The organism is Isoptericola sp. NPDC056134, from assembly GCF_042264825.1.
GTDB classification, from domain to species: Bacteria; Actinomycetota; Actinomycetes; order Actinomycetales; family Cellulomonadaceae; genus Isoptericola; species Isoptericola nanjingensis.
This window is the reverse complement of record NZ_JBHJVM010000009.1, coordinates 98,529-154,075: the sequence shown is the minus strand read 5'-3', so window position 1 is coordinate 154,075 and position 55,547 is coordinate 98,529. Positions and strand designations below refer to the sequence as shown.

Genomic DNA, 55,547 nt, shown 5'->3' with positions numbered 1-55,547 from the left:
CGCGGCGTCGTCGCCTACTCCAGCGTGTGACGGGCGGCGGTCGCGCGCGTCGCCGGGTGCGGGGCCAGGTGTGAGGCCAGGTGTGAGGAATCCGTGCGGCAGGTGTGGGGGTGCGGTGGGCAGCGGTGCCATAGAGTGCAGGCCGTGACGTCCACCCTGTATCGCAACGGAGTCGTCCACTCGCCCGCGGACCCGTTCGCCGAGGCCCTGCTCGTCGACGACGGCGTCGTGACCTGGCTCGGCGCGGAGGACACCGCCGCCGGGCTCGCGGCCCGCGCCGACCGCGTCATCGACCTGGACGGCGCGCTTGTGGCGCCCGGGTTCGTCGACGCGCACGTCCACCTGCTGGAGACCGGCCTCGCGGCCGAGTCGGTCGACCTCACCGCGTCGGGCGGGGCGACGTCGCTCGCGGCGGCGCTCGACGCCCTCGCCCGCGGCGCTCGCGAGCTCGACGCCGCGGACCCGGGCGGCGAGGAGGTGCTGCTCGCGTTCGGGTGGGACGAGCAGACCTGGCCGGAGCGGCGCGCCCCCACGGCGGACGAGCTCGACGCGGCCTGCGGCGGGCGGCGCGTGTACGCGGCGCGGGTCGACGGTCACTCCGCCGTCGTGTCCGGGTCCTTCGCCCGCGCGGTGGGCATCGACCGCACGCCCGGCTGGGAGGCGTCGGGGATGGTGACGTCGGACGCCCACCACGCGGCGGCGGCCGCGGTCCGCCAGGTCTCGCCCGCGCGCCGGACGCGCGCCTACCGGCGCGCCCTCGCCGACGCCGCCGCCCGCGGCATCGTGGGCGTGCACGAGATGAGCGAGCCCACCATGGACACCCGCGAGGGCCTGGCCGAGCTGGTCGGGCTCACCGCGGACCCGGCGGGCGGGCTGCCGCACGTCGTCGCCTACCGGGGCGAGCTGTGCGCGACGGCGGACGACGCGCGGCAGATGCTCGCCGAGCTGCCGTTCCTCACCGGCATCGCCGGCGACCTGTGCGCGGACGGGTCGATCGGCTCCCGCACCGCGGCGCTGCGCCACCCCTACAGCGACCTGCTCGCCGCACCGGGCGGCGCCGAGCCCACGGGCCGCCTCTTCCTCACGGGCGAGGACATCGCCGCGCACCTGGCCGCCTGCTCGACCGCCGGCACCCAGGGCGGGTTCCACGTCATCGGCGACCGCGCCATGGACGAGGTGGTGCGCGGGCTGGAGCTCGCCGCCACCGAGCACGGCACGAGCCTGCTGCGCTCGGGCCACCACCGCCTCGAGCACGCCCTGTTCGTGGACGCGTCCGCCCTGGCCGCGCTGCTGCTGTACGGGGTGGCGCTGTCCGTGCAGCCCGCGTTCGACGCCGCCTGGGGCGGCAGCCTCGGCATGTACGCGGCCCGGCTCGGGCCGGGGCGCGCGTCGACCCTGTCCCCGTTCGCCGACCTCGCCGGGGCGGGCGTGCCGCTCGCGTTCGGCTCAGACACCCCGGTGACGCCGCTCGACCCGTGGCAGGCGGTGCGCGCCACCCTCACCCACGAGGACACCATGCAGCGCATCTCCGCGCGGGCCGCGTTCCGCGCCCACACCCGCGGCGGGTGGCGGCTCGCCGGGATGGACCACACCGGCGCGGGCGAGCTGCGCGTCGGCGCGCCCGCGCACCTGGCCGTCTGGCGTGCGGACACCCTGTCCGTCCAGGCCCCCGGGGACCGCCTGTCGGCGTGGAACCCGGAGGCGCGCGCCGGCCAGCCGCTGCTGCCCGACCTGTCGGAGGGCGAGCCCGACCCCGTGTGCCTGCAGACCGTGCGCGACGGCGTCGTCCTGCACGACACCTTCGACTGACCCGGCAGTCCCATGCCCTCGAGGAAGCGACCCGGCGCGGCGACCACCCGGCTCCCGCGACGGATCGCCTGCTCGACGGGCTCCCGGCAGCCCGGCCGCGGCGCCGGGTCACGTACCCTGCGGGGGTGTTGCACGTGAGCCCGGGCCCGGTCGAGGAGCCCTCCGACGGGTCAGCCGCCCCCGGCGTCGACGACAGCCATCACGTCACCCGTGACGTCAGCCGTGACGAGGGTTCCACCCCGCGCCGGACGTCGCCCGCCGACCGGTGGGCGAGCCGTCCCGCGACCCTGCTGCTCGGCGTCGCGGCCGGGGCCGCGCTGTGGGCCTCGTTCCCGGACGTCGGGGCGTGGCCGCTGGCGTTCGTCGGCGTCGCCCTGCTGTTCGCCGCGCTGCGCCGCGACGGGCGCCGGGCCGCCGGCTGGAACTTCCTCGTCGGCCTCGTCGCCGGGCTGACGTTCTGGCTGCCGCACATCTGGTGGGCGAACTTCGCCACGGAAACCGTGCCGTGGGTGGCGCTGTCCGTGCTGGAGACGCTGTTCCTCGCCGCGTTCGGGTCGCTGTGGACGTGGGCGCGCCGCTGGGGCTGGGTGCGGCGGCACGCCGGCGCCCAGGCCGCCGTGTTCGCCGTCGTGTTCGTCGCGGTGGAGCAGTGGCGCTCCGAGATCCCGTTCGGCGGGTTCCCCTGGGGCCGCCTCGCGTGGGCGATGGCGGGCGCGCCGACCGGACGCGCCGCCTGGCTCGGCGGCACCACGCTGGTGTCCCTGCTGGTGGCCGCGGCGGGCGTGCTGCTCGCGCTCGCCGTCGGGCGCCTGCTGCGCACGCCGTGGCGCGACGCCCGACGCCGGGCGCGCTCGGCCGCGAGCGCCGCCGTGCTCGTCCTGGCCGCGGCCGTCCTGGTGACCGCGCCGCTGCTGCTGCCCCTGGCGCACGACCCGGGCACGCGCGAGGTGACGGACGCGGAGGACCCGGGCCGCGCGGGGACGGTGGTGGACGCGGGCACGGGCACCGCGGAGGCGGGCGTGCTGCGCGCCGGGGCGGTGCAGGGCAACGTGTCGGAGCCGGGGGAGGGGTCGTTCGCGAACCGGGCGGAGGTGCTGAACAACCACCTGGAGGGCACGTACGCGATCGCGGACGAGCAGGCGTCCGGCGCGTTCGGCGACCAGCCGGGCGACGCGGTCGACGTGGTGCTGTGGCCGGAGAACGGCTCGGACCTGGACCCGCAGACGACGCCGGAGGTGGGCGTGGCGATCGACGACGCGGCGCAGGCGGTGGGCGCGCCGATCCTCGTGGGCGCCCAGGAGTGGCCGGACACGGGCGGGCGGTACAACGTGGCCCTGCTGTGGGAGCCGGCGAAGGGCGTGACCCAGCGGTACGCGAAGCAGCACCCGGCGCCGTTCGGTGAGTACATCCCGATCCGCTCCTTCGTGCGGCTGTTCAGCGCCCAGGTGGACCGGGTGACGACGGACATGATCCCCGGCACCGAGCCCGCGGTGGTCGACCTGCCGGTGGACGGCGCGGCGATCGGGCGCGGCACCGGGCCGACGACGGTGCCGATGGCGACGGTGATCTGCTTCGAGGTGGCGTACGACGAGATCATCCGCGACGCCGTGCGGCGGGGCGCGCAGGTGCTGGTGGTGCCGACGAACAACGCGTCGTTCGGGTACACGGCGGAGTCGACGCAGCAGCTCGCGATGACGCGGCTGCAGGCGATCACGACGGGCCGGGCGGCGGTGCAGGTCTCGACGGTGGGCGTGAGCGGCGTCGTCGCCCCGGACGGGACCCTGGTGGCGCGCACGCAGCTCTTCACGGCCGACCACTGGGTGGCGGACCTGCCGCTGCGCACGGAGCTGACTCCGGCCTTGCGGGCCGGCTACTGGCCCGGCTGGGGGGTCGGCGCGGCGGCGGTCGTGCTCGTCGTCGGCGGGATCGTGTCCGCGGTGCGCGCCCGGCGGCGCTGACACCCGCCGAGCAGGCACGACGGGGACGACGAAGGGCGGGCACCCGGTGGGGTGCCCGCCCTTCGTGCGGTCTGAGCGTGTCGCGTGTCAGGCGCTGCGGCGCAGCTTGCCGGCGCGCAGCAGCTCGAGGCGCTCGTCGAGGAGCTCCTCCAGCTCGGCGACGGTGCGGCGCTCGAGCAGCATGTCCCAGTGGGTGCGCTGCGGCTTGCCGGGCTTCACCTCGGGGCGCTCGGCGTCGCGCAGGAGCGCCTCCTCGCCGCACCGGCACTCCCACACCGGCGGCACCTCGGCCTCGGTGGAGAAGGGCAGGATGATGGTGTGGCCGTTGGGGCAGTCGTAGTGCGCCTGGAACCGGGGGGCGAAGTCGACGCCCTCGTCGGACTCCATGCTCTTGCTGCCGATGCTCATGCCGCGCAGGGACCGGTCGGGCATGTCGTCCTCCTGGAGGTCGGTGGGAAGGGGCCTGAGGTTCCAACGCGGCCCTGCCGGGGGTTGTTCCGGCGGTCCGTGAAGGTCCCGTGAAGCACGGTCCACACCGGAGCCACCGACCGGGAGAGCGGTCGGGCACAGTGGCGGGACGTGACGGTTGCACCCAGGCTGGCCAGTCGGCGCGCCGTGCGCAACTCGAGACCGCCCTGCGGGCACCCTTTGTGCGCGACGTCACCCGCCGGCCCGCGTGAGGGCCGGGAACAGCCGGGAACAACCGGGAGTGGTGCACGGTTCACCGCCATGTACATGCAAACGCATGAACCTGGGCCTCACGTCAGAGCCCAGCAGCAAGAGACCACGAACAGGGAGCGCAGCCGTGCAGTTCGGAATCTTCTCCGTCAGCGACGTCACCACCGACCCCACGACGGGCCACACCCCGGACGACACCGAGCGGGTGCGCAACATGCTCACCATCGCGCGGCACGCCGACGAGGCGGGCCTGGACGTCTTCGCCACGGGCGAGCACCACAACCCGCCGTTCGTGGCGTCGTCCCCCACGACGATGCTGGGCTACCTGGCCGGCGTCACGAAGCACATCACCCTGTCGACGGCGACCACGCTCATCACGACCAACGACCCGGTGCGCCTCGCCGAGGAGTACGCGATGCTCCAGGTCATCTCCGACGGGCGCATGGACCTCATGATGGGCCGCGGCAACACCGGCCCCGTGTACCCGTGGTTCGGGCAGGACATCCGCCAGGGCATCCCGCTCGCGATCGAGAACTACGCGCTGCTGCGCCGGCTGTGGACCGAGGACGTCGTGGACTGGGAGGGCAAGTTCCGCACCGCGCTGCAGGGCTTCACGTCCACGCCGCGCCCGCTGGACGGCGTGCCGCCGTTCGTGTGGCACGGCTCCATCCGCAGCCCCGAGATCGCCGAGCAGGCCGCGTTCTACGGCGACGGCTTCCTGCACAACAACATCTTCTGGCCCATGCACCACACCCGGCAGATGGTGCGGTTCTACCGGCAGCGCTTCGAGCACTACGGTCACGGGCGCGCGGACCAGGCGATCGTCGGCCTCGGCGGCCAGGTGTTCATGCGCAAGCGGTCGCAGGACGCGTGGAACGAGTTCCGGCCCTACTTCGACGAGGCGCCCGTGTACGGGCACGGCCCGTCGATGGAGGACTTCACGCGCGAGACGCCGCTGACGGTCGGCTCGCCGCAGCAGGTCATCGACCGGTACGCGTCGTTCGTCGACGAGGTGGGCTACTACCAGCGCCAGCTGTTCCTCGTGGACCACGCGGGCCTGCCGCTGAAGTCCGTGCTCGAGCAGATCGACCTGCTCGGCGAGGAGGTCGTGCCCGAGCTGCGCAAGATCGTCGAGGCCAAGCGCCCCGCGGACGACGTCCCGCTGAACCCGCCGACGCACGCCGAGCGCGTCGCCGCCGCCCGCGCCGCGGGCGAGGCGGGCGCCACCCACGTCGGCGACACCGCCGACCCGTACACCGGTACCGTTGCCGAGGGCACCCAGCCCGCCGCATCGCAGGAGGCACGCGCATGACCATGTCCTCGGGGCCCTCGGGCATCCACCCCACCCGCACCCTCGCCGTCGTGTCGGCGGGACTGTCCCAGCCCTCGTCGACGCGCCTGCTGGCCGACCGGCTCGCGGACGCCACCGTGCGGGAGCTGGAGGACGCCGGCCACACCGTGCGGGTGGAGACGATCGAGCTGCGCGACCTCGCGCACGCCGTCGTCGACGCGATGCTCACCCGGTTCCCGACCGGCGACCTGGCCCGGGCGCTGGAGACCGTGACGGGCGCGGACGGGCTCATCGCGGTCTCGCCCGTGTTCACGACGAGCTACTCGGGGCTGTTCAAGTCGTTCTGGGACGTCGTCGACCCCGACTCGGTGACCGGCATGCCGGTCCTGCTCGGGGCGACCGGCGGCACCGCCCGCCACTCCCTGGCGCTGGAGTACACGATGCGGCCGCTGTTCACGTACCTGCGCGCCGACGTCGTGCCGACCAGCGTGTTCGCCGCCACCGACGACTGGGCCGCGAGCGCCGACGACCCGGGCGCCGGCCTGCCGAGGCGGATCGCCCGCGCCGGGCGCGACCTGGCGCAGCGGGTGGCGCGCCGCGAGAACGACGGCCCGGTCGACCCGTTCGCCGCGACGCCGAGCTTCACGGAGCTCCTCGGCGGCAGCTGACACGACCCGGCGCGCACGGGCCCGGCCCGGGGTGCGGACGCCGTCGAAGGACGGCGTGACCACGCCCTAGGCTGGGCCCATGCGCGTTCTCGTCTCCGGCGGCGCCGGGTACATCGGCTCCCACACCGTCCTGTCCCTCGTCGCCTCCGGGCACGACGTCGTCGTGGTGGACGACTTCTCCAACAGCAAGCCCACGGTGATGGGCCGTCTGGAGTCCCTGTCCGGGGCGCACGTGCCGGTGCACGCGATCGACCTCACCGACGCGGAGAAGACCGACCGGCTGTTCGCGCACGAGAGGTTCGACGCCGTCGTGCACTTCGCCGGCTTCAAGGCCGTGGGCGAGTCGGTGGCCAAGCCGCTGGAGTACTACCGCAACAACCTCGACTCGACGCTGTCGCTGCTGGAGGCGATGCGCCGCCACGACGTGCCGCGCCTGGTGTTCTCCTCCTCGGCCACCGTGTACGGGGAGAAGGCGCCCGTGCCCTACCGCGAGGACTACGAGTACCTGTCGTCGTCGTCCCCGTACGGGCAGACGAAGGTGATGATCGAGCGCATCGCGGCCGACGCGGCGGTCGCGGTCGGCGGGCTCAAGGTCGCCTTGCTGCGCTACTTCAACCCGGTGGGCGCGCACCCGTCGGGCCGGATCGGGGAGGACCCGCAGGGGATCCCGAACAACCTCATGCCGTTCCTGGCGCAGGTCGCCGTCGGCAAGCGGGACAAGCTCGTGGTGTTCGGCGACGACTACCCGACCGCGGACGGCACGTGCGAGCGCGACTACCTGCACGTCGAGGACCTCGCCGCCGGGCACGTGGCCGCGCTGAACCACCTGGACGCGATGGCCGAGCCCGTGCGCGCCTTCAACCTCGGCACGGGCACCGGCACGTCCGTGCTGCAGATGCTGCACGCGTTCGAGCGGGCCGTGGGCCGCGAGCTGCCCTACGAGGTCGGGCCGCGCCGCGCGGGCGACCTCGCGGCTTTCTGGGCCGACCCCACGCGCGCGCAGACCGAGCTCGGCTGGCGCGCCGTCAAGACGATCGACGACATGTGCGCCGACACCTGGCGCTGGCAGTCCGAGAACCCGCAGGGCTACCCCGGCGCCTGAGCGTCCCGGGGAAGTCCCCGGCCTTGCGGCGGCCACGCCGCCGCGCCACGATGACCTCATGCAGGCCCCGACCCCCGACGACGCGAGGCAGCGCCCCCACCCGCGGTGGGACCCGGGCGCCCGCTACCGGCCGTCCGTGCTCGCCGGCCTGCCGTCCCTGAAGCCCGCGCCCTCCGCGCCGGCGCCCGCCACGAGCCGCCTCGCGGGGCGGCTGCGCCGCGGCCCCGCCACCCGCACGGCGGTGTTCGACCGCGACCTGTGGCACCCCGTGCAGCACGTGACCACGGGGCTGGTGCGCGTCGTCGGGCGCGCGCTCGGCCGCTGAGCGCGGCGGCGTGTCACGACGCGAGCTCGTCGTGCTCGGCACCGCGAGCATGGTGCCCACGCGCACCCGCAACCACAACGGGTACGTGCTGTTCTTCGACGACGCGGCGATCCTGTTCGACCCGGGGGAGGGCACGCAGCGACAGATGACGCTCGCGGGGGTGTCCGCCACCGACCTCACCCGCATCGCGATCACCCACCTGCACGGCGACCACTCCCTCGGCCTCGCGGGCGTCGTGCAGCGCCTGTCGGGGGACCAGGTGCGCCACACCGTGCCGATCTCGTTCGCCGCCTCCGGCGAGCCCTGGGTGCGCCACCTGCTCGACGCCAGCGCCTACGACCACCACGAGCGGGTCGCGCTGCAGCCCGTGGCCTTCCCCGTCGCGTCGCCCGGTCCGTCGCCCGGTCGGTCGCCCGGTCCGTCGCCCGTGGTGACGCTGCCCCGCGTGGACGGCGAGCGCGGCGCCGGCAGTGACACGAACGGCGCGCCGGTCCTCACCGCGCGGCCGCTGGACCACCGCGTCGACGCCGTCGGCTACCGCCTCGACGAGCCGGACGGGGTGTCCCTGGACCCGGCGGCGCTCGCGGCCGCGGGCGTCCCCGCCGGCCCGGCGGTGGGGCGGCTGCTGCGCGACGGCGTCCTCGTCCTCGACGACGGCCGCACCGTGCGCCGCGACGCCGTCTCCGTGGCGCGGCCCGGGCAGTCGGTCGCGTTCGTCATGGACACCCGCCTGTGCGACGCCGTCCTCGAGCTCGCCGACGGCGTCGACCTGCTCGTCGTCGAGTCGACGTTCCTGCACCGCGACGCCGAGCTGGCCGCCCGGTGGGCGCACCTCACGTGCCGGCAGGCCGCGATCGTCGCCGCGCGCGCCGGCGTGCGCCACCTCGTGCTCACGCACTTCTCCCAGCGCTACCGCGTGCCCGACGAGCTGCCCGACGAGTTCGAGCGCGAGGCCCGCGAGGTGTTCGACGGCGGCCTCACCGTCGCGGCAGACCTCGACCGGGTGCCCGTGCCGCCGCGCACCCGGCCTCGGTAGGCTCGCGGGATGCCTCCTGAGCCCCCGCCCCGTACGGGGCGCCTGCGCGTGGCGGACGGGAACGAGCTGTACTACGAGGCCGTGGGAGACCCCGACGGCCCGGCCGTGCTCTGGCTGCACGGCGGGCCCGGGAGCGGCGCCGGGACCGGCCACCGCCGCCGCATCGACCCGGCACGGCAGCAGGCGATCACGTTCGACCAGCGCGGCTGCGGCCGCAGCCGCCCGCTGGTCACCGAACGCCTCGACCTGCTGGACGAGAACACGACGGCCGCGCAGATCGAGGACGTCGAGGCCCTGCGCCGCCACCTGGGCGTCGACCGCTGGCTGGTGACCGGCGCGTCCTGGGGCAGCACCCTGGCGCTGGCGTACGCGCAGGCGTATCCCGAGCGCGTCACGGGGCTGGCCCTGTTCGCCGTCGTGACCACGTCGACGTCGGAGGTGGAGTGGGTCACCGAGGACATGGGGCGCGTGTTCCCGGAGGAGTGGGAGGTCTTCGCCGCGGCCGTGGACCGCGCGCCGGGCGAGCGCGTCGTGGACGCCTACGCCCGGGCGCTGCGCGACCCCGATGCGCGCGTGCGGGCGCGCGCCGCGGCGGCCTGGGGTCGCTGGGAGGACGTGCATGTCTCCCTCGGGCCCGGCTGGCGGTCGGACCCGCGCTGGCACACCTCCCCGTCCCGCGACGTGCTGGCCACCCTCGTCACCCACTACTGGTCGCACTCGGGCTTCGGCGGCGACGAGATCCTCGGGCGGATGGACCGCCTCCACGGCGTCCCGGGCGTTCTCGTCCACGGCCGCAGGGACGTCTCGAGCCCCGCCCGCACCGCCTGGGAGCTGCGCCGCGCGTGGCCCGGCAGCGAGCTGGTCGTCCTCGACGAGGGCCACGGCGGCCCGGAGTCGGTCGCTGCGCTCGAGCGGGCGATCGCCGCCCTCGCCCGCTGAGCGTGCCGCCTCGCGGCGCGACCGACCCTCCTGCGCGTGTCAGAGGACGGCGGCGACGTCCACGTGGTCGAGGGAGTGCGCCTCGGCCACGCCCGCGTTGGTGACGCGACCGTCGTGCACGTTGAGGCCGCGGGCCAGCGCCGGGTCGCGGCGCAGGGCCTCGCGCCAGCCGTGGTCCGCGAGCGCCACGGCGTACGGCAGCGTCACGTTCGTCAGCGCGTACGTGGAGGTGCGGGGCACGGCGCCGGGCATGTTCGCCACGCAGTAGAAGACCGTGTCGTGCACGGGGAACGTGGGGTCGGCGTGCGTCGTGGGGCGGGAGTCCTCGAAGCAGCCGCCCTGGTCGATCGCGATGTCCACGAGGACGGCGCCCGGCCGCATGCGCGCCACGACGTCGTTCGCCACCAGCACGGGCGCCTTGGCGCCGGGGACCAGGACGGCCCCGACCACCAGGTCGGCCTCGAGCACCGCCTCGGTGAGGGTGAGCCGGTTCGAGGCGAGGGTCTGCACGCGGCCGCCGAACTCCCGGTCGGCGGCCTTGAGTGCGTCGGCGCTCGTGTCCAGGAGGGTGACGCGGGCGCCCAGCCCGACGGCGATCCGGGCGGCGTTCATGCCCGAGACGCCCGCCCCGATGACCACCACGTGCCCGGCGGGTACGCCGGGCACGCCGCCGAGCAGGACCCCGCGACCGCCCGCGGCGCGCAGCAGGGTGGCGGCCCCGACCTGCGGCGCGAGCCGTCCCGCGACCTCCGACATGGGGGCCAGCAGCGGGAGCCGCCCGTCGGGGGTCTGCACCGTCTCGTACGCGACGGCGGTCACGTCGCGGGCCAGCAGCTCCTCGGTGAGCGCCTTGTCGGCCGCGAGGTGCAGGTAGGTGAACAGCACCAGCCCCGGCCGCAGCCGGTGGTACTCCTGCTCGACCGGCTCCTTGACCTTGAGCACCGTCTCGGCGCCGGCCCACACCTCGTCCGCGTCGGCGACGAGCTCCGCCCCGGCGGCGCGGTACTCGTCGTCGGTGATCGCGGACCCCGCCCCGGCGCCCGCCTCCACGGCGACGTCGTGCCCGCGGGCGACGAGCTCGTGCACGCCGGCCGGCGTGATCGCCACCCGGTACTCGTGGTTCTTGACTTCCTTCGGGACGCCGATGCGCATGGGTGAGTCCGCCTTCGTGGCTCGGCGCCGGCCCCGACTCGTGGCCGGGGACGGCGGGTGCGTGGCGCGGGGCATGTGACCTCGCTCACGTCCCAGTCTGACGGGCCGATTCGGTACTACGCCACGAATCCGCACATCCTTCGGTAGATTGCCAGGATGTCGACACGACGCCCGGCTCAGCCCGTGCCACGTCAGCCCCGCGCGAAGGATGTTCGATCCGGGGAGCGGCGGGGGCAGGACGTCCGCACGCAGGAGGTCCGGCCCGCGCGCCCCCGGCCGGACCCGTCGTGGGGGCTGGAACGGCGAGGGCCCGCTCCCGCACGGCTGGACGACGTCGACCAGCGGATCCTCGCGGCGCTCGCCGACGACGCGCGGCTGCCGAACAACGCGCTCGCGGCGCGGGCGGGGATCGCGCCGTCCACCTGCCTGGCGCGGGTGCGGCAGCTGCGCGAGCGCGGCGTGATCCGCGGCTTCCACGCGGACGTCGACCCGGCGCGGACGGGGCACCCCCTGCAGGCGATGATCGCGGTGCAGATGCGCGGCGCGGCCCGCACCCGCCTCAGCGGCTACCTGCAGCGCCTCGCCGAGCTGCCCGGCGTGCTGAACGTCTTCCTGCTGGGCGGGGCGCACGACTTCTTCGTGCACGTGGCCGCGGCGGACTCCGACGCCCTGAACGAGTTCGTCATCGAGCACCTGTCGACCGACCCGGACGTGGCGCTCACCGAGACCAACCTCATCTTCCAGCACGCGCGGGCGAGCTGGTACTGACCGGTACTGACTGGTAACGGCCGGTACCGACCGTCAGCGGGTCGCGGACAACCAGCGCTGCAGCTCGACGGCGAGCGCGACGGGTGCGTCGAGCTGCACCAGGTGCCCGGCGCCCGGGAGCAGCCGCACGTCGGCGTCCGGGAGCGCCTCCGCAAGCCGCCGCGCGCGGTCCGGCGGGATCCACGCGTCCTCCTCGCCCCACAGCACGCGCACCGGGACGTCGAGGTCGCCGAGCAGCGGCTCGAGCTCGGCGGTGTACCGCTCGTCGGCCTGGGCGATCTGCCGGTAGAACGCGGCCTGCCCTGCCTCGCCCGTCCACGGGGCGACGAGCGCGGCCAGGTGCTCCTCACGCAGCGGCCGGTGCGCGGCCGTGCGCACGTACGCCTCCAGCGCGCCCCGGTGCACGGCCGCGGGCGTGGCCGCGAAGACGTCGGCGTGCTCGCGCACCAGGGCGAAGTACGGCGAGCCCCACGGGCGCAGCGCCACCACGTCCACGAGGCACAGGGACGCGTACCGGGCGCCGTGCAGGACCGCGGCGCGCAGGCTCACCGCGCCCCCGAAGTCGTGCGCGACGACGTGCGGCAGCGGCGGCGTGCCGCCGTCGCCCTCGCCGTCGGGCCCGGTGGGTCCGGTGGGTCCGGTCGTGGCCCAGGCGGGCCGCCAGTGCTCCAGCAGGTCGGCGAACAGCTCGCCCTGCGTCCCGAGGTCGACGTCGTGCGCGGGGTCCTTCGACGACGCCCCGTAGCCCGGCATGTCCCACAGGTGCACGGTGAACCCGCCGGCCAGGGCGCGGGCGTACGGCTCCCACAGCCACGACGACCACGGCGTGCCGTGGCAGAACACCAGCGGCGGGCCGGAGCCGAACGCCGTCCACGCGACCTCGCGGCCCCGCCAGGCGAACCGCCGGTCCAGCAGGGGCGCCGTCTCCGGCGCGTCCCGGGCCGGGGTGTCGGTCATCCCGCGAGGCTAGGCGGCGGGGCCGACAGCCGCGTCCGTGCGGTCGTCCGTCAGGTCGAGGGTGCGGAACACGCTGCACGGGTCGGGGGAGTACGAGCCGAACGGGCCGCAGGGCACGAACCCGTGCCGCGCGTACAGGCGCCGCGCGGCCGCGAAGTACTCCTGCGGCCCCGTCTCCAGGCTCACGGAGGCGTACCGGCGCTCGCGGGCCAGGGCGACCAGCCGGTCCAGGACGGCGCCCGCCACGCCGCGTCCGCGCGCGGGGCCCGCCGTGCGCATCGACTTCACCTCGCCCTGCCCGGCGGACGCCGCGGTGGTGGGCCGCAGCTCGCTGAGGGCGCCGCAGCCGAGCAGCGTCCCGTCGTCGTCGCGCGCCGTCAGGAAGGTCACGGCCGGGGCGAGCAGCGCCGTGAGGTCGAGGGCGTGCACCGACTCGGCGGGCGACGTGGCGTACATGTCGGCGAGGTGCTCGGCCAGCAGGGCGCGCACGTCGGCGGCGGCCGGGGACTCCGGGGCGATGATCACCCCGGCATCCTCGCGCCCCGGTGTTTCGCGCACGTGTCACGCACCCGAGCCACTCGTTCGACGGCTCGTGTCCAGCACTTCGAGGACCCGCGCCCGCGCGGGGCCGGACGAGGTCGGCTCCACGCGGGCGGGCTGCTGGTCGCGCTGTTCGTCAGCGCGCTCGGCACCGACTTCCTGCGCGGATCCGCGATGGCCAAGGTCGTCGGCATCGGCAGCGACCTCGGCGCGCTCGCCCTGTTCGGGGCGCTCGGGCACGTGCTGTGGCTGCTCGCCGCCTGACCTAGGCCGGGCGACCCGCGCCGGGCACGGTCGGCCCGGTCAGGGCGTGTGCACGGTGGGGTCGTCGCGCAGCACGTCCAGCAGCAGCGCCAGGATCGCGTCGGGCCGCTCCAGCACCGGCAGGTGACCCGCCCACGCCAGCAGGGACAACTCGGCCCCCGGCACCGACGCCGCCACGTGCTGCGCGCACGCCCGCAGCGCGTCCATGTCGTGCGCCCCCTCGACGACGAACGTCGGCACGCGGATGCCGGCGAGGTCCACCTCGACGCCCTCCGGGCCGGGCTCGGGCAGTCCGGCGGCGCTCGCGGCCGCGTCGGCGGCGAGCTGCACCTCGAACGCGCGGCGCTGCATGACGGCGAGCGCCTGCGCGGCGGTGTCGTCCGCGTCCGGGCCGAGCCACGTCGTGACGTTGAGCCGCACCGCGCCGTCGACGTCGCCGGCGGCCAGGAGGCGGGCCTCCTCGGCGTCGAACGCGTCGGACGTCTCCGTGTCGGGCACGCCGGGGGCGGCGGGGCACAGCAGCACGAGCTCCCGCACCCGCTCGGGGTGCGCGGTCGTGAGCTCGAGCGCGACCTTCCCGCCGAACGAGGACCCGACGACGGCGGCGTCGGCGACTCCGAGCTGGTCGAGCAGCGCGGCGACGTCGCCCGCATTCGTGTACGGGCCGCCGCCGGTGGGCAGCGGGGAGTCGCCGTAGCCGCGCAGGTCGGGCCGCACCACGCGGAACCGGTGCGCCAGGGCGGGGGCGACGGCGTCCCACATGCGGCGGTCGGCCACCCCGGCGTGCAGGAGGACGACGGCGGGGGCGCCGGCGTCGCCGGCGACGTCGTGGGCCAGGGACGGCAGCGGGCGCGGGGAGTCCCCGACGGTGTCGTTCACGGGGCCATTCTTGCAGGCGGTCGCCCTGCTCCACCCCGGGTGGTCCGGGTCCCCGACCGACCCGCCCTGCCGGTCGACCGCGCGTGACCGCGCCGCGTGGGCTTGACTGAGCAGGTGAAGCACCTCGGGTTCCTGTCCTTCGGCCACTGGACGCCGCACCCGCAGTCCGCCACCCGCTCGGCGTCCGACGCCCTGCTGCAGTCGATCGACCTCGCCGTCGCGGCGGAGGAGCTCGGCGCCGACGGTGCGTACTTCCGCGTGCACCACTTCGCGCGCCAGCTCGCGTCCCCGTTCCCGCTGCTCGCCGCCGTCGGCGCGCGCACGAGCCGCATCGAGATCGGCACCGCCGTCATCGACATGCGCTACGAGAACCCCCTGTACCTCGCGGAGGACGCCGGCGCCGCGGACCTCATCGCCGGCGGCCGCCTGCAGCTCGGCATCAGCCGCGGGTCGCCCGAGCAGGTGATCGACGGGTTCCGCCACTTCGGGCACGAGCCGCGGGCGGGGGAGTCCGACGCCGACATGGCCCGCCGGCACACCGCCCGCTTCCTCGAGGTGCTCGACGGCGACGGCTTCGCCGAGCCGAACCCGCGCCCCATGTTCCCCAACCCGCCCGGGCTGCTGCGCGTCGAGCCCCACTCCGAGGGCCTGCGCGAGCGCATCTGGTGGGGCGCCGGCACCCGCGCCACCGCGGAGTGGACCGCCGCGCAGGGCATGAACCTCATGAGCTCCACCCTCCTGTCCGAGGACACGGGCGTCCCGTTCCACCGCCTGCAGGCGGAGCAGATCCAGCGCTTCCGCGACGCCTGGGCGGACGCCGGCCACGGGTGGGAGCCGCGCGTGTCCGTGTCGCGCAGCATCTTCCCGATCACCGACGACCGCGACCGCGCCTACTTCGGCCTGGAGACCGCCAGCACCGACCAGGTCGGCGTCCTCGAGGGCGTCCGCGCCCGCTTCGGCAAGACCTACGCCGGCGAGGTCGACGACGTCGTCGCCGACCTCGCCGAGGACGAGGCCGTCGCCGCGGCCGACACCCTCCTGCTCACCGTGCCCAACCAGCTCGGCGTCGAGTACAACGCGCACCTCGTCGAGAACGTCGTCCGGCACGTCGCGCCGGCCCTCGGCTGGCGCTGAGCGCACTCACCGCCTGCCGGCACGAGGGACGTCACGGGGCGGCGTCGTCCGGCAGGCGCAGCGCCCGGCACAGCGCCGCCCACGCCGCCTCGCCCAGACGGCGGTCGGCGGCCTCGCTGCCGCCACGACGCATCGCCATGCCCGCCGACACCCGCGGCTCCCCGGGCAGCGTCGCGCGGTGGCCGGCCTCCGGGTCCGTCACCAGGGTCGTCGCCAGCCCGTGCGCCTCCCGGCGCCGGACGATCTCCTCCGCGTGCCGCACCGCGGGCCACACCTGGTCGTCCCCGCCCGCCACGAGGACCACCTCCGCGATCCGCTCGACCGCGATACCTGCCGCCGTCGTGCGGGCCGCGTCCGCCTCCCGCGACCGCAGGTACAGGTCACGGAACGCCGGCGGGTCATCGACCAGCGCCCCCGTGACGAGCGCGGCCTCGGCCCCGAACGACGTCCCCACCAGCACCACGCGGTCGCACTCCGCCGCGAGCGCCTCGACGCGGCGCACGAACGTCTCCACGGGGACGTCCCACGGCCCCGCAGGCTGACCGGGGCCACCGAACCATCGCACCGACTCCGCGAGCACCCCGCGTCCGGCCAGCAGACGTGCCCGACCCTCGTCGACCCGGCCGCTCGACCCGGCGAGCACCAACGCCCCCGTCCCCACCGGACGCCGAGGCAGGACCCGCACCCCCTCGGGGTCCACCCACCGCACGACCCGGGGCAGCTCAGGCACGCCCACCGCCCACGAGCTCCACGACCACCGGAGGAGACGTGCGGTGGTCGCCCCAACGCGCCCACCGCACCACCACCCGCACCACCACGATCCCCGGGTCGTCCAACGACGCCGCGAAGTGCGGGAACGCCGACCGGTAGGCCTCCGCGCACCGCTCCCGGTCCGCGCCCTCCGGGACGTCCGCCACGCCCTCGACCTGCAGGGTCGTCCCGCCCGGGCCGCCCACCACCACCGCCACCCGCGGGTCGCGGCGCAGGTTGGCCACCTTGCGCGACCCCTCCCGCGCGTCGAAGACCAGCTCGCCCCGCTCCGTGACCGCCAGCGTCAGGAACGCGGCCTGCGGGGCGCCGCCCGGGCCCAGCGACGACACCACGCCGTCGCCCACCGCACGCACCTGCGCGACCACCCGCTCCAGCGCACCACCCGACAGCCCAGACGACGTCATGACCGCGACCCTAGCGGGCACCGCGCACCCCGACCGGCGACGCCGCGTCCACCAGCCCCACCAGCACCGACACGGCCTCACCCCGGCCCACCACGCGCACCTGCGACCACCCGTCGGCCGTGCCCTCCCTCGACCCGCGCGACGCCGCCACCAGGCCCGCACGCTGCGCTGCCCACCGCCGCCAGTGCCGCGCGAACGCCCGTCCCCGCACCACCCGCCCCCGCGCCTCCTGCCCCGACAACGCCTCGCCGCGCCCCACGTCCACCATCACCAGCACCGGACGCCACCCCGCCCGACGCGCCAGGCACGCCCACCACCACCGCCGCACCCGTGACGTCGCCGGGTCGTGCACCACCAGCACCCCCGCGCCGTCCCGCGGGCCACCCAGCACCGCCCGCACCACCCCCGCCAGGTGCCGCACGTGCACCACCGGCCGGTACACCGCGTACGGCACCCCGCGCGGCACCCGCCCCCGCAGGTCACGACGCGCCGCCTCGCTGTCCAGCACCCGCACCCCGGAACGGCACCCCGCCACCCGCGCGAGCGCCGTGCTCTTGCCGGCCCCCGGCACACCGCCCACCAGCACGAACGTCGCCACGCCCGCCGGCCGCACCGCCGAGCGCTCGCGTACCACCGTCGTCATGCGGCGCACCCACCCCTCTCCGTACCGATCCCCGTACCGCCGTCCGGCGGGGCGCCCAGCGTGCCAGGCCCGCATGAGCGTCAGATGAGACCGGCTCGCGACGACCGCGCCCGCCGGTGGCACGATGCGAGACGATGCGAGACATGCGAGACACGGCCCGCACCACGCTCCTCGGCACCGACCTGCCCCTCGCCGCCGCGCCCATGGCCGGCGGGGCCACCACGCTCGACCTCCTCGCCGCCACGACCGACGCCGGAGCCTTCGCCTTCCTCGCCGGGGGCTACCAGGAACCTGACGCCCTCGCCGATCTGGTCCACCGTGCCCACCAGCGGGCACACCCCTTCGGCGTCAACCTCTTCGTCCCCGCCACCACGCCCGCGCCCGACCCCGCGGCGCTCGCGGCCTACGCGCGACGGATCGCGCCGGACGCCGCGGCGCACGGCGTCGACCTCGACGCCGCGCTGGCCGCCGTTCCGGCCATCGACGACGACGGATGGGCGGCGAAGGTCGACCTGCTGCGTCGCGACCCCGTGCCCGTGGTGTCGTGCACGTTCGGGCCCCCGCCGGCGGCCGACGTCGCGGCGCTGCGCGCCGCCGGGTCCGTCGTCCTGGTCACGGTCACGACGCCGCAGGAGGCCGCGGCCGCGGAGGCGCTCGGAGCCGACGGTCTCGTGGTCCAGGGGCCCCGCGCGGGCGGGCACAGCGGCACGTGGGACCCGGGCCGCACCGTCGTCGACGGCACGACCGACGACGCCGTCGCCGCGGTCGTCGCGCGCTCGCGCCTCCCGGTCGTCGCCGCCGGGGGAGTGGACGGACCCGCGGCCGTCGCCCGGCTGCTGCGGGCCGGGGCGCAGGCCGTCGCCGTCGGGACGCTGCTGCTGCGCACCGACGAGGCCGGCACCTCCCGGACCCATCGGGACGCCCTCGGCGACCGCCGGTTCACGACGACGGCGGTCACGCGCGCCTTCACGGGACGTCCCGCCCGGGCGCTGCGCAACGGCTTCCTCGACCGGCACGACGCGCAGGCCCCGGTCGCCTACCCGCAGGTGCACCACCTCACCCGCGAGCTGCGCCGACGCGCGGCCGCCGCCGGGGACGCCGACCGGTTGCACCTGTGGGCCGGGACCGGCCACCGCAGCGCCGCCACCGGGCCCGCGGCCGACGTTGTCCGCGCCCTCGCCGCCGACCTGTGACGCCCGCGCGCGGCACCGCCGCGGCCGCACGCCGGTTCGCTAGGTTGCCGTCATGAGCGACGCCTGGGACCCGCCGACCGTGCTGCGCGCCGCCGCCGAGTGGTCGTGGGTGCCGCCCGACGCGGAGTGCGTCGTCACCGACGTCACCCTCACCCGGTGGCCCGCCTGGGCGCAGGGCCGCGTCGTGCTCACCGGGCTCGCGTCCGCCCGCGCGCCGGAGGGCGTCCTGCGCGACGCCGTCGAGCGAGCGCGCGCCTGGGGCAGCGACACCCTCGGCGTCTGGGTCTCGGCCAGCAGCACCCCCGACCTCACCGACCTGCTGCTCTCCCGCGGCGCCCTGCTCGAGGACACCGTGGACGTGCTCGCACGCGCCCTCGAGCAGGGGCTCCGCGAGCCGCCGGAGCGCGACGGGCGCCTCGTCGTGCGACGCGTGACCGACGTGGACGGGCTGCGCGACGCCGACCGCGTCGACACCGCGGTGTGGGACCAGCAGCCCATGGACGACGACCGGCTCGCGGCCGCCGCGCGCACGCTGCTGTCCGACGGCAGCAGCGAGATCCGTGTCGTGGCCTACCAGGACGGCGAGCCGGTGGCGTCCGCCGGGGTCACGCTGGCGCCGGCGCCCCGACCCGAGCTGGGCACCGTCGCCCGGCTGTGGGGCGCGGGCACCGTGCCCGACCGTCGCGGCCGCGGCGCCTACCGAGCCGTGCTCGAGGAACGACTGCGCCTCTCGGCCGCCGCGGACGCGTCGCTCGCCCTCGTCAAGGGCCGGGTCAGCACCTCCGCCCGGCTCCTGCGCCGGGCGGGGTTCGAGCGGTACGGCGAGGAGAACTACTACCGGCTCACGCTCTGACGCGGCTCTGACGCGGCGGCGACCGGGACGACCACAGGCTCGACGAGGAGGACGGACGTGACAGGACCTTCGGCAGGACGCTTCGGCGGCCGCGTGGCGCTGGTCACCGGCGGCGCGCACGGGATCGGCGCGGCCGCGGTGCGACGCCTGCACGCGGAGGGTGCCACCGTCGTGGTCGCCGATCTCGACGCGGACGCCGCGCAGCGGACCGCGGACGGCCTCCCCGCCGGCGGGCCGCCCGCCTCGGCCGTCGCGTGCGACATCACCGACACCGCGTCGGTGGAGGCCGCCGTGGCCGCGACGCTCGACCGGCACGACCGCCTCGACGTGCTCGTCGGCGTGGCGGGCGGCACGGGCGTGCACCCGGGCCTCCTGGACGGTATGGACGACGCCACCTGGGCCGCCGGCGTCGACCTCAACCTCGCCGGACCGGCGCGCTGCGTCCGGGCCGCGGCCCCGCACCTGCCGCGGGGGGGATCGGTCGTGCTGGTCGGTTCCGTCAACGGTCTGCAGGCCTTCGGGGACGAGGACTACTCGGCCGCGAAGGCGGGGCTCGTGTCCCTCGCGCAGAACCTCGCGGTGCGGCTCGGGAGCAGGGGGGTGCGGATCAACGTCGTCGCGCCCGGGACCGTCCGCACCCGCTCGTGGGACCAGCGCTCCGACCCCGACCGGCTCGCGGCGCTCTACCCCCTCGGCCGGATCGGCGAGCCCGAGGACGTCGCTGCCGCCATCGCGTTCCTCGGCTCCGACGACGCCGCCTGGATCACGGGTGTCACGCTGCCCGTCGACGGCGGCGTCCTCGCCGGCCCGCTCGCACGCTTCGAGTCCCTCGGGGGCGGGGGAGAGCGCTGAGACGAGCGTGCTGGGCCGCGCCCGCCGATCGCCTCTGCAGGAGGCGACCGGCGGGCGCTCAGCACCTCAGCGTCCCGGCTTGCCCGACCCCGGTACGTGCGGCCATCCCGGGTACCGGTGCCCGAACCGGAGCGGCAGCAGCACCTCGTCGCCGTCCGCCGTCGGCACCGCCACCGGCAGCTTGCCCAGCGTGTTGATGTCGCCCGCGATCGCGCGCACGACCGCCGCGTAGTTGACCACGCCGTACCCGTAGCTGTTCAGCACCGCGTCGGCCGTCGGGAAGACGTTGACGTCGTACGGGTTGCGCGCCGCGACCACGACCACCGGCGTGCCCGTCGCCGCCAGCGCGTCCACCATCGCCTGCTGCGCCGTGTTGCCGCTCGCGTTGTACGACGTGAACACGACCGCGTCGACGCCCGCTGCGGCCGCCACGGCCCGCGCCCGGTAGGCAGCGGACGGCGAGGTGCCGTTCTCGAGCTCCGTCGTGACGTCGAACCCGCGGTCGGCGAGCATCGGCGCGAGCCGCTCCGGCCACGCCGCGCCGGCACCCACCACCAGCAGCGAGTCCTCGCCCGGGCGGAGCGGCAGCGGGCGGTCCTCGTTGCGCACCATGGTGATGGACCGGTCCGCGATGGTCGCGGCCGTGGCCAGGTGGTCCGCGGACCCCACGACCGTCCCGACCTCGGCCGGGTCGGCGTACGCGTCGGCGAGGATGCCGCGCTCCGCCTTCCACTCGAGGATGCGGGTGACGGACTCGTCGAGCCGTGCCTCCGTGATCGTCCCGTCCGCGACGGCCTGCTTCACCCCGGCGATCGACGCGTCGACGTCGGGGGAGTTGAGCAGGATGTCGGAGCCGGCCTGGATCGCCATGACCGACATCTCCTCCTGGGACCAGTTGTCGGTCATGGCCTCCATGTCGAGCGCGTCGGTCGTGATGATGCCGTCGAAGCCCATCTCTTCCCGCAGCAGGCCGGTGAGCACCTTGGGGGAGAGGGTGCCGGGCAGGTCGGGGTCGATCGCGTCGACGACGATGTGCGCCGTCATGATCATGTCGATCCCCGCGTCGATCGCGGCCTGGAACGGCTGCAGGTGCTTCTTCAGGGTGGCGCGGTCGTAGGTGACCTCGGGCAGGCCGTAGTGCGAGTCCGTCTCGGTGTCGCCGTGGCCGGGGAAGTGTTTTGCGGTGGCCGCGATGTGCCGCTGGATCCCCTCGATCTGCGCGACGCCGAGCTTGCTCACGGCGTCGGGGTCCGCGCCCATCGAGCGGATCCCGATGACCGGGTTGTCCGGGTTGGTGTTGAGGTCGAGCACCGGCGCGAAGTCGACGTTGACACCCATCGCCTTCAGCTCGGACCCGAGGACGTCGCCCTGCGCCCGGGCGAGACCGGCGTCGAAGGTGGCGCCGAGGGCCATGTTGCCGGGCAGCGCCGTGGCCGGCGGCCCGACGCGGGCCACAAGCCCGCCCTCCTGGTCGATCGTGACGGCCAGCGGGACACCGGGTCCGCCGTCGTCCATTGCGGCCTCCTGGAGCCCGTTCGACAGGCCGTTGACCTGCTGCGGGTTGGCCGTGTTGCCCGACCAGGCGAAGTAGAGCACGCCGCCGAGGTCGTACTTCTGGACGACCTGCGCCGGCGTGTCCACGCCGTAGCGGGCCCGGTTGCTCGCCGCCATCGAGGTGTCGTGGGCGGACGAGCCGTAGACGTGGGTCCACGTCATCTGGCCGATCTTCTGGTCGAGCGTCATCGCGTCGACCATCGCGCCGACGTCGACGATCGACGTGCCCGCCGGTGTGTCGGTCGTGTCCGCCTGGGCGGGGGCCATGACGGCGAGCAGCAGGCCCGCGCCCGCGACCGCCGCCGCGGCGCGCACCAGGCGCCGTTCTTGTGGATCCTTCACGAGGTCCTCCTCGGTGGGGACGGCGCGACGGTGCGGGACCGCTGGACGTCGTTGTCCAGGTGCGCCTGTGCTGGACGCTAGGACCGGCCCCGGTCTGCGTCAAGAGTTACCGCGGTCTGCTCTGCGCGGTGAAGGAATTTTCATCCGAAAACACACCGATCTGCAGGCGGAGCCGACGGCCGCACGGCAGGGGAGAGGCCCTGCGACGACGCCTCGTGGGGGAGTCACTCCTGGGGGCCGACGCGGATGTCGCACGCGGGTCAGGGGGCGCGATGAGAGCCGGGCATCAGGCACCGACGAGGGGCGTGGCCGCCACGGCGATCGGCGGTGGTCTGGGTACCGAGCGGCCTGACGACCAGCCTCGCGACATTGACGCCGACGACGGCCGCAGCTGGAGCGTCACGGTGACCGTCCCGCAACGAAGCTCATCGGGCCGGCGGCGATCCTCGTCGAACCCGCGCAGGACGTCCGGACCTCAGTCGCCGAACAGTCGCGACAGCGGCCGGCGTCCCGACGCCCACATCGCGGTCGAGGTGCCGCAGTCCCGGTTTCTGGGGATCGAGCGGGGTCCGTAGGCCCCGATGCAAACTGGTAGAGGTGCGTGCTCGAGTGGTGCGAGCTCCTGGGCGTAGGGCATCGCACAAGACTTCTCAGCGGCGGGTCCGTTGAGCGGTCAGACATGGCCGGCTGGGTGTCGGTGGATCGTCGATACCGGGACTCCGAGCGGCCGCAATTGCCGCACCTGCCGCAACGGACCAGCGTTCGGCGACCGGCGCCCGCGCGGTACGAGACGTTCCGGTGACGCGTGTCTCAGGCGGGATAGATTCGAGAGGTGCAGGTGCCGGAATGCCCCAAATTGGCCAATGTGGTGTGCGGGACTGGGCGCCGCGACGGCTCACCCGCCGCGAGCCGCGCCCGTGGCGAGATTCCGCCGTCCGATGCTTCGTGACGCAGACTGGGGAGCGCATGGCCCCGGCGCACTCGATCGGCCTTTAGTTCTTGCCGATCTCGACCTCGCCAAGGACGGCGCCGCCCGAGTCGTATCCGACGAGCGTCGCCTGCGGCGAGTCACTGGCTGGAGGGATCCAACCGTAGGCCACGTTTTCGTGGACGAGAGTGGGCAGTGCTGAGCCGTCCGGCAGGTGGAGCTCGACGTGGGTTGCTCCGGCGACGTCATAGGCAAACAGGCGGTACTCGTGGGGCAGCCCGCCGAGCGAACCTTCCTGCCCGAATGGCTTGTCGAGGCCGGCTGGCTCGGGGCGGCAGTAGGAAAGGTGATGTCCTTCGAGGTACGGGTTGGGGCTGGTCACTCCGGGTACGTAGACGTCCATCGCCATGCACCACGGAGCGCCGGGGGTGGCGTAGACGTGGAGCTGCTCGCGGGCCGGACCATCAATGGTGCCGAGCAGTACTGCTGTGTCCGGGTCGATACCGTACGAACCGTTGTCGGGGTTGGAAAGCTCCCAGTCGGCGAACTGCTCGGCGAACCCTCGGGGGAGGTCGTCGCTGCTCGTGGCGATGCTCGCCGCGACAAGCGGTGCGGTCGCCACCGCGACGATCCCCACGGTGAGCCACACTGGCTTGCGTCCGAGGCGATGGCGGCGCGGGGGAGCGACCCCGCGGGTGCGCTGGGCGAGGATCGCCCGACTGCGGGCCAGCATCGGGTCATCCTGGGTGATCTTCGGAGCTGCCTCTTGGAGTGTCTGCCAGAGGTCCGTGCTCATGGTTGCCCCCTTAGCGGTGTAAGTGTCAGTGGTCGGGCTGGCGCGGGGCGAGGCGGGTCGGCATCGTCGGCGAGTTCACTGAGCCGCCTTCTGGCGCGGTGCAGCCTGACGCGGAAGCTCGCCAGGGAACAGCCAGCCACCTGGGCGGCGTCAGACTGCGACAGGCCGTCCCACGCAACGAGCAGGAGGGCCTCTCGATCGTTGTCCCGAAGCTGCGCGAGCGCTCGCACAAGCGCTTCCCGGTCGGTCACCTGCTCCTCGAGCCCGGCCGAGTCGCAGACGAGATCGACGACCCGGACGAGGCTGTCCTGCAGCTCACGGCGTCGGCGGACGGATCGGTGATGTTTGGCGATCGTGTGGCGGGCGACGACAAGCAGCCAGGCAAGGGAATGGGCGGGGATGTCGTCGATGCGTCGCCAAGCGACGAGGAACGTGTCGGCGACGACGTCTTCAGCAACGCTCCGGTCCACATGCCGCAGCACGTAGGCATGCACCCTTGGAGCGTGCATCCGCCAAAGACTCGCCAGCTGCGCCTCTTGCTGCGCCGCACGACTGGACCGATCGGTGCTCATATCCGGTAATCCCCCCGACGCGGCGAGTATTACAGGCCACGTCTCAGCGATTTGCCGGGTCACAGACACAGGGGCGTCGTCTGCTGGGACTGTGCCCGAGGTGCGTTATGCCTGAGCGAGGTCGGAGACGTACCTCCCGTAGTCGGCTCCCGAGACGGCGGCGTGCTTCTCAAGCGTGGCGGCCGTGTAGCCGAGGGCCTCGGCGAGGATCGCTACGGGGGCCTGTCTGCTGAGCTCGGTGAGCGTGCCTAGGCGCGCGGCGAGCGAGGAGAACAGTGGGCGCAGCTGCCGCCGCACGTGCATCGCGGTGACATGGTTGCCGGGCATGGCGCCGCGGAAGATCCACGGCGAGTCAAGGTGTGCCGCCGTGTTCGCTTGTTCGGGGTTGGTTGCAAGGTCGCGCACCGGGCCGTCGAGCGGGTGGTCGAGCCGGATCGGCATTCCGGCCACGTTCACGGTCACGTTGTCAGGAGCGATCGTGACGTCGTCCCAGCGCAGCTGCACGATGCGCGCGATGGGTTGCGCGAAGACGAGGACGAGGAGCGCCGCGAACTGGTTGCGGGAGGACCACTCCGAGGAGGTCAGGACGTGGTCGAGCGCTCCCGCTTGGTCGTCGTGGGGGAGGCGGGCGGCGGTCCCGCGACGATGACGCGGGACGGTCAGGGCGGGATCGGTCACCTGCGCCGTGCGCGTCCAGGTGAGGAACCACGCGACCATGAGTCGCGTCGTGGCACCTTCCGCGAGCCAGGTGTCGAGGTCGCCCTGTGTGGCCGATGCCAGCGTCTTGCCGTTGTCGGTCAGCCAGTTGCAGAACTCGATCGCGACCGTCGTCACCTGCTTGGCGCGCAGGAACGTGCCGTTGCTGATGGGGGAGTCTGTGCGCATGTGCCGGAGGTGCTTCCAGCGGATGTAGCGGTGGATGATCGCGCGATGGTCGGCGTCGGTGAGCCGGTCCTCGGCGTCGTCGGCCCACTCGGTGAAGCGGGCGATGAGTTCGTCGCGCGGCTCGAGGACGCCGTGCTCGACGAGCAGGCCTCGGATGTAGTCGCGGGTGCGGCCGCGGTCGAGGCGGTCCATCGACGTGTGTGTCACGGGGCTGGTCGCGGCGATCTCGCGAAGCATGGTGTGAACGTGTTTCTGGCGGATCCAGGTGAGCCCGGAGTTGGCCCGTTCCATCGACTTGATCGCGTCTGTCACCGGTCTGAGCTGCGCTGACACCTTGCCAGTTTGGGGGTCGGCGAACGCCGCATCGACGAGGTCGGCCAGGACGCACCTTTGGCACATCTGGTTGCGGTAGAGCTCGGTCTCGGCGCCGCAGCGTCGGCAGTCGATGTTGACGCGGACTCCGGAGCAGGTGCGGCAAGCGGGGCGTCCGTCGATGCGGCCTGGTAGGACGCCCTCGTGCCCGCAGGCGCAGGTCCCGGTCGCGCGCATGGCGTTCATCCGGCACGAGACGCAGAGGCGCCCGTCGGGCCAGGTGACGCTGAGCGGGTAGTGGCCGCCGCACCGGGCGCAGGGTGTGGGGTACGTTTCTGGGTCCTCAGGCTTGCGCGGGCGGGCCATCATCGCCCTTCACGAGTCGGATGCGGTGAGCGACGGGTGCCGTGGTGTCGCCGTCGAGGGGGAGTCGCGGTGCGTTCGCGGTCTTCGCGGCGCGCAGCTCGACCCTCGGCTCGATGAGGTCGGCGGGGGAGCAGTCGAAGATGTCGCAGAGCGCGACGAGGACGCTCAGGGAGATCCGTTCCGGTGTGCCCGTCACGAGACGGTAGATCTGCGTGTCGGACAGATTGATGCCGCGGTCGCGTAGGAGGGGGCGTAGCTCGGTCGACTTCCAGAGGTTGTGCTGGGCCATGATCTGCCGCAGGTGCCAGGTGTAGCCGAGACGCTTGATCTCATTCATCGGGTTCTCCGATCGCGGTGCGCAGCCGCTGGGCGATCATCCGCTGCACGACCTTCTGCTTGTAGTCCGACGAGACCGAGGTGTACAGCGCCGTGGTCGACGAGTACGAGTGCCCGACCTGCTGCTGGACGAACAGCGGGTCGTAGCCGGCCTCGATCAGGTGGGTCACGTAGGAGTGTCGCAGCGCGTGCAGGCTGAGTTCCTCCGGAAGGCCCGCGAGGTCGCGGAACCTGGCGAACGAGCGAGCCAGGCCGCTCATCGTGATGCGGTCGCCGCGTTCGGACGGCCACAGCGCGCCCGAGCGGGCGGCGGTGGCGAACTGGCCGCGGCCGCCGGGGGAGTGCCACCTCTCGAGCACGCTGGTGACCCAGTCGAACTGCGGAGTGGTCAGCACTGTGCGCCTGCGGGGCCCGGTTCCGGCCATTCCTTTGGCCCAGCGCACGGTCAGCGCTCCGAAGCGTCCGTAGTCCGGCACGTGAGGGTTCGGGCCGAAGTCGGTCACGTCGAGCATGACCAGCTCGCGGCGGCGCAGCCCGTAGGCGTAGCAGACCTTGAATGCCATGGAGTCGCGCATCGCCGTCAGCCACGTCTTGGACCGGGCGTGGTGATGGGCGTCGACGAAGTCGTCGACGGTGTCGAAGAAGCGCTGCAGCTCGTCGATCGCGAAGGCGCGTCGGTTCGGGGCGACGGCGTCGTCGGTCTTGTGCCGCGGGCTGTTCCACTCGAAGACGATCTGAGACGGCAGGTCGCCGAAGCGCTGCTCGCACAACGTCGCCCAGCCGTAGCGGCCGTCGCAGATGAACGAGCAGAACATCGCGATCGCGTTCGACTCCGCACGCAACGTGGTCAGCGCCAGCGTCCGGCCGCCGGAGCGGCGCTCGGCGAAGTACTCGTCCAGGTCTGAAGCCTGCCAGGACCACGGAAAGTCGTTCGTGAACTCCTGAAAGCGTTCCACGACCCGATTGCGACTCTTGATCGTCGCGACAGTCAGGCCTCGCGCCAGCATCTGGTTGCGCCACCCGGCCACCATCGCCTCGAACACCTGCAGCTCAGCGCGCAGGAGAGGGACGTTCGTCGCGCCGGTGAACCGCATCGGAACCGACCCGGGAGTCTCGAGCACGCGACCATCCTTCCGAGGAATCGTGCATCTGATGCACGAAACCTAGGGCGACCTGCAGCGAGGCGGCAAGAGTCGACCGGCGTAAGCCCGTCCACGACGGAGGGAATGTGCTGCTGACCTGCAGCGACGCAGTCATCGCATCCAGGTGCGAGTTCTTGCATCAGATGCAACTCGCACGCGTTGGCAACCGATAATGCACATTATGTCATTACGCGAGAAGAAGCCGCCCGGACCTCCTCCCTCGCGGCGGTGGGACAAGGCTCGCATGACACCCCGTCACCGCAGGTCTGCGTGCGGTCCACCACCGCTGCACGAGCAGCTCGCGCCACGGGTGCACGCAGGGCGCGCGGCGACGACCGCGATGACGACATCGCCGCGATGCACGGCGCGGGTCCGGCGGCTCGCCGGCATGGACGACGTCGCACGCCGACCTCGACGACGTCGTCGGCGCGTACAGAGTCTTCCTGACGCGTCCGTCCGGATCGTTCGTCCGGCGCGTCCGATACGCACCGGCGACGCCGTACGAGATCCCCTCGTCCTCGAACGCTCTCCGATCCCCCGGGCGGCGGCGCGCCGCGGTGTCGAGACGGTGCGCCGCACCGACCTTGTGCGCTCGGGGCTCACGACGACCGGACGGCAAGGCTCTCGCCATCCACCATGGTGCGCGGTAGGATGATTCGGACATACACCTCAAACCATTGTGTATGACACAACACAGTGGTCTCGTGCGGATCACGGCATCGGCTGCCCGCACCCCCGCAGGATCGCCCTCCCGCTCCCCGCCGGTGTCGTGTCGGACGGCGTGACTACGGTGAGCGACATGGCCACTCCCCCCGGCGGGCTCGCCTTCTGCGTCTTCCCCACCGCGATCGGGCACTGCGCCCTCGTGTGGCGCGCGCCGGGCACCGTCGTGGGCACCGCACTCCCCCACGGCTCGGCGCAGAACACCCGCGCCGCCGTCACGCGGTGGTACCCGGCCGCCCGCGAGAGCGACCCGGACCCTGCGATCGCCGGCGTCGTGGCCGAGGTCGCCTGCCTGCTCGGGACGGGCGCCGGCGACCTGACCGACGTCGACCTCGACCTCGCAGCCGTCCCGGACTTCGACCGCCGCGTGTACGAGGTGGTGCGTACCGTCCCGGCAGGCGACACCCTCACCTACGGCGAGGTGGCGGCACGGCTCGGCACCCCCGGCGCGGCGCAGGCGGTCGGCCAGGCCCTCGGGCGCAACCCGTTCCCGCCGATCGTGCCGTGCCACCGCGTGCTCGCCGCGGGCCGCCAGGTCGGCGGGTTCTCCGCGCGCGGTGGGCGGCGCACCAAACTGCGCATGCTCGAGGCCGAGGGGGTGCACCTCGAGCACCCCACCCTCTTCGACGTCTGAGCCCGCCGCTCCCCCGCGACGCCCAGGAGAGCCGGCTGGGCCCGTGGTACACACTCGTCGCGGCCGGGCCGCTCCGGTTAGCACGACGCCGGGTGGAGGACTGGGTCACCGCCGCCCGGTACGGCGTCGCACGCCAGGACCAGCACGTCGCCTGGCGCGGCGACGTCCTGCCCGGGGACCCACGGCGCTCGCGGCCCTGCTCGGCGCCGTGCGACGGTCGTGTCGGTGCGCCCGCCTAGCCTGGTCCCGTGGTCGCCCCTCCCCGTCTGAACCGCCTCACGGTGGCCGCGGCCGCCGACCGTTACCTCGCGTCGGTGCAGGTGGAGAGCGTGCGCGGGGTCCTCTCCCCCGCCACGGCACGCAGCTACGAGCGCGACGTGCGCGAGTTCGCCGCCCTGGTCGGCGACGACCGCGTGCTCGACGACGTGACCGGCGAGGACGTCGACGACGCGCTCGTGCGCTACCAGGCCAGCCCCGACGGCCGGTACAGCGACCCGGGCCGTAAGGGTGCCCCCGGACGTTCGGTCGCCACGGTCAACCGGTTCCGGCAGTCGGTGAGCCGCTTCTTCGCGCACGCGGCCCGGCAGTGCTGGGTCCAGGCGGACCCGATGCAGTGGGCGGCGCCGCCCGCCCGCTCCCGCGACCGCCTGCGGGTGGAACGGACGGCGCTGTCGGCGTCGGCGGCGGGCGCCCTGCTGCAGGCGTCAGCAGTGCCCGACCGGCCCGCGACCGCGACCGCGGCAGGGACCGGGACGCGCGCCGCGCGGTCGGACCAGGCGCTGGCGCTGCGCGACCGCCTGGTCGTCGCGCTGCTCCTCGTGCTCGGCCCGCGGGTGTCGGAGCTGGCCCGCGCGGACGTCGCGGACTTCACGCGCGAGCCCGAGGAGACGCGGTGGCGGATCGTCGGCAAGGGCGGGTCGATCCGGACGGTCGCGCTCTCCGCGCCCCTGGCCGCAGCGCTCGAGGAGTACCTGCACGAGCTGCGGCCCCGGCTCGCGGCCCGACGGGCCGACGACCCGGACGCGCAGCGCGCCCTGCTGCTGACCTGGCGCGGCCGTCGCGTCGACACGCAGACGGTGCGGGCCCTGCTCGCGCGCGCCGTCGAGCGGATGCCCGCCCCCTACCGCCGGCCCGCGACGCCGCACGCGCTGCGGCACACCACGGCCACCCTCCTGGTGGCCGAGGGCTGGGACGTGAAGGTCGTCGCGGAGCTGCTCGGGCACCGGTCCATCGCCACCACCGGCGTGTACCTCGACCGGATCGAGGGCGAGCTCGCCGCGGCCATCCGGTCGCACCCGCTCTCGGCCGGCCTCGCCGCACCCGCGTCGACCGCGGCAGAGGCACCGATCGCCGCGGCGGCGGGTGACATCACCGACGTACCCGACAGTTCGGCGCGCGGCGCCGACGCCCCGTGACTACGGTGAGCCTCGTGCCGCCTCGCTTCCGCCGCCTCCGCAAGCCCGTCCGCGTCCAGATCGACTGGCCTGCCCTGCGCCGGTACGCGACCCGCGGCGCGGTGCTCGCCGCGGCGGTCCCGGTGGCGGCCGCGGCCACGGTGATGGGGCTGGAGCGGTTCCGCCGCCACCAGTACCCGCTCGACGAGCCGTTCCCCACGGCCCCGCCGTCGTCGACCGAGATCGAGGACACCAGCGCGACGCTCTACACGTACGGCGCGGACCTCTACGACGCGATGCTCGAGGCGATCCGCGGCGCGCAGCGGGAGATCTTCCTGGAGACGTACATCTGGAAGGACGACGAGGTCGGCCGCCAGTTCAAGCAGGCGCTGGTGGAGGCGGCGGCCCGCGGCGTCGCGGTCTACGTCGTCTACGACGGCTTCGCGAACCTCGTGATCTCCCGGCGCTTCTACGACCTGCCCGGCGTGCACGTGCTGCGCTTCCCTGCGATGCGGCCCGGGCTGCTGATGCTCGACGTGCGGCGCTCGGGCCGCGACCACCGCAAGATCCTCGTCGTCGACGACGAGACCGCGTTCGTCGGCGGGTACAACATCGGCTCCCTCTACGCGACGCAGTGGCGCGACACGCACCTGCGCCTCACGGGCCCGTCGGCGTGGGAGCTGCGGAACGCGTTCGTCGACTTCTGGAACCGGTGGCGCGGGCCGCGCCTGCCGGTCCTGCAGGACGTCGGTTCCTCGCTGTGGCTGCCCGAGCTGCGGGCGGCGCGCAACGCGCCCTCGGAGCTCGTCTTCCCCATCCGGGGCATCTACCTCGACGCGATCGACCGCGCCTGCTCGCACGTGTACATCACCCAGGCGTACTTCATCCCCGACGAGGACATCCAGGCGGGGCTGCTCGCGGCCGCGGCGCGCGGGGTCGACGTGCGCGTCCTCGTGCCGGAACGGTCGAACCACGTGGTGGCCGACTGGCTCGCCCGCGGCCACTACTCGACGCTGCTGCGCGGCGGCGTGCGGATCCTCCTCTACCAGGGGGCGATGATCCACGCGAAGACCGCGACGATCGACGGGCGCTGGACCACGGTCGGCACCGCGAACATCGACCGGCTGAGCCTCACGGGCAACTACGAGATCAACCTCGAGGTCGTGGACGACGGCCTCGCGGGGCAGCTCGAGGACGCGTTCCGCATGGACCAGTCGAACTCGCGGGAGCTGACCCTCGCGGAGTGGCAGCGCCGGCACCCGCTCTCGAAGGTCGCCGAGCGGCTCATGTCACCGCTGCGCCCCTTCCTCTGATCCCGCTGAGGGGGGCGGCTGGCGGACGCTGACGCTGTCAGCCCGCGGTGCGTGCGCGGCGCCGGGCGGCGAGCTCGTCGCCCTCGTGCGCGGCGGGCTCCTCGTCCTCGAGGGACTCGGTCGGCATCTCGGACAGGGTGCCCTCGATGTCGCGCCACACGCGGCCCACGGCGATGCCGAACACGCCCTGGCCGCCCTGGACGAGGTCCACGACCTCGTCGGGCGACGTGCACTCGTAGACGGACGCGCCGTCGCTCATGAGCGTGATCTGCGCCAGGTCCTCGACGCCGCGCTCGCGCAGGTGCGTGACGGCGCTGCGGATCTGGTGCAGCGAGACCCCGGTGTCGAGGAGTCGCTTGACCACCTTGAGCACGAGGATGTCGCGGAAGCTGTACAGGCGGTGCGTGCCCGAGCCGGTCGCGGGCCGGATGGACGGCTCCACGAGCCCGGTGCGGGCCCAGTAGTCGAGCTGGCGGTAGGTGATCCCGGCGACCCGGCACGCCGTGGTGCCGCGGTACCCGGTCGCGGCGTCCTGCTCCGTGAGGTCCTCGCCGAAGAGGAGCCCCTGGGCGCCGTGCGGCACCGAAGCACCCGTGGGGACGCTTGCCTCACCGCTGCTGTTCACTGTGCCTCCTGGTGTTGGACTCCACGCTAGGACGCCCCTGGGGGGTCGTCAACGACGTCGGCGCCGAGCGGGACCGCGTGTCGCGCTGCCGTGCCCCCCGCGCCGGGGCCTGCGCCCGTCCCTCAACTGTCGATCACGACTTGAGGGTTCGGCTCCTACGGTAACCGAGTCCGACCGTCAACCGGAGGTCGAGGGTCGGTCCGGGCGTGGCGACGTCAGGGGGGCGCGTCGTCAGGCCGTTCCCCACCGTTCGGTGGGGTGCCCGGCTCGTGCGGTCCCCCGGGCGCCGTGAAGTCCGCCGCGGTCGCGTGGTCCAGGAAGTCGCGGAACTTCTCCACCTCGCGCTGCTGCTCGACGTCCACCACCTCGACGCCGGCGACGGCGACCACCTCGGCGGAGCAGAGCACCGGGCTCCCCGTCCGCACCGCCAGGGCGATGGCGTCCGACGCGCGCGAGTCGAGGCGGGTGCCGTTCGACAGGACGAGCTCGGCGAAGAACACCCCGCCGTCGAGCGCGACGATCTCGACCCGCTCGAGCTCGACGCCCACCGCGCCGAGGAGGTCCCGCAGCAGGTCGTGCGTCATCGGGCGCGGGGTCACGAGCCCGGCCTGCGCCATCGCGATGGCCGACGCCTCGCGCGCCCCGATGACGATGGGGACGGCGAGGTTCGCGGCGGCGTCCAGGAGCAGCACGACGATCTCCTGGTCGTGCTGCTGCTGCCGCACCCCGAGGACCTCCACCGGGACCATCGGGGCGTCGCTCGCGTCGTCGGGTTCCACCGATCCACGGTACGTCCGCACGGTGCCGCACGTCGCCCGGGGGCGAGCCGGATCGCGACGGCGCAGCCCGCGACCGCGACGGGCCGGTCAGACGAGGTCGCTCGACCCCTGGCGCACCCATGTCGAGTGCAGGCGGGCGAGCAGCTCTCCCACCTCGGCCGCCAGCTCCGCACCCTGGGCGCGTGCGGACGGGGTCTGCTGGCTGCGGTAGGGCGCCACCAGCTGGTCGACCAGGCCCACGTGCCGGTCCGCCGACGCGCGCAACGACCGCAGGTGCCGCGGCTCGATGCCGTGCTCCGCGAGCCGCGCCGCGATCCGCACCACGTCAGGGGCGCCGTCGTCCAGCCGGCTGCCGGCCCGGGCCTGCAGCACGCCCGCGGACACCAGCTCCTGCACGAAACGGGGCGTCGTGCCGGTCGCCTCGGCGACGGACTCCACCGTCCACCGCCGCCGGGCGACCTCTGTCGCGGCACCCGCGTCGGCGAGCCGGGGGGCCGGGCCGGGCGCGGGCTCCCCCGCGTCCATCTCGGCGAGACGCTCCTTGATGACCTTCAGCGGCAGGTACGAGTCCCGCTGCTCCGTCAGCACGAACCGCAGGCGCTCGACGTCGGCGGGGCTGTACTGCCGGTAGCCCGACGGGGTGCGCACCGGGTCGATCAGTCCCTGGTCCTCGAGGAACCGCAGCTTGGAGTGCGAGACGGACGGGAACTCCGGGCCCAGCTGGGCGAGCACGTCGGAGATCCGCATCGTCGCCTGGCGCGAGATCCCCCGCGGCCAGGGTTCCGGCGCACCGCCGGGCTCCTCGCCCTGCGCGGCCTGCGCCGCCGTCACGACGCGGGCGCCTGCGGGTCCCGCGGCGCCTGCGGGCTGGCGTGGAACGACATGCGGAACTTGCCGATCTGCACCTCGTCGCCCGTGGTCAGCGGCGCCGCGTCGATGCGCTCCCGATTGACGTACGTGCCGTTGAGCGAGCCGATGTCCCGGACGACGAAGCGGTCGCCCTCGCGGGCGAACTCCGCGTGCTTGCGCGACACCGTCACGTCGTCGAGGAAGATGTCGGCCTGCTCGCTGCGGCCGGCGACCGCGCGGTCGGAGTCCAGCAGGAAACGCTCCCCGACCGCTCCGGAGCCGTACTGCACCACCAGGAGCGCCGAGTGCCGCGGCAGTGCCGCGACGGCGGCGGCCTCCTCGGCGGTGAGCGGGATCCGGAACGCCTGCTCCTCCGCGGGCGCGCCCACGCGCCCCAGGTGCGCGGTGGTGTCCGCGGCCGCTTGGTGCGGCGGAAGGGAGCGGGGGTCCGTCATCAGTCCTCCTGTGAGGTCGGGCCGGTGGGTCGGGCGACGCTGCCGGCCGGCCCGAGGGCCGGTGCCCCCGGAAGGCCGACTGTGCGTCCGACGTGCGCCGTCGTCCGACAAACCTACCCCGACCGGGGCACGGGCGGGAAGCCCGCCCACCTCCGGAGGGCACGCCCGACCGCACGTCGGACTCGTCAGCCGCGCTCGCGCTCCGGCTGGGCGTACTCGGGCTCCTGCGGCGGCGTGACCGCCGTGATCTTCACCGCGTCCTCGCGGGCCGTCGACGCCTCGGCGCCCGCCGTGCGCACCGTCGCGAGCGCGCCGCCCGGGATCTCCAGCGCGCGGTCCATCGTCTCGGGGTCGCCGATGACGGTCCACTCGTACGGGGAGGACAGGGACGTCCCGTCGACGACGATCGCGTTCCCGTCGTCCTCGAACCAGGTGGACGTGACGAGGCGCACCCCGTTGAGCTCGACGACCTCCGCACCCGCGTTGCGCAGCTCCTCCAGCACGTTGAACATCTGTGACGCCTTCAGCGCGGCGCCCGGGTCCTGGATCGTGACCCGCACGCCCGGGCCCTGCGCCGGCAGCCGTCCCGACAGGATGCCCTCGGACTCCGCACGCTGCTCCGCCAGCTCGAGGGCCGACCGCGCCTGCCCGGAGCCGGACTCCAGCTCGTCGCGCGTCGCCTCCAGCCCCGAGACCTCGTCACCGAGCTGCTGCGCCCGGTCCGTGACCTCGTCGAGCAGGCGCACCAGGTCCTCCTGCCGGGCCGACGACAGCTGGTCCGACGCCGACTGCTGCACCTGCACGACCAGCGCGAACCCCAGCGCGGCGCACAGCACGCCCGCCAGCACCTGGGACCGGCTCGCCCGGGGGCGCAGCGCCGCCCCGAGCCGGCGCCAGCCGCTCGGTGCGGGGTCCGCGGTCCCGTCGGTCCCGTCGGCCGTGGGCTCGGTCGCCGGCTCGCTCGTCGGAGTCCCGGTCAGGGGCCTCGCACCAGCCGGCGCCTCGGTGCCCCCGGCCGGGCTCTCGTCGGCGGGGTCCGCGCTCTCCGGCTCATGGTGCCCCTGCTCGTCGTGCCCCGGTCCGACGTCCGTCACGGCCGGAGTCTCGATCACGGCCGGAGTCTCGATCGGGGGCGGCGGCGCCCCGTCGGTCTCGTCGTCCGTGCCGTCGTCCGCAGGCGGCACGTCCGCGTCGACGAGCGGCGCGGCGCTGGTCACCGGTTCCTCGTCGTCCGCAGGCTCCGCACCGAGGCCAGCGCCCGCCGCAGAGGTGTCGGCCTGCGTGGAGGGGACGTCGACCGGTGCCTCGTCGGAAGGGACGGCAAGGGGCGTGGCCTCCTCCGGGAGATCCGCTTCCTCCGCGACGTCGGACTGCTCGTCCTCCGCGCCGGGGGTCTCGCGGGCGTCGCGGTCCTGGGAGGGCCCGGCGCTCGGGGCGGTGCCCGCGCCGTCGTCGATGCCACCATCCGCGGCGCCCGACGACGGGGTCCCGGCGGTGGCGTCGTCGTCGGTGCCGGCGACGTCGGTGACGTCGGGGGTGTCGGGGCGGTCGCCCTTCGGGTCGCTCATCCGCCGCTCACGCCTTGAACAGGTGGCGGCGGATGGCCGCCGCGTTCGAGAAGATCCGGATGCCCAGCACCACCACGACCGCGGTCGACAGCTGCGCACCCACGCCCAGCTGGTCGCCCAGGAACACGATGAACGCCGCCACGACCACGTTCGACAGGAACGACACCAGGAACACCTTGTCGTCGAACAGGCCGTCGAGCTTGGCGCGGAGGCCCCCGAACAAGGCGTCCAGCGCGGCCACGACCGCGATCGGAAGATAGGGCTGCAACGCCACCGGCACGGTCGGCTGCAGCACCAGCCCGGCGATCACGCCGATCACGAGCCCGATCGCGGCGATCATGAGCGTTCCTCCTCGGTGTCGGACGACGACGTCCTCTGCGACGTCCCCGGCGATGTGCTCTCACGTGTGCTCTGCGGTGCCCCCTGGGCGTCGTCGCCCGGCTGCGAGGACTCCCCCGCACCCGACGGCGACGCGTACCGCAGGGTCTGGTTCCCCACGCCCGGCAGCGACAAGTCGCTCTGCGGGGTCACGCTCGACTGGATCCCGTAGCGCGACCCCAGCAGCTGCAGGTACGCCGGGGCGCCGGAGCGAGCGTACGCGGTCTGCATGTCGTCAGGGTCACCGATCGCCCGGATCGTGTAGGTCGGCCCCGGGAGCGGCACGAGGTCCACCAGGATGGCGTCACCGGCGTTGCGGATCGCGGACAGCGACGTCAGCCGCTGGTCGTCCACCGAGATCGCCTCCGCGCCCGCAGCCCACAGGGCGTTCACCACGGTCTGCACGTCCGCGTCCCGCACCCGGGCGCTCGCGTCGGGGTCGGACTCGGACTGCGCGGCGTCACCGTCGGACAGGGAGACCACCAGGCCCGGACCGCTGACCGCCGCCGACCCGCTCACCACGCCGTCGCGCTGGAGCGTCTGCAGGAGGCCCGGGTCCTCGCTGGCGAGAGCGGTGTGCTGCAACGCCTCGATCTCGTCGCTCAGCGCCACCGACCGGGCCTGCAGCGCGTCCACCTCGTCGCGCCGGTCCACGATCTGCGTCTCCAGCACCTCGCGCGCCGCCGCCACCTCGGCCTGGGGCGCTCGCAGCTGGCGCGCCGCGGACACGGTCAGCAGACCCAGCAGGGCGGCCAGCAGCAGCAGGAGCACGACGGAGAGCCCCCGGCGTCCCGTCGGGCGCCCGGCCCGCGCCGCCTCCGCGCGCCGCTCGGCCTCCTCCGCGTACCCCGGGTCGAGAGGCTTCTCCATCACCTCGACCAGCAGGGTCATCGACTCGTCCGGGCGACGGCGCCCCGGCGCGCGCACCGGCGCCGTCACGCCTCACCCCCCGAGCCCTCGACGTCGGGCCCGGCGCTCGCGGCCACCAGCAGCTCGCGCGCCTGCCGCAGGTACTGCACGCCCGCCACCCAGTACAGGCCGACGCCCCACCACGTGAACGCCCAGCCCACGACGTGCGCCGCCGCGCCGACCCCACCCGGCACCGTCGCCAGGAGGAGCAGCGGGAACGCGTACAGGAGCGCGAACGTCCCGGCCTTGCCCACGAAGCTCACCGGCAGCGGCCCGTACCCGTGCCGCGCGAGCACCGGCAGCAGGCACGCGAGCATCACGTCCCGGGCGACGATCACCACGAGGATCCACAGCGGGATCACGTCCCGCCAGGTCAGGCCGATCAGGGTGACGAAGATGAAGAGGCGGTCCGCCGCCGGGTCGAGCATCTGCCCCAGCCGCGTCACCTGGTGCAGCCGCCGCGCCAGCACGCCGTCCAGCCAGTCCGTGAAGCCGGAGAAGGCCAGGACCGCGAGGGCCCACACGTCCTCGCCCACCACGATCAGCACCGCGAACACCGGCACCAGGGCCAGGCGCAGCAAGCTCACCAGGTTCGGGATCGTGAAGACCCGGCTGCTGATCTCCTGGCCCTCCTGCACGGGGCACATCCTACGCACGCGGCCTGCGCCCAGTGGCCGAACTCACCGGCACCCGCCGGACGACCACCGGCCCCGGCCGGTAGACTGGGACCACCTTCGGAGTTCGTCGTGCCTCCCGCGTGTTCGTTGTGCCCCGCTCAGAGCGGGGCTGGTGTGTGTCCGGGACCGAGCGACCGTGCCGCCTCCTCGGCGGTACAGGACTCCTCCCCCACCACCCACAGAACGGTGACCCCTCTTGAGCACCCCTGACTCCACCCTGCCCACCGAGCCCACCTCCGGGCAGACCACCGGGCAGGACCCCACGTTCGCCGACCTCGGCCTCCCCGCACCGCTGCAGGCCGCCGTCGACGACCTCGGGTTCACGACGCCGTCACCCATCCAGGCGCGCGCCATCCCCGAGCTCCTCGCCGGCCGCGACATCACCGGCGTCGCCCAGACCGGCACCGGCAAGACCGCCGCCTTCGGCATCCCGCTGCTCGCCGCACTCGACCCGCAGGCCTCCGTCGCCGGCGGGCACGTGCAGGCCCTCGTCCTCGCCCCCACCCGCGAGCTCGCGCTCCAGGTCGCCGAGGCCGTCGAGTCGTTCGCCACCCACCTGCCCGGGGTGCGCGTCACCTCTGTGTACGGCGGCTCCCCCTACCAGCCGCAGCAGCGCGCCCTGCGCGACGGCGTGCACGTCGTCGTCGGCACCCCCGGCCGCGTCATGGACCACCTCGAGCGGGGCACCCTCTCCCTCGACGGCGTCAAGTTCCTCGTCCTCGACGAGGCCGACGAGATGCTCCGCATGGGCTTCGCCGAGGACGTCGAGACGATCTTCGGCCAGGCGCCCGCGAAGCGACAGGTCGCCCTGTTCTCCGCGACCATGCCACCCGCGATCCGCGCCGTCGCCGAGACCCACCTCACCGACCCCGTCGCGATCGCCGTCTCCCGTCAGTCCTCCACCGTGTCGACCGTCGAGCAGACCTACGCCGTCGTGCCCTTCCGGCACAAGATCGGCTCCCTCGTCCGGGTGCTCGCCACCTCCGACGCCGACGCCACCATCGTCTTCACCCGCACCCGCAAGGACGCCGAGGAGGTCGGCGCCGCCCTCGTGGAGCGCGGCACCTCCGCCGCCACCATCTCCGGCGACGTCGCCCAGAAGGAGCGCGAGAAGATCGTCGAGCGCCTCAAGTCCGGCGCCCTCGACGTGCTCGTCGCCACCGACGTCGCCGCCCGCGGCCTCGACGTCGACCGCATCGGCCTCGTCGTCAACTTCGACATCCCCCGCGAGCCCGAGGCCTACGTGCACCGCATCGGGCGCACCGGCCGCGCCGGGCGCACCGGCCGCGCCCTGTCGTTCGTCACGCCCCATGAGCGCGGCAAGCTCAAGCACATCGAGCGGACCATCCGCACGACGCTCGCCGAGGTCGAGATCCCCTCGCCCCGCGACGTCTCGGAGCACCGCGCCCGTCGCCTCCTCGACGCCGTCGGCACGCGCATCGAGGCCGGCCGCCTCGACCTGTACACCCGGATGCTCCAGGAGCGCGCCGGCTCCGCGTCCGACGCCGCGGACGCCGAGGGCACGCCGGCCCCCGTCGAGGGTGGCGACGACGCCCTGCAGGTCGCGGCCGCCCTTCTGGCGCTCGCGGTCGGGGACGACGGCCCCCAGCAGCGCGCAGCCCAGGAGGAGCACGAGCGCGAGCGGGCCGAGGCCAAGGGCGGGCGCACCCGCGAGACGCACCGCGCCGAGCGGACCGAGCGCGACGGCGACCGCACCGGCCGCCACCCCCGCTCGGACCGCGACCGGGACGACCGCGGCCGCGGCATCCGCCGTCCCGCCGCCGGCACGCGCTACCGCATCTCCGTCGGCCACACGCACGGCGCGCAGCCGCGCGGCATCGTCGGGGCGCTCACGCACGAGGGCGGCCTGTCGGGCAGCGACATCGGCAAGATCGACATCTTCGGCAACTTCTCGCTGGTCGACATCACGCGGCCGCTCGACGACGCCGACATGAACCGGATCGGCCGCGCCCACGTGGCCGGCAAGGCGCTCCGCATCTCCGTCGACAAGGGCGCGCCGGAGCGCCGCGCCCCGCGCACGGAGCGGCCCCGCACCGACCGTCGTCCGGCCCGCACGGCCTGACGCACCGGGCGGCCTGCCCGCGACACGACGAAGCCCCGCGAGCCGTGCGGTTCGCGGGGCTTCGTCGTGTCGCGGCGGTGGCGAAGGCGGTCAGGTGCGGTCCGGCGCCTCGCCGAGGCTCACGACGAGGGACCTCAGCCGCCGCGCCTCCGCCATCCCCCGCTCGCCGTCGGCGCGCTGGATGCCCATGACGGCGATCGTGCCGCCGTCGGCGAGGTCGAGCCGCACCCACGGGTCGTCGGGGCCGAGCCGCACCTCGACGATCTCCGCCCACGCGAGCGTCCGCGAGCGGACGAGGTTGCGGACCCGCAGGCCCTCCTCCGACGGGACGGCATGCACGCCGCCGAGCCGCCACAGCAGCCAGGTGACGCCGAGCGCGAAGACGATGAAGGAGACCTTGTTCACCGCGGCCGCGCCCATCGGCCCGTTCGAGCTGAGGCCGACCACGACGCTCCCGACCGCGGCGACCACCCACACGAACCAGGCCGAGACCTGGCCCCACAGCGGGCGGAACGTGCGGAAGCGTGACGAGCTCATGCCGACCACGCTGCCACCGCGCGCGCGTGCTCGACAGGCCGGCGGGCGCCGACCCGCCAGGTCACAGGCGGCTGGCGTGGATGGAGGTCACGATGATGCCGCGCGCCCCCACCTCGTACAGCGCGTCCATCACGCGGTTCGTCTCCGAGCGCTTCACCATCGACCGCACCGCCGCCGACTCGCCGTTGTGCAGCGGCGACACGGTGGGCGACTCGAAGCCGGGGGTCACCGCCACGGCGGCGTCCACGAGCTCCATCGGCACGTCGTAGTCCATGAGCACGTACTCGTGCGCGGTGATGACGCCCTGCAGGCGCCGGGTGAGCACGTCCAGCCCGGCCGGCTCCGCGACGTCGCTGCGGCGGATGAGCAGCGCCTCGGAGCGCAGGATCGGCTCACCGAACACCTCCAGGCCCGCCGCGCGCAGCGTGGTGCCCGTCTCGACGACGTCGGCGATGACGTCCGCGACGCCCAGGCGCACGGAGCTCTCCACCGCGCCGTCGAGGTGCACCACCGCCGACGGCTCGATCCCCCGCTCGCGCAGGTAGGACCGGACCAGGGTGTCGTACGAGGACGCCACCCGGCGTCCCGCGATCTGGTCGACGTCGGTGATGGTGCCCGCCGGCGCGGCGAACCGGAACGTCGATGCGGCGAAGCCCAGCGGCAGGTGCTCGACGGCGTCCGCCCCCGAGTCGAGCAGCAGGTCGCGGCCGGTGATGCCGACGTCGACGGTGCCGGACCCCACGTACACCGCGACGTCGCGCGGGCGCAGGAAGAAGAACTCGGCGCCGTTGTCCGGGTCGGCGAGCACGAGCTCGCGGGTGTCGCGGCGCTGGCGGTAGCCCGCCTCGCGCAGCATGTCGGAGGCCGGGACGGAGAGGGACCCCTTGTTGGGGACGGCGATACGGAGCACTGCGTTACCTCGTTCTGATCAGGTCGGGACGTGTCGGGCGGCTGGGCGCGCGCGACGGACGTCGGGGCCGCACCGTGACGGTGCGACCCCGGTCCGGGCGCTCACAGATGCGCGTACACGTCCTCGAGCGTCAGCCCCTTGGCCAGCATGAGCACCTGCAGGTGGTACAGCAGCTGCGAGATCTCCTCCGCGGCCGCCTCGTCGGTCTCGTGCTCGGCGGCCATCCAGACCTCGGCCGCCTCCTCCACGATCTTCTTCCCGATCGCATGCACGCCGGCGTCCAGCTCGGCCACGGTCCCCGACCCGGCGGGGCGGGTCGTGGCCTTCTCGGTCAGCTCGGCGAACAGGGAGTCGAACGTCTTCACCCGCTCAGCCTAGACGCCGGGACCCCGGGCTCTGGGCGCGGTTTCGTCCCTCGGGACGGTGAGTTCCGGTGGTTCATGGCGCTTGGCACACTATTTTTGTGAGGAGAAGCGGACCCGGGACCACTCCCCCCGAGGATCAGTGGGCGTGCGCCGACGCCAGACCCCGCAGCGCCTCGATCTCCGCCGGTACGTCCTCCGCCCCGTAGACGGCGGAGCCCGCGACGAAGACGTTCGCCCCCGCGTCCGCCGCGCGCTCGATCGTGTCGCGCGACACTCCCCCGTCGACCTGGATCCACACGTCCAGCCCCGACTCCCCCACCGCCTGCCGGGCGCGCCGGATCTTCGGCAGCGTGCCGTCGATGAACGACTGCCCGCCGAAGCCGGGTTCCACGGTCATGACGAGGATCATGTCGATCTCCGGCAGGAGGTCGAGGAACGGCTCCACCGGCGTCGCCGGCCGGAGCGCGACGCCCGCCCTCGCCCCCAGGCGCCGCAGCTCCCGCGCGAGGCGGACCGGAGCCGTGGCGGCCTCCGCGTGGAACGTCACCGAGGCGGCCCCGGCCTCCGCGTACGCGGGCGCCCAGCGGTCCGGGTCCTCGATCATCAGGTGTGCGTCGAGCGGCACCGGCGAGACCTGCGCGAGCCGCTCGAAGACCGGCAGGCCCAGCGTGAGGTTCGGCACGAAGTGGTTGTCCATGACGTCCACGTGGGCGTAGTCGGCGGTGGCGATGGCCCCCAGGTCGCGCTCGAGGTTCGCGAAGTCGGCCGACAGGATGCTCGGGTTGATCAGCGCAGGCATGCGCCCAGCGTAGGCGGCGCAGCCACTACGCTCGCCCCGTGCCACCGCTCCCCTCCCCCACCGAGCCGTCGCCGACGACGGCCGTCGCGCCCCCGGTCGTGCGTGCCGCCGTCGCCGACGACCTGCCCACCGTCGCGGCCATCCTCGAGCCGTACGTCACCGGCACGGCCGTGACGTTCGACGAGCAGGCCCCCGACGTCGCCGCGTGGCGCCAGCGCCTCGTGGACCTGGACGCCCGCGGCCTGCCGTTCCTCGTGGCCGAGGTCGACAGGGCCGTCGTCGGCTACGCGTACGCGTCCCCCTGGCGCCCCAAGGCCGCCTACCGGTACACGGTGGAGGACACGATCTACCTCGCCCCCGCGGCCCAGGGACGCGGCGTCGGCTCCCTGCTCATGACGGCGCTGCTCGAGGCCTGCTCGCGCGCCGGCGTGCGGCAGGTCGTGGCCGTCGTGGCCGACGACCCCGCGGCGGCCGGCTCCCTGCCCCTGCACCGCCGGTTCGGCTTCGAGGTCGCCGGCGTGCTGCGCGACGTCGGGGTCAAGCACGGCCGCACCGTGAGCACCACGCTGCTGCAGCTCACCCTCGCCTGACGCGCCTGCGCGCCTCAGGAGTGCAGCCCGGCACGCAGCGTGTCGGTCCGGTCCTCCACGGTCCGCCACGCCTCGGGGCCCACGCCCGGGTGCGCGTCGCGGTCGATCTCCTCGAGCCCGGTGCGCAGGCCGTCGAGCGTGGCCGCCACGGCGCGCAGGGCACGGCGGCGGGGCAGCCCCCACGACTCCCCCTCCCCGACGAGGTGCTCGGCCGTGATGCGGTCCATGTCGCGCTCCCCGGACACGTCCATCGCGAAGACCCGCGACGCGTGCGTGTGGTGCAGGTGCATGGACACGTCGTAGGCGGGCGCGAGCGCGACCGTGCCGTCCGCGCGCCGGAGCACCGAGACGTTCTTCGCGTGCGCGTCGGTGTTCCCGACCGCCAGGTTCAGGGTCGTGAGGGCGAGCAGGCCGTCGGGCCGGGCGCCGTCGTCGCGCAGCGTGCGGGCGATCCGGGCCAGGGAGGGCAGCGCGCGCCCGTGCTGGAACTTGCGCTCGGGGTCGCGGGTGTTGATGCCGAGCGCCTGCGCCCCGTCCTCCTGGTGCACCCGTCGCTGACCGCCCGGGGCGTCCGCGTCGGGCACGCGGTCGTAGCGTGAGACGACGATCGCGCGAACGTCGTCGAACGTGACCACCTCGGCGTCGATCGACGTGAGACCCACGCGGCGGGCCAGGTCGAGCGCGGCGGCCTCAGTATCGACCAGGTCGGCCGTGGGAGAGCCCGCCTCGCGCGCCACCTTGAGGATGTGCGTCGTCGGCTGGGTGGGCGACGCACGGAGCCAGCCGCGCTCGTCGCGTACCAGCCCGATCTTGGGCTCCATACCGGGCAGGGAGCTCGTCAGGTGCCTGCTGCGTCCATGCCCGCCGGCACGTGCCAGGCTCTCCCGAAGGAGCGTCGCCACGCCTCGGTCGTCGAGACGGGTCGCCGGTCGTGCCGCCGGTTCCGGGTCGGCCCCAGGAGGTACGAGCAGGAGGGCACCGACGGTGTCACCTCCGAAGGCGGCGAAGAAGCCGACGGAATCCTCGGGGTCGACGCCGGCCTCCATCGCCATGGAGTCACGCACGCGCCCCTCGGGCATCAGCCCGTCGAGCCAGGCCGTCACCCGGGCCGACGACGGCGGTGCGTCCGGGTCCATGGGGAGGAGGTGGGACAGCACGCGCGCGCCGTATCCCCATCGCGCGACCGCTCCGGCGTCCCACTCCAGGTCGACCCTGTGAGTCCCCCGTGGACTCGAACGCCCGACGAACCGGGCTACCCGGATCCCGTACAGCCACGCGTCGAGCTCACTCGCCGGCACGGCCCGCCCTCTCCGCCAGCCGCACGTCGACGCCCAAGGCGTCGAACATCTCGAACAGTCGCGTGATGTAGAGGTTCTCGACACCCGACTCGACCTCGGACACGTACTGTCGGGTCAGCCCGAGCTCGTCCGCGAGCGCCCCCTGGCTCAGGCCTTCGCGCTTGCGTGTCTGCTGGACGAAGCGTCCGATGTCGCGCGGGCTTCGCGCTACCGTCCATCGTTCGCCGTTCATGTCGGCACCTCGTTGCGTCGGGATTTCCTGACCCCCCTGGGTGGCGCCACCATATCCTGGCAACACCGGGGAGTGCAAGAAGATCCCGACATCTACGCGATCCGGCGCAGCAGCGTGAGGTGCATCGCGTCGGTGCCGTGCACGTGCGGCCACAGCTGCACGTCCAGCCCGTGCGCGCCGCCGTCCGGGGCGCCGAGATCGATGTCCGCACCGGGCACCAGCGCGTCGCGCACCGCCGGCCGGGCGTCGATGCGCTCCGCGTCGTCCCGACGGCGCAGCACGTCGTCGACCACGAGCCGCGTCTCCGCCAGGTGCGGGGAGCAGGTGACGTACGCGACGACGCCGCCGGGACGCACCGCGTCGAGGGCGGAGGCGAGCAGCTCGCGCTGCAGCACCGTCAGTGTGCCCAGGTCGGCCGGGGTGCGGCGCCAGCGCGACTCGGGACGCCGGCGCAGTGCGCCGAGCCCGGTGCAGGGGGCGTCGACGAGGACCCGGTCGTAGGCGGCGGGCTCCTCGGTGCCGACCTCCCGGCCGTCGCCGGTGCGCACGCGCTCCACGACGCCCTCCGGCACGGCGCGCAGGGCCCGCTCGACGAGGCGGGCGCGGTGCGGCTGCACCTCGTTGGCGACGAGGGTGGCGCCTCGCTCCCCCGCGAGCGCCGCGAGGAGGGCGGCCTTGCCGCCCGGCCCGGCACAGAGGTCGAGCCAGCGCGCGTCGGCGCCGTCGAGCGGGGCGCCTGCGAGTGCGAGGGTGACGAGCTGCGAGCCCTCGTCCTGGACGCCTGCGCGGGCATCAGCGACGGCAGGCAGCGCGGCGGGGTCGCTGCCGCCGGCGAGGACGAGCGCGGTCGGCGCCCAGCGGCCCGGCTCGAGCCGCACGTCGGCGTCGTGGGCCTGCTCCTGGAGCAGGTCGGGCGCCGCGAGGCCGGGGCGCGCGACGAGGGTCACGCGGGGCGCGGCGTTGTCCGCGTCGAGCAGGTCGGCGATCTCGTCGGGGCCGCGTCCGTGGCCCGCGAGCGCCTCGCGCAGGGCCCTGGTGATCCACACCGGGTGCGAGCCGACCGTGGCGAGCCCGGTGACGGTGTCGGGCGCCTCCTCGGTGAGGCGGGCGAGCCATTCCTCGAGGGGCGTGCGTCCGACGGCGCGCAGGACGGCGTTGACCATCTGGGCCGGCCCGGCGCCCACGCGGTCGCGGGCGAGCGCGACGGTCTCGGAGACTGCCGCGTGGGACGGGACGCGCATCCCCAGGAGCTGGTGCGTGCCGAGGCGGAGGACGTCGAGCACCTCGGGGTCGAGCTGGTCGAGGGGGCGGGTCACGCAGCGGGCGAGGATCGCGTCGTAGCGTCCGCGCAGGCGCAGGGTGCCGTACGCGAGCTCGGTGGCGAACGCGGCGTCGCGGCCGGCGATCCTGCGTTCGCGGAGCAGGGGCGGGAGCACGAGGTTGGCGTAGGCGTCGGAGCCGTCCACCTGGCGCAGCACGTCGTAGGCCGCGGTGCGGGCCGGGTCGGTGTGGCGGCGGCGCTCGCCGGGCGCCTGGGCGCTGCGGTGCGTCTCGCCGCGGGTGCGGGCGGCGCTGCGCTGGCGTCCCTTGCTGTTGCGGGCGGGCGCGCGGCGCTCGTCCCGGCGGTCGTCGCTCATCGGGCGTCCTGCCCGAGGCGCAGGGAGGCGTCGCCGGCGTCCCCGGTGAAGAGGCCGCGCGCGCCGCGTGCCCAGTCCGCGGCGGGCATCGGCTTCTTGCCGACGGGCTGCACGTGCCCGAGCGCGACGGCGTGCGTGGCGGTCCCGACGAGGACCTCCTTCTTGCCGGGGCGCACCTCGCCGGGGGCGAGGTCGGTGACGTCGGGTCGCGGGGTGACGGGACCCAGGCCGAGGCGGGCGCCCGGGGCGGCGTCGAGCCCGGCGGTGGGCGGCAGGGTGGTCCACGCGCCGGGGGCGGGGGTGACGGCGCGGATCCGTCGGTCGACGGCGAGTGCGGGGTCGTCCCAGCGGACGCGGGCGTCGTCGGTCGTCACCTTGGGCGCGAGGGAGACGCCGTCCGCGGGCTGCGGCTGGGGCGCGAGCGTCCCGTCCTCGAGGGCGTCGAGGGTCGCGACGAGCAGGTCGGCGCCGCTGGTGGCCAGCCGGCCGAGCAGGTCGCCGGAGGTGTCGCGGGGGCGGATCGTCTCCGTGGCGGTGCCGAGCACCGGGCCGGTGTCCATGCCCTCGTCGAGGAGGAACGTCGTCGCGCCGGTGACCTCGTCCCCGGCGAGCACAACGTGCTGCACGGGGGCGGCCCCGCGCCACGCGGGCAGGACGGAGAAGTGCAGGTTGACCCAGCCGAGGCGCGGGACGGCGAGCACGTCGGCGCGCAGGAGGTGCCCGTACGCGACGACGGGGGCGGCGTCGACGTCGAGCTCGCGCAGCGTCGCGAGGAACTCCTCCCCGCGCGGGCGCTCGGTGAGGACCGGGATCCCGGCCTCCTCGGCCGCGAGGCGCACCGGGCTGGGCACGAGCCGGCGGCCGCGTCCGGCGGGCGCGTCCGCCCGGGTCAGGACGGCGACGACCTCGTGGCGCGACGCCAGCAGGGCGCGCAGGGACGGGACGGCAGGGTCAGGGGTTCCGGCGAAGAGCAGGCGCACCACCCGATCGTAGTCGGGCGAGCGGGTCCCGGTCCGCGGGCGCCGGGGCGCCGTCGAGCGTCATGCAGCGGCGTGGCCCGCTCGTGGTCGCGAGAGGTCGTGGGCGCCGACCGGCATCGTGACCGTCCGGTCGACGTCCTCCCTCGTGCTCGTGCCGGCTACCGGCCGACAGGGAGACCGAGGTCGCGCAGGGCGGCGCGCAGCGCCGCGGCGTCGGTGAAGCGGACGGCGTGGAAGCCCAGCTCGCGGGCGGCCTCGACGTTGGCGGGGCTGTCGTCGACGAAGACGGCGCGCGCGGGGTCGACGTCGTGCGTGACCATCAGGTGCCGGAAGATCGCCGGGTCGGGCTTCGCGAGCCCCACCCGCCCGGACACCACCACGTGCTCCATGCGCGTCGTCGCGGGGGCCGCCCCGGCGGCGTGCCCGAACAGCTCGTCCGACCAGTTGGTGAGCCCGAGGAGGCGCACGCCGGCGGCCGCCAGCTCGTCGACGAGCTCCGCCGAGCCCGGGACGGGCCCGGTCAGGGTGCCGGGGAAGCCCGCCACGTACTCGTCGAGCAGCGGCTGCAGGTGGGGCCGGTCGGCCAGGCTGGCGCGGGCGTCGGTCCAGCTGCGCCCGGCGTCCTGGGCGAGGTTGAGGGCGGGGAAGTCGACGTCCGCCATCCAGGCGTCCACCTCGGCGCGCGTGCGCCCCGGGAACGCCCCGTAGGGGTCCCAGCCGACGAGCACGTTGCCGAAGTCGAGCACCACCGTGTCGACGAGGGCCTCGGCGGGGCCAGGAGCCATCAGAGCATCTCCTTCGGGTCGACCTGGACGCGGACGGCGCCGCCCTCCCGCCGGGCCGACCGGACGGCGAGGGAGGCGCGCAGCTGGGCGGCGAGCTCGCCGCCTTGGGCGAGGGGGACGCGCAGCACGGTGCGCACCTGGGGCTCGAGCGTGGCGCCGCGGCGCGGGTCGGCGTCGGGCTGCTCGACGGGCCCCAGGACGGTGTCGGGGCCCGCGAGCGCCACCCGGCCCACGACGGCGTCCACCGCGCCCCGGTCCCCGCTGACGGACGCGACACGGACCGCGGGCGGCAGCGCGAGCTCGCGACGCTCGGCGAGCTCCCGGTCGGCCAGGCCCCCGGGGTCGTAGCGCACGAGCGCCCCGGTCGGGGCGGGGGCGGCGTCGCCGACGAGGAGCACCTGTCCGCCGGCGCGGGACGGGTGCACGAGGGCCGCGGCCGCGAGCCAACGGTGCAGCGCCTCCGTCGCCGTGGCGAGGCCCGTGCCCGCGGTGGCCACGGCGGCGTCGAGCAGGAGAGCGACGGCGTACCCGCCGTCGGCGACGGGCTCGGCGCCGGGTGTCGCGACGACGAGGGCCGGTTCGGGACCGACCCGGTCGAGCACCCCGGCGGGCGCGGAGGACGCGGACACGCGCACGGGAGTGCCCGCGAACGCCCGGCCGAGCTCCTCGGCGGTGCGGTCCGACCCGACGCGGACGGCACGCAGGTGGGTGTCGCCGCACTCCTCGCAGCGCCAGCCGCCGGCGAGCCGGCCGCACCAGGAGCACTGGGGCGCGCTGCCGGTGCGGGTCATGCCGAGCGGGCCGTGGCAGGCGGCGCAGCGGGCGGCGGTCCGGCACCGCGCGCACGCGACGACGGGCAGGTAGCCGGTGCGCGGCACCTGGACGAGGACGGGCCCGCGGGTCAGCCCGTCGCGGGCGGCCCGCCAGGCGGCGGTCGGCAGCCGGGCGGCGGCTCCCGGCCCCTCGGCGGCGAGCTCGACGGACGTGAGGGCGCGCACACGGGGGGCGCGGGCGCGCAGCACGTCTCGGGGCGCGGCGATCTCGCGCGCCCACCCGGACGCCAGCAGGGCCTGCGCCTGCACGGTCCGGCCCGGCGACCCCAGCAGGTAGGCGGCGTCCTCCAGGTCGCTGCGCAGGGCGAGCACGTCTCGGGCGTGCGGGTAGGGGGCGTGCGGCTCCGCGAGCGTGTCCTCGCCGTCGCCCCACAGCACCACGAGACCGAGGTCCGGCACCGGGGCGAACATGGCGGCCCGCGTCCCGACGACGACGTCGGCCAGCCCGTGCCGGGCGCGCAGGAAGGCGCGGTAGCGCGGGGCGGGTCCGTCGTCGGCGAGGAGCCGCACGACGTCGTCGAGCCCGGCCTCGCCGAGGGCGGCCACGACGCGCTCGACGTCGCGGGCGTCGGGCGCCACGACGAGGACGCGCCGTCCGCCGGCCACGGCGGCACGGGCCGCCTGTGCGACGGCGGCCGCCCAGTGCGGTACGCGCGCCGGCCCGTCGCCCGCCGGGGGCGCGAGGCCGGGCAGCGGCGTCCACACGGCCCGCGGAGCGCCGCCGGCGAGCACGTGACGACAGAACGCCTCCCCGCCCAGGTAGGACTCCCATGCGGTCGTCGAGCCCGCTGAGACGAGCCGTAAGGGGCCGGGACGGTCCGCGCCCTCCCCGACGTCCTCCGGGGCGTCCTGGACGCCCTCCACGGGCTCCTGAGCGAGGGCCTGGGTGCTGTCGCCCTGGGTATCGGCCGGCTCGCCGCTCGACGCGACCCGCGCCGCCCCGTCCGGAGCCGTGGTCAGGGAGGCGAGCACCTCCTTCTCGACGCGGGCGTGCCGCGGCGGCACGGCGAGGCGCAGCACGTCGGCGAGCGTTCCCGCGTACCGGTCCGCGACGGCGCGGGCCAGCCGCAGCACCGGCTCCGACAGCACGGCGTCGGCCGAGACCACGCGCCTGAGGGGCACCAGCCGCCCGTCGTGGTCGGACGTCTCGCGACGCTCCACCACGTACCCCGCCACCTCCTGCGGCCCGAACCGGGCCCGCACCCGCACGCCCGGCCGGGCGTCGTCGGCCATCGGGGCGGGCACCAGGTAGTCGTACGGGCGGTCCAGGTGCGCGGGCTGCAGGTCGAGCACCACCCGGGCGACGGGGAGCTCGTCGGCGACGGGGGTGGCGCCCAGGGCGGCCTTGCCGCCCTTCCCGGGCTTGCGACGCCCCTTCGCGCCGGCGTCGCGCGGGGCCGGGACGTCGTCGAGCCCGAGCAGCGCGGGCTGCTCGGGCTCGGGGGTCTCAGTCACGAGGCCATCCCATCACGCCCCACGGACGCAGCCGAGCACGGTGACACCAGGCTCGACCGACGCCGCCGCCGGACGAGAGGAGCACGTGATGGCAAGGTGCCTTCGCACCACCCAGCCGCGACCGAAGGCCGGAACGGTGGGTCAGACCGCGGCCCGCAGCGCGTCGACGCGGTCGGTGCGCTCCCAGGTGAACCCGGGCAGGTCGCGGCCGAAGTGCCCGTAGGCGGCCGTCTGGGCGTACACGGGGCGCAGCAGGTCGAGGTCGCGGATGATCGCCGCCGGGCGCAGGTCGAAGACGCTCTCGATGGCCGCGGCGATCCGCTCGGTGGGCACCGTCTCCGTGCCGAACGTCTCGACGTACAGCCCTACCGGGTGCGCCTTGCCGATCGCGTACGCGACCTGCACCTCGCACCGGCGCGCGAGCCCCGCCGCGACGACGTTCTTCGCGACCCAGCGCATCGCGTACGCGGCGGACCGGTCGACCTTCGACGGGTCCTTGCCGGAGAACGCGCCGCCGCCGTGCCGCGCCATGCCGCCGTAGGTGTCGACGATGATCTTGCGGCCGGTGAGGCCGGCGTCGCCCTGCGGCCCGCCCACGACGAACTTGCCGGTCGGGTTGACGATGAGGCGTGCGTCCGCCGTCTCGACGCCGGTCTCCTGGGCCACCTGGGCCAGCACCGGCGCGATGACGACGTCCGCGACCTCGCGCTGCAGCTTCTCCTGCACGATGTCGGCGTCGTGCTGCGTGGACAGCACCACCGTGTCGATGCGCACCGGCCGGTCGCCGTCGTACGCGACCGTCACCTGCGTCTTGCCGTCGGGGCGCAGCCCGGGCAGCTCGCCCGAGCGCCGCACGGCCGACAGCCGCTCCGCGAGCCGGTGCGACGTCCAGATCGGCAGCGGCATCAGGGACGGCGTCTCGTCGGTGGCGTACCCGAACATCAGGCCCTGGTCGCCCGCGCCCTGCGCGTCGAGGGGGTCGCGGTCGAGGCCCGGTCCGGAGGCGTCGTCGCGCTCCTCGAGGCTCTTGTCGACGCCCTGCGCGATGTCGGGCGACTGCTGCCCGATCGACACGGAGACGCCGCAGGAGTCGCCGTCGAACCCGATCGCCGAGGACGTGTACCCGATGCGGCGGACCACCTCACGCACGATCTGCGGGATCTCGACGTACGCGTCTGTCGTGACCTCGCCCGCCACGTGCACCAGGCCCGTGGTCACCATCGTCTCCACCGCCACGCGCGAGCGCGGGTCCTGTGCGAGCAGCGCGTCGAGGATCGCGTCGGAGATCTGGTCGCAGACCTTGTCCGGGTGGCCCTCGGTCACGGACTCGGACGTGAAGAGGCGCAGCGCATCGGTCATGGCGGACAGCCTACGGGGAACAGGCCGCCCCATCGGGCCCTCGAGACGGGAAATGTCTCACATGCTGGGTGAATCTCAGATGCCGGGCAGCGTCTTCGTCACGGCGTCCCAGATGGCGTCCGCGACCTCGCGCTTCGACCCGGCGGCCTCGGTCACGACCTCGCCGCGGCCGTCGAGCACCGTGACGGCGTTGGTGGGGGCGCCGAAGCCGCGCCCGGCGCCCACGGCGTTCACCGCGAGCAGGTCCGCGCCCTTGCGCAGCGCCTTGCGGCGCCCGTGCTCGAGCACGGAGCCGTCCGCGTCGCCGGTCTCGGCCGCGAAGCCCACGACGAGCTGGCCGGGGCGCAGCCGGTCGTGCGCGAGCTCGGCGAGCACGTCCGGGTTCTCGACGAGCGTGAGGGGCGCGGGGCCCTCGCCCGGCACCTTCTTGATCTTGGCGTCCGGCACGTCGGCCGGGCGGAAGTCGGCCACCGCCGCCGCCATCACGACGACGTCGGCCTCCGACGCGCCCGCACGCACGGCGTCGCGCAGCTCGGCCGTGGTCTCCACGGGCACGACGACGACGCCGGCCGCGCGCGCGGCCCCGCACACGGCGTCGTCCAGGTTGGCGGCCACGAGCGTGACCGCGGCGCCGCGGGCGCGGGCGGCCTCGGCGAGCGCGGCGCCCTGGCGCCCGCTGGACCGGTTGCCGATGAAGCGCACCGGGTCGATCGGCTCGCGGGTGCCCCCCGCCGAGACGACCACCGTGCGACCGGACAGGTCGCCGGGAGGCCCGTCCCCGGGAGTCGAGGGGCCGGCGGACGCCGCGGCCGCGAGGGCTGCACGCGCGATCTCCTCCGGCTCGGGCAGGCGCCCCGGGCCCGTGTCCGCGCCGGTGAGACGGCCGCTCTCCGGCTCGATCACCGTGACGCCCCGCTCGCGCAGCGTCGCCACGTTGGCGCGGGTGGCGGGGTGCTCCCACATCTCGGTGTGCATGGCGGGGGCCATCACGACCGGGCAGCGGGCGGTGAGGAGGGTCGAGGTGAGGAGGTCGTCGGCCCGGCCGGTCGCCGCCCGGGCGAGCAGGTCCGCCGTCGCGGGCGCCACGACGACGAGGTCGGCGCCCTGTCCGAGCGCCACGTGGGGGACGTGCGCGACGTCCTCGAAGACCTCGTCCGTGACCGGCTCGCCGGACAGCGCCTCGAACGTCGGCGCGCCCACGAAGCGCAGGGCGGACGCGGTCGGGATCACCCGGACCGCGTGGCCGTCCTCGCGCAGGAGCCGCAGCAGCAGCACGGCCTTGTACGCGGCGATGCCGCCGCTGACGCCGAGCAGGATCCTCATCGCGCGCTACCTCGTCGCCGCAGGGGGACGCCGGTCGCCGACCGGCGCCGTGCCGTCAGAAGGTGATCTCGTCGCCGGGCTCGGCGACCGGCTCCGCGGCGGCCTCGGGCTTCTCCTCGACCGGGGTCGAGGTGAGCAGGCCCTCGTTGATCTCGCGCATGGCGATGGAGAGCGGCTTCTCCTGGTTGCGGGTCTCGACCAGCGGGCCCACGTTCTCGAGCAGGCCCTCGTTGAGCTGCGAGTAGTAGGCGTTGATCTGGCGGGCGCGCTGGGACGCGTACAGCACGAGGCCGTACTTCGAGTCGGTGCGCTCGAGCAGCTCGTCGATGGGCGGGTCGGTGATGCCGATGGGCTGGGCCACGGTTCCGGCCATGGGTCACACTCCAGACAAAGTTCGGTGACGGGTTCGCTGACAGCTGCGGTGACGCGATGTCAGGGGGTCAGCAGTCCATCCTACCTGCGCTCGGGCGCGGACCCCCAGCCGGTGCCCTCCAGGGCGACCCGGGGTGCGGCGGACGTCACACCCATCACCCGCGCGAGCCGGTCCGTGGCGTGGGTGACGTCGTCGTTGACGATCGTCACGTCGAACTCGGCCTCGGCGGCGAGCTCGGTCCGCGCCGTGGTCAGGCGTCGCTCACGCTCCTCCGCGTCCTCCGTGCCGCGCCCGACAAGGCGCCGCACGAGCTCGTCGAAGCTGGGCGGGGCGAGGAAGACGAACTGCGCGGCGAGCCCTCTCGCCGTGACCGCCTCGCGCACCTGCCGCGCGCCCTGCAGGTCGATCTCCAGCAGGGTGGGCACGCCGGCGGCGAGATGCTCCTCGACCGGCCCCCGGGGGGTGCCGTACCGGTGCCGACCGTGCACCACCGCCCACTCGAGCATCTCCCCGTCGGCGACCATCCGGTCGAACTCCTCGGGCGAGACGAACAGGTAGTGCACGCCGTGCACCTCGCCGGGGCGCGCCGGCCGGGTCGTCGCCGACACCGACAGCCACACCTGCGGGTAGCGGGCGCGCACGTCGGCCGAGACCGTGCCCTTGCCGACGGCCGTCGGCCCGGCCAGCACGGTCAGGCGCGCCGACGTCGCTCCCGCGTCCGCCGTGACAGGGGCCTGCTGCGGTGCCGGACTGCCGGCGGATCGTGCGGAAATGTCAGCCAAACCTCTCGATGAGCGCCGAAGCCTGGTGCGGCCCGAGGCCGCGGACCCGGCGGGTCTCGGCGATCCCGATCTCCTCCATGATCGCCCGGGCCTTCACCTTACCGACCCCCGGGAGCGACTCGAGCAGCGAGACGACCTTGAGCTTGCCCACGACGTCGTCCTTCTGCCCCTTCTCGATCACGTCCTTGAGGGAGCCCTGGGAGTACTTCAACCGGTTCTTGATCTCCGCGCGGACGCGCCGAGCCTCGGCCGCCTTCTCGAGGGCCGCAGCACGCTGTTCCGGGGTGAGAGGGGGGAGAGCCACGCAAGTCACCTACTCTGTCGGTCCGCCTGTGAGGGAACTGCTCCCTCGAAAGTAGCCACGACCTGCGGAGGCGGCAATCCGTAGCGCAGGACGGATCGCCGTCCGACCGGGAGGAAAGCGGCATTCGGGTCAGGACATCGTCGCAGGTCGCACGCCTGCACGGAAAAGGGCTCCCGCGGCTCGTGCGCCGAGGCCTACGGTCGGTGCATGCCGACGGACCCGAGCACGACCCCGGACGCCGTCGAGGACGGGTGGTTCCCCGAGAGCGTCGCCGCCTCCTACGACTCGTCGACCGACGACGAGTTCGACCCGGCGGTCGTCGGACGCACGGTCGATCTGCTCGCGGGCCTCGCGGGCGACGGCGCCGCCCTCGAGCTCGCCGTCGGCACCGGCCGCGTCGCGGCTCCCCTCGCGCGGCGCGGCGTGCCCGTGCACGGGATCGAGCTGTCCCGGGCGATGGCGGCGCGCGTCGCGGACAAGCCGGGCGGCGACCGGGTGACGGTGACGATCGGCGACATGACGACCGCCCGCGTGCCGGGCGAGTTCGCCGTCGCTTACCTCGTCTTCAACACCATCGGCAACGTCACGACGCAGGACGGCCAGGTCGACTGCTTCCGCACCGCGGCGGCGCACCTGCGCCCCGGCGGGCACTTCGTCGTCGAGGTCGGGGTGCCGCCCCTGCGCCGCATGCCGCCCGGGCAGGACACCGTGCCGTTCACGGTCGCGCCCGACGACGCCGGCGGCGGGTACGCGGGCTTCGACCGGTTCGACGTCGTCACCCAGCGCTTCACGTCGAACCACGTGACCGTCGGGCCGGACGGCTCGGGTCGGTTCCGGTGGCTGCCGTTCCGGTACGTCTGGCCGGCCGAGCTGGACCTCATGGCGCGGATCGCCGGGATGCGCCTGGTGCACCGCTGGGAGGACTGGGACCGCACGCCCTTCACCGCCGACAGCGAGCGGCACGTGTCCGTCTGGCAGGACTCCGGGTCCTGACGCCGCCACCTGACGCGGGGGCCACGGAGACGGCGACGGGCCCGCCCCCCGGGAGGGGCGGGCCCGTCGTGCGGACGGCCGGCGTCAGGGACGCAGCGCGGCCCGCACGTCCGCCCCCGCGGGGGCGGGGGCCGCGCGCCACCCCCCCGCATCTGG

Annotated in this window: 58 protein-coding genes (1 of these 58 only partly in view); 21 read left to right on the top strand and 37 right to left on the bottom strand. The window is 74.6% G+C overall.

The window, feature by feature from the left end:
- From ACFCZN_RS11165 to lnt, 3 genes are all read left to right on the top strand, one after another.
- Positions 1–30, top strand: partial view of a DEAD/DEAH box helicase gene (locus ACFCZN_RS11165; protein ID WP_430556813.1) — the 3' portion only. Its footprint begins 2,961 nt before the window's first position; only the last 30 of its 2,991 coding nucleotides appear in the window; the start codon falls outside the window, past its left edge; the stop codon is at positions 28–30.
- A gap of 114 nt (positions 31–144) precedes the next feature.
- The gene (locus tag ACFCZN_RS11160; protein ID WP_430556812.1) at positions 145–1,809 is read left to right on the top strand and encodes an amidohydrolase; all 1,665 of its coding nucleotides are present in this window, start codon (positions 145–147) and stop codon (positions 1,807–1,809) included.
- A 125-nt stretch (positions 1,810–1,934) separates the two neighbouring features.
- Positions 1,935–3,767: an apolipoprotein N-acyltransferase gene (lnt, locus tag ACFCZN_RS11155; RefSeq protein ID WP_430556811.1), complete on the top strand. Its 1,833-nt coding sequence runs from the start codon at positions 1,935–1,937 to the stop codon at positions 3,765–3,767.
- An 87-nt stretch (positions 3,768–3,854) separates the two neighbouring features.
- On the opposite strand, the gene ACFCZN_RS11150 is transcribed toward lnt, so the two are convergent.
- Positions 3,855–4,199, bottom strand: a complete 345-nt coding sequence (locus tag ACFCZN_RS11150) for an RNA polymerase-binding protein RbpA (RefSeq protein WP_079575180.1) — start codon at positions 4,197–4,199, stop codon at positions 3,855–3,857.
- 373 nt (positions 4,200–4,572) lie between these two features.
- Between ACFCZN_RS11150 and ACFCZN_RS11145 the strand changes: the two genes are divergently transcribed.
- From ACFCZN_RS11145 to ACFCZN_RS11120, 6 genes are all read left to right on the top strand, one after another.
- Positions 4,573–5,757: an LLM class flavin-dependent oxidoreductase gene (locus tag ACFCZN_RS11145; RefSeq protein ID WP_429763489.1), complete on the top strand. Its 1,185-nt coding sequence runs from the start codon at positions 4,573–4,575 to the stop codon at positions 5,755–5,757.
- Positions 5,754–6,404 carry an FMN reductase gene (locus ACFCZN_RS11140; protein ID WP_429763491.1) on the top strand — a complete coding sequence of 217 codons (651 nt, stop codon included), beginning with the start codon at positions 5,754–5,756 and terminating at the stop codon, positions 6,402–6,404. Before ACFCZN_RS11145 ends, ACFCZN_RS11140 begins: the two co-directional genes overlap by 4 nt.
- A gap of 79 nt (positions 6,405–6,483) precedes the next feature.
- Complete coding sequence (gene galE / locus ACFCZN_RS11135; RefSeq protein ID WP_430556810.1) at positions 6,484–7,506, top strand: UDP-glucose 4-epimerase GalE; 1,023 nt, start codon at positions 6,484–6,486, stop codon at positions 7,504–7,506.
- Between the two features lie 58 nt (positions 7,507–7,564).
- On the top strand, positions 7,565–7,831 hold the full coding sequence (locus ACFCZN_RS11130; protein WP_430556809.1) for a hypothetical protein: 267 nt from the start codon (positions 7,565–7,567) through the stop codon (positions 7,829–7,831).
- 10 nt (positions 7,832–7,841) lie between these two features.
- On the top strand, positions 7,842–8,867 hold the full coding sequence (locus ACFCZN_RS11125) for a ribonuclease Z (RefSeq protein WP_430556808.1): 1,026 nt from the start codon (positions 7,842–7,844) through the stop codon (positions 8,865–8,867).
- Between the two features lie 9 nt (positions 8,868–8,876).
- Positions 8,877–9,806, top strand: coding sequence for an alpha/beta fold hydrolase (locus tag ACFCZN_RS11120; protein ID WP_430556807.1), 930 nt, complete (start codon positions 8,877–8,879; stop codon positions 9,804–9,806).
- A 39-nt stretch (positions 9,807–9,845) separates the two neighbouring features.
- On the opposite strand, the gene ald is transcribed toward ACFCZN_RS11120, so the two are convergent.
- Positions 9,846–10,958 carry an alanine dehydrogenase gene (ald, locus tag ACFCZN_RS11115; protein ID WP_429763496.1) on the bottom strand — a complete coding sequence of 371 codons (1,113 nt, stop codon included), beginning with the start codon at positions 10,956–10,958 and terminating at the stop codon, positions 9,846–9,848.
- 156 nt (positions 10,959–11,114) lie between these two features.
- Here ald and ACFCZN_RS11110 point away from each other — a divergent pair, with 156 nt between their 5' ends.
- Positions 11,115–11,726, top strand: a complete 612-nt coding sequence (locus ACFCZN_RS11110) for an Lrp/AsnC family transcriptional regulator (RefSeq protein WP_430556806.1) — start codon at positions 11,115–11,117, stop codon at positions 11,724–11,726.
- Between the two features lie 33 nt (positions 11,727–11,759).
- On the opposite strand, the gene ACFCZN_RS11105 is transcribed toward ACFCZN_RS11110, so the two are convergent.
- Together ACFCZN_RS11105 and ACFCZN_RS11100 are read right to left on the bottom strand one after the other, a co-directional pair.
- Entirely contained in the window at positions 11,760–12,683 is a 924-nt protein-coding gene (locus ACFCZN_RS11105; RefSeq protein WP_430556805.1) for an alpha/beta fold hydrolase, read from the bottom strand.
- A 9-nt stretch (positions 12,684–12,692) separates the two neighbouring features.
- Positions 12,693–13,208: a GNAT family N-acetyltransferase gene (locus tag ACFCZN_RS11100; protein WP_430556804.1), complete on the bottom strand. Its 516-nt coding sequence runs from the start codon at positions 13,206–13,208 to the stop codon at positions 12,693–12,695.
- A 33-nt stretch (positions 13,209–13,241) separates the two neighbouring features.
- On the opposite strand from ACFCZN_RS11100, the gene ACFCZN_RS11095 reads away from it, so the two are divergent.
- On the top strand, positions 13,242–13,487 hold the full coding sequence (locus ACFCZN_RS11095) for a hypothetical protein (RefSeq protein ID WP_430556803.1): 246 nt from the start codon (positions 13,242–13,244) through the stop codon (positions 13,485–13,487).
- A gap of 39 nt (positions 13,488–13,526) precedes the next feature.
- Here the strand turns inward: ACFCZN_RS11095 and ACFCZN_RS11090 are convergent, their stop codons facing one another.
- Positions 13,527–14,366: an alpha/beta fold hydrolase gene (locus ACFCZN_RS11090; protein WP_429763503.1), complete on the bottom strand. Its 840-nt coding sequence runs from the start codon at positions 14,364–14,366 to the stop codon at positions 13,527–13,529.
- 114 nt (positions 14,367–14,480) lie between these two features.
- Between ACFCZN_RS11090 and ACFCZN_RS11085 the strand changes: the two genes are divergently transcribed.
- Positions 14,481–15,500 carry an LLM class flavin-dependent oxidoreductase gene (locus ACFCZN_RS11085; protein WP_429763505.1) on the top strand — a complete coding sequence of 340 codons (1,020 nt, stop codon included), beginning with the start codon at positions 14,481–14,483 and terminating at the stop codon, positions 15,498–15,500.
- Between the two features lie 31 nt (positions 15,501–15,531).
- On the opposite strand, the gene ACFCZN_RS11080 is transcribed toward ACFCZN_RS11085, so the two are convergent.
- Genes ACFCZN_RS11080 through ACFCZN_RS11070 form a run of 3 tightly spaced genes read right to left on the bottom strand, consistent with a single transcriptional unit; the run spans position 15,532 to position 17,318 of the window.
- Positions 15,532–16,230, bottom strand: a complete 699-nt coding sequence (locus ACFCZN_RS11080; protein WP_430556802.1) for an acyl-CoA thioester hydrolase/BAAT C-terminal domain-containing protein — start codon at positions 16,228–16,230, stop codon at positions 15,532–15,534.
- Positions 16,223–16,675, bottom strand: coding sequence for a pyridoxamine 5'-phosphate oxidase family protein (locus ACFCZN_RS11075; RefSeq protein WP_430556801.1), 453 nt, complete (start codon positions 16,673–16,675; stop codon positions 16,223–16,225). The genes ACFCZN_RS11080 and ACFCZN_RS11075 overlap by 8 nt, the downstream gene beginning before the upstream one ends.
- 10 nt (positions 16,676–16,685) lie before the next feature.
- A complete protein-coding gene (locus tag ACFCZN_RS11070) occupies positions 16,686–17,318 on the bottom strand; it encodes an AAA family ATPase (RefSeq protein WP_430556800.1) in 633 nt (210 codons plus the stop codon).
- Between the two features lie 143 nt (positions 17,319–17,461).
- On the opposite strand from ACFCZN_RS11070, the gene ACFCZN_RS11065 reads away from it, so the two are divergent.
- Genes ACFCZN_RS11065 through ACFCZN_RS11055 form a run of 3 tightly spaced genes read left to right on the top strand, consistent with a single transcriptional unit; the run spans position 17,462 to position 20,216 of the window.
- Positions 17,462–18,511, top strand: a complete 1,050-nt coding sequence (locus ACFCZN_RS11065; RefSeq protein WP_430556799.1) for a nitronate monooxygenase — start codon at positions 17,462–17,464, stop codon at positions 18,509–18,511.
- 52 nt (positions 18,512–18,563) lie between these two features.
- A complete protein-coding gene (locus ACFCZN_RS11060; RefSeq protein ID WP_430556798.1) occupies positions 18,564–19,364 on the top strand; it encodes a hypothetical protein in 801 nt (266 codons plus the stop codon).
- A 57-nt stretch (positions 19,365–19,421) separates the two neighbouring features.
- On the top strand, positions 19,422–20,216 hold the full coding sequence (locus ACFCZN_RS11055; protein WP_430556797.1) for an SDR family NAD(P)-dependent oxidoreductase: 795 nt from the start codon (positions 19,422–19,424) through the stop codon (positions 20,214–20,216).
- A 66-nt stretch (positions 20,217–20,282) separates the two neighbouring features.
- Here the strand turns inward: ACFCZN_RS11055 and ACFCZN_RS11050 are convergent, their stop codons facing one another.
- The 6 genes from ACFCZN_RS11050 to ACFCZN_RS11025 all read right to left on the bottom strand — a co-directional run bounded on the left by ACFCZN_RS11050 (position 20,283) and on the right by ACFCZN_RS11025 (position 27,401).
- Entirely contained in the window at positions 20,283–22,112 is a 1,830-nt protein-coding gene (locus tag ACFCZN_RS11050; RefSeq protein ID WP_430556796.1) for a glycoside hydrolase family 3 protein, read from the bottom strand.
- A 992-nt stretch (positions 22,113–23,104) separates the two neighbouring features.
- Entirely contained in the window at positions 23,105–23,836 is a 732-nt protein-coding gene (locus ACFCZN_RS11045; protein ID WP_430556795.1) for a hypothetical protein, read from the bottom strand.
- Positions 23,833–24,330, bottom strand: a complete 498-nt coding sequence (locus ACFCZN_RS11040; protein ID WP_430556794.1) for an RNA polymerase sigma factor — start codon at positions 24,328–24,330, stop codon at positions 23,833–23,835. Before ACFCZN_RS11040 ends, ACFCZN_RS11045 begins: the two co-directional genes overlap by 4 nt.
- A 183-nt stretch (positions 24,331–24,513) precedes the next feature.
- On the bottom strand, positions 24,514–25,851 hold the full coding sequence (locus tag ACFCZN_RS11035; RefSeq protein WP_430556793.1) for a Fis family transcriptional regulator: 1,338 nt from the start codon (positions 25,849–25,851) through the stop codon (positions 24,514–24,516).
- A 97-nt stretch (positions 25,852–25,948) separates the two neighbouring features.
- Positions 25,949–26,308 carry a helix-turn-helix domain-containing protein gene (locus ACFCZN_RS11030; RefSeq protein WP_430556792.1) on the bottom strand — a complete coding sequence of 120 codons (360 nt, stop codon included), beginning with the start codon at positions 26,306–26,308 and terminating at the stop codon, positions 25,949–25,951.
- Complete coding sequence (locus ACFCZN_RS11025) at positions 26,301–27,401, bottom strand: tyrosine-type recombinase/integrase (protein WP_430556791.1); 1,101 nt, start codon at positions 27,399–27,401, stop codon at positions 26,301–26,303. The genes ACFCZN_RS11030 and ACFCZN_RS11025 overlap by 8 nt, the downstream gene beginning before the upstream one ends.
- 847 nt (positions 27,402–28,248) lie before the next feature.
- Here ACFCZN_RS11025 and ACFCZN_RS11020 point away from each other — a divergent pair.
- The 3 genes from ACFCZN_RS11020 (at position 28,249) to ACFCZN_RS11010 (ending at position 31,513) form a co-directional block, all read left to right on the top strand.
- The gene (locus tag ACFCZN_RS11020; protein WP_430556790.1) at positions 28,249–28,806 is read left to right on the top strand and encodes a methylated-DNA--[protein]-cysteine S-methyltransferase; all 558 of its coding nucleotides are present in this window, start codon (positions 28,249–28,251) and stop codon (positions 28,804–28,806) included.
- A gap of 248 nt (positions 28,807–29,054) precedes the next feature.
- A complete protein-coding gene (locus ACFCZN_RS11015) occupies positions 29,055–30,221 on the top strand; it encodes a tyrosine-type recombinase/integrase (RefSeq protein WP_430556789.1) in 1,167 nt (388 codons plus the stop codon).
- Between the two features lie 14 nt (positions 30,222–30,235).
- Positions 30,236–31,513, top strand: a complete 1,278-nt coding sequence (locus tag ACFCZN_RS11010) for a phospholipase D-like domain-containing protein (protein ID WP_429763515.1) — start codon at positions 30,236–30,238, stop codon at positions 31,511–31,513.
- Between the two features lie 37 nt (positions 31,514–31,550).
- Here the strand turns inward: ACFCZN_RS11010 and ACFCZN_RS11005 are convergent, their stop codons facing one another.
- The 8 genes from ACFCZN_RS11005 to ACFCZN_RS10970 all read right to left on the bottom strand — a co-directional run bounded on the left by ACFCZN_RS11005 (position 31,551) and on the right by ACFCZN_RS10970 (position 37,714).
- Entirely contained in the window at positions 31,551–32,138 is a 588-nt protein-coding gene (locus ACFCZN_RS11005) for a MerR family transcriptional regulator (protein WP_429763516.1), read from the bottom strand.
- A 215-nt stretch (positions 32,139–32,353) separates the two neighbouring features.
- The gene (locus tag ACFCZN_RS11000) at positions 32,354–32,887 is read right to left on the bottom strand and encodes a bifunctional nuclease family protein (RefSeq protein ID WP_429763792.1); all 534 of its coding nucleotides are present in this window, start codon (positions 32,885–32,887) and stop codon (positions 32,354–32,356) included.
- A gap of 117 nt (positions 32,888–33,004) precedes the next feature.
- The gene (locus ACFCZN_RS10995) at positions 33,005–33,748 is read right to left on the bottom strand and encodes a MerR family transcriptional regulator (protein WP_429763517.1); all 744 of its coding nucleotides are present in this window, start codon (positions 33,746–33,748) and stop codon (positions 33,005–33,007) included.
- A complete protein-coding gene (locus tag ACFCZN_RS10990) occupies positions 33,745–34,221 on the bottom strand; it encodes an FHA domain-containing protein (protein ID WP_430556788.1) in 477 nt (158 codons plus the stop codon). Before ACFCZN_RS10990 ends, ACFCZN_RS10995 begins: the two co-directional genes overlap by 4 nt.
- Before the next feature lie 185 nt (positions 34,222–34,406).
- A complete protein-coding gene (locus tag ACFCZN_RS10985) occupies positions 34,407–35,789 on the bottom strand; it encodes a DUF881 domain-containing protein (RefSeq protein ID WP_430556787.1) in 1,383 nt (460 codons plus the stop codon).
- Positions 35,790–35,796: 7 nt separating this feature from the next.
- On the bottom strand, positions 35,797–36,129 hold the full coding sequence (locus ACFCZN_RS10980; protein ID WP_079575212.1) for a small basic family protein: 333 nt from the start codon (positions 36,127–36,129) through the stop codon (positions 35,797–35,799).
- Positions 36,126–37,106 carry a DUF881 domain-containing protein gene (locus ACFCZN_RS10975; RefSeq protein WP_429763520.1) on the bottom strand — a complete coding sequence of 327 codons (981 nt, stop codon included), beginning with the start codon at positions 37,104–37,106 and terminating at the stop codon, positions 36,126–36,128. Before ACFCZN_RS10975 ends, ACFCZN_RS10980 begins: the two co-directional genes overlap by 4 nt.
- A complete protein-coding gene (locus ACFCZN_RS10970; protein ID WP_429763521.1) occupies positions 37,103–37,714 on the bottom strand; it encodes a CDP-alcohol phosphatidyltransferase family protein in 612 nt (203 codons plus the stop codon). The genes ACFCZN_RS10975 and ACFCZN_RS10970 overlap by 4 nt, the downstream gene beginning before the upstream one ends.
- Positions 37,715–37,949: 235 nt before the next feature.
- Here ACFCZN_RS10970 and ACFCZN_RS10965 point away from each other — a divergent pair, with 235 nt between their 5' ends.
- On the top strand, positions 37,950–39,836 hold the full coding sequence (locus ACFCZN_RS10965) for a DEAD/DEAH box helicase (RefSeq protein WP_429763522.1): 1,887 nt from the start codon (positions 37,950–37,952) through the stop codon (positions 39,834–39,836).
- A 90-nt stretch (positions 39,837–39,926) separates the two neighbouring features.
- On the opposite strand, the gene ACFCZN_RS10960 is transcribed toward ACFCZN_RS10965, so the two are convergent.
- The 4 genes from ACFCZN_RS10960 to rpe all read right to left on the bottom strand — a co-directional run bounded on the left by ACFCZN_RS10960 (position 39,927) and on the right by rpe (position 42,447).
- Entirely contained in the window at positions 39,927–40,373 is a 447-nt protein-coding gene (locus tag ACFCZN_RS10960; RefSeq protein WP_429763523.1) for a PH domain-containing protein, read from the bottom strand.
- Between the two features lie 61 nt (positions 40,374–40,434).
- On the bottom strand, positions 40,435–41,283 hold the full coding sequence (gene hisG, locus ACFCZN_RS10955; protein WP_429763524.1) for an ATP phosphoribosyltransferase: 849 nt from the start codon (positions 41,281–41,283) through the stop codon (positions 40,435–40,437).
- 101 nt (positions 41,284–41,384) lie between these two features.
- Positions 41,385–41,648 (bottom strand): phosphoribosyl-ATP diphosphatase, encoded by a 264-nt coding sequence (locus ACFCZN_RS10950; RefSeq protein WP_079575216.1) that lies wholly within the window; start codon positions 41,646–41,648, stop codon positions 41,385–41,387.
- Positions 41,649–41,784: 136 nt separating this feature from the next.
- Complete coding sequence (rpe, locus tag ACFCZN_RS10945) at positions 41,785–42,447, bottom strand: ribulose-phosphate 3-epimerase (protein WP_429763525.1); 663 nt, start codon at positions 42,445–42,447, stop codon at positions 41,785–41,787.
- A gap of 38 nt (positions 42,448–42,485) precedes the next feature.
- Between rpe and ACFCZN_RS10940 the strand changes: the two genes are divergently transcribed.
- The gene (locus ACFCZN_RS10940) at positions 42,486–43,037 is read left to right on the top strand and encodes a GNAT family N-acetyltransferase (protein ID WP_430556786.1); all 552 of its coding nucleotides are present in this window, start codon (positions 42,486–42,488) and stop codon (positions 43,035–43,037) included.
- 14 nt (positions 43,038–43,051) lie between these two features.
- Here the strand turns inward: ACFCZN_RS10940 and ACFCZN_RS10935 are convergent, their stop codons facing one another.
- From ACFCZN_RS10935 to mihF, 11 genes are all read right to left on the bottom strand, one after another.
- Positions 43,052–44,335 (bottom strand): type II toxin-antitoxin system HipA family toxin, encoded by a 1,284-nt coding sequence (locus tag ACFCZN_RS10935; protein ID WP_430556785.1) that lies wholly within the window; start codon positions 44,333–44,335, stop codon positions 43,052–43,054.
- Complete coding sequence (locus ACFCZN_RS10930; RefSeq protein WP_429763531.1) at positions 44,322–44,567, bottom strand: helix-turn-helix transcriptional regulator; 246 nt, start codon at positions 44,565–44,567, stop codon at positions 44,322–44,324. The genes ACFCZN_RS10935 and ACFCZN_RS10930 overlap by 14 nt, the downstream gene beginning before the upstream one ends.
- Positions 44,568–44,659: 92 nt before the next feature.
- Positions 44,660–46,204 carry an RsmB/NOP family class I SAM-dependent RNA methyltransferase gene (locus tag ACFCZN_RS10925; RefSeq protein WP_430556784.1) on the bottom strand — a complete coding sequence of 515 codons (1,545 nt, stop codon included), beginning with the start codon at positions 46,202–46,204 and terminating at the stop codon, positions 44,660–44,662.
- The gene (gene fmt, locus ACFCZN_RS10920; protein ID WP_430556783.1) at positions 46,201–47,184 is read right to left on the bottom strand and encodes a methionyl-tRNA formyltransferase; all 984 of its coding nucleotides are present in this window, start codon (positions 47,182–47,184) and stop codon (positions 46,201–46,203) included. Before fmt ends, ACFCZN_RS10925 begins: the two co-directional genes overlap by 4 nt.
- Before the next feature lie 158 nt (positions 47,185–47,342).
- Complete coding sequence (locus ACFCZN_RS10915) at positions 47,343–47,969, bottom strand: HAD family hydrolase (RefSeq protein WP_429763537.1); 627 nt, start codon at positions 47,967–47,969, stop codon at positions 47,343–47,345.
- Complete coding sequence (locus ACFCZN_RS10910) at positions 47,969–50,257, bottom strand: primosomal protein N' (protein WP_430556782.1); 2,289 nt, start codon at positions 50,255–50,257, stop codon at positions 47,969–47,971. Before ACFCZN_RS10910 ends, ACFCZN_RS10915 begins: the two co-directional genes overlap by 1 nt.
- 141 nt (positions 50,258–50,398) lie before the next feature.
- A complete protein-coding gene (metK, locus tag ACFCZN_RS10905) occupies positions 50,399–51,616 on the bottom strand; it encodes a methionine adenosyltransferase (RefSeq protein ID WP_429763541.1) in 1,218 nt (405 codons plus the stop codon).
- A gap of 75 nt (positions 51,617–51,691) precedes the next feature.
- A complete protein-coding gene (gene coaBC, locus ACFCZN_RS10900) occupies positions 51,692–52,939 on the bottom strand; it encodes a bifunctional phosphopantothenoylcysteine decarboxylase/phosphopantothenate--cysteine ligase CoaBC (RefSeq protein ID WP_429763543.1) in 1,248 nt (415 codons plus the stop codon).
- Between the two features lie 55 nt (positions 52,940–52,994).
- Positions 52,995–53,312 carry a DNA-directed RNA polymerase subunit omega gene (rpoZ, locus tag ACFCZN_RS10895; protein ID WP_430545481.1) on the bottom strand — a complete coding sequence of 106 codons (318 nt, stop codon included), beginning with the start codon at positions 53,310–53,312 and terminating at the stop codon, positions 52,995–52,997.
- A gap of 80 nt (positions 53,313–53,392) precedes the next feature.
- Positions 53,393–54,001 (bottom strand): guanylate kinase, encoded by a 609-nt coding sequence (gene gmk, locus ACFCZN_RS10890; protein WP_429763793.1) that lies wholly within the window; start codon positions 53,999–54,001, stop codon positions 53,393–53,395.
- Between the two features lie 85 nt (positions 54,002–54,086).
- Positions 54,087–54,398 (bottom strand): integration host factor, actinobacterial type, encoded by a 312-nt coding sequence (gene mihF, locus ACFCZN_RS10885; protein WP_079575226.1) that lies wholly within the window; start codon positions 54,396–54,398, stop codon positions 54,087–54,089.
- A gap of 207 nt (positions 54,399–54,605) precedes the next feature.
- On the opposite strand from mihF, the gene ACFCZN_RS10880 reads away from it, so the two are divergent.
- Entirely contained in the window at positions 54,606–55,391 is a 786-nt protein-coding gene (locus ACFCZN_RS10880) for a class I SAM-dependent DNA methyltransferase (RefSeq protein WP_430556781.1), read from the top strand.
- Positions 55,392–55,547: the final 156 nt, after the last annotated feature.

What these genes read in the sequence shown, in the direction of transcription:
- ACFCZN_RS11150 (WP_079575180.1), bottom strand. Translation starts at nt 4,199, where the DNA reads ATGCCCGACCGGTCCCTGCGCGGCATGAGCATCGGCAGCAAGAGCATG.
- ACFCZN_RS11140 (WP_429763491.1), top strand. Translation starts at nt 5,754, where the DNA reads ATGACCATGTCCTCGGGGCCCTCGGGCATCCACCCCACCCGCACCCTC.
- galE (WP_430556810.1), top strand. Translation starts at nt 6,484, where the DNA reads ATGCGCGTTCTCGTCTCCGGCGGCGCCGGGTACATCGGCTCCCACACC.
- ACFCZN_RS11130 (WP_430556809.1), top strand. Translation starts at nt 7,565, where the DNA reads ATGCAGGCCCCGACCCCCGACGACGCGAGGCAGCGCCCCCACCCGCGG.
- ACFCZN_RS11120 (WP_430556807.1), top strand. Translation starts at nt 8,877, where the DNA reads ATGCCTCCTGAGCCCCCGCCCCGTACGGGGCGCCTGCGCGTGGCGGAC.
- ald (WP_429763496.1), bottom strand. Translation starts at nt 10,958, where the DNA reads ATGCGCATCGGCGTCCCGAAGGAAGTCAAGAACCACGAGTACCGGGTG.
- ACFCZN_RS11110 (WP_430556806.1), top strand. Translation starts at nt 11,115, where the DNA reads ATGTCGACACGACGCCCGGCTCAGCCCGTGCCACGTCAGCCCCGCGCG.
- ACFCZN_RS11105 (WP_430556805.1), bottom strand. Translation starts at nt 12,683, where the DNA reads ATGACCGACACCCCGGCCCGGGACGCGCCGGAGACGGCGCCCCTGCTG.
- ACFCZN_RS11075 (WP_430556801.1), bottom strand. Translation starts at nt 16,675, where the DNA reads ATGACGTCGTCTGGGCTGTCGGGTGGTGCGCTGGAGCGGGTGGTCGCG.
- ACFCZN_RS11070 (WP_430556800.1), bottom strand. Translation starts at nt 17,318, where the DNA reads ATGACGACGGTGGTACGCGAGCGCTCGGCGGTGCGGCCGGCGGGCGTG.
- ACFCZN_RS11065 (WP_430556799.1), top strand. Translation starts at nt 17,462, where the DNA reads ATGCGAGACACGGCCCGCACCACGCTCCTCGGCACCGACCTGCCCCTC.
- ACFCZN_RS11060 (WP_430556798.1), top strand. Translation starts at nt 18,564, where the DNA reads ATGAGCGACGCCTGGGACCCGCCGACCGTGCTGCGCGCCGCCGCCGAG.
- ACFCZN_RS11045 (WP_430556795.1), bottom strand. Translation starts at nt 23,836, where the DNA reads ATGAGCACGGACCTCTGGCAGACACTCCAAGAGGCAGCTCCGAAGATC.
- ACFCZN_RS11035 (WP_430556793.1), bottom strand. Translation starts at nt 25,851, where the DNA reads ATGAACGCCATGCGCGCGACCGGGACCTGCGCCTGCGGGCACGAGGGC.
- ACFCZN_RS11030 (WP_430556792.1), bottom strand. Translation starts at nt 26,308, where the DNA reads ATGAATGAGATCAAGCGTCTCGGCTACACCTGGCACCTGCGGCAGATC.
- ACFCZN_RS11025 (WP_430556791.1), bottom strand. Translation starts at nt 27,401, where the DNA reads ATGCGGTTCACCGGCGCGACGAACGTCCCTCTCCTGCGCGCTGAGCTG.
- ACFCZN_RS11020 (WP_430556790.1), top strand. Translation starts at nt 28,249, where the DNA reads ATGGCCACTCCCCCCGGCGGGCTCGCCTTCTGCGTCTTCCCCACCGCG.
- ACFCZN_RS11000 (WP_429763792.1), bottom strand. Translation starts at nt 32,887, where the DNA reads ATGGTCCCGGTGGAGGTCCTCGGGGTGCGGCAGCAGCAGCACGACCAG.
- ACFCZN_RS10990 (WP_430556788.1), bottom strand. Translation starts at nt 34,221, where the DNA reads ATGACGGACCCCCGCTCCCTTCCGCCGCACCAAGCGGCCGCGGACACC.
- ACFCZN_RS10985 (WP_430556787.1), bottom strand. Translation starts at nt 35,789, where the DNA reads ATGAGCGACCCGAAGGGCGACCGCCCCGACACCCCCGACGTCACCGAC.
- ACFCZN_RS10980 (WP_079575212.1), bottom strand. Translation starts at nt 36,129, where the DNA reads ATGATCGCCGCGATCGGGCTCGTGATCGGCGTGATCGCCGGGCTGGTG.
- ACFCZN_RS10960 (WP_429763523.1), bottom strand. Translation starts at nt 40,373, where the DNA reads ATGAGCTCGTCACGCTTCCGCACGTTCCGCCCGCTGTGGGGCCAGGTC.
- rpe (WP_429763525.1), bottom strand. Translation starts at nt 42,447, where the DNA reads ATGCCTGCGCTGATCAACCCGAGCATCCTGTCGGCCGACTTCGCGAAC.
- ACFCZN_RS10930 (WP_429763531.1), bottom strand. Translation starts at nt 44,567, where the DNA reads ATGAACGGCGAACGATGGACGGTAGCGCGAAGCCCGCGCGACATCGGA.
- ACFCZN_RS10925 (WP_430556784.1), bottom strand. Translation starts at nt 46,204, where the DNA reads ATGAGCGACGACCGCCGGGACGAGCGCCGCGCGCCCGCCCGCAACAGC.
- ACFCZN_RS10915 (WP_429763537.1), bottom strand. Translation starts at nt 47,969, where the DNA reads ATGGCTCCTGGCCCCGCCGAGGCCCTCGTCGACACGGTGGTGCTCGAC.
- metK (WP_429763541.1), bottom strand. Translation starts at nt 51,616, where the DNA reads ATGACCGATGCGCTGCGCCTCTTCACGTCCGAGTCCGTGACCGAGGGC.
- coaBC (WP_429763543.1), bottom strand. Translation starts at nt 52,939, where the DNA reads ATGAGGATCCTGCTCGGCGTCAGCGGCGGCATCGCCGCGTACAAGGCC.
- rpoZ (WP_430545481.1), bottom strand. Translation starts at nt 53,312, where the DNA reads ATGGCCGGAACCGTGGCCCAGCCCATCGGCATCACCGACCCGCCCATC.
- ACFCZN_RS10880 (WP_430556781.1), top strand. Translation starts at nt 54,606, where the DNA reads ATGCCGACGGACCCGAGCACGACCCCGGACGCCGTCGAGGACGGGTGG.